This is a genomic window from Inquilinus ginsengisoli (assembly GCF_050434925.1).
GTDB lineage: Bacteria > Pseudomonadota > Alphaproteobacteria > DSM-16000 > Inquilinaceae > Inquilinus > Inquilinus ginsengisoli_B.
This window is the reverse complement of the sequence record NZ_JBNDJK010000001.1, coordinates 4976298-5030542: the sequence shown is the minus strand read 5'-3', so window position 1 is coordinate 5030542 and position 54245 is coordinate 4976298. Positions and strand designations below refer to the sequence as shown.

The 54245-nt window shown below is 69.4% G+C and carries 62 protein-coding genes and 1 other RNA gene (2 of these 63 cut by a window edge); 15 read left to right on the top strand and 48 right to left on the bottom strand.

What is annotated here, in order from left to right; translation table 11 throughout:
* Together serA and QFZ27_RS24055 are read right to left on the bottom strand one after the other, a co-directional pair.
* On the bottom strand, window positions 1-831 hold the 5' portion of the coding sequence (gene serA, locus QFZ27_RS24060; RefSeq protein WP_429228998.1) for a phosphoglycerate dehydrogenase. Its footprint begins 747 nt before the window's first position; 831 of the gene's 1578 nt are visible here — the first part of the coding sequence; the start codon lies at window positions 829-831; its stop codon lies beyond the left edge, outside the window.
* Between the two features lie 123 nt (window positions 832-954).
* Window positions 955-2139, bottom strand: coding sequence for a phosphoserine transaminase (locus QFZ27_RS24055; protein ID WP_429228997.1), 1185 nt, complete (start codon window positions 2137-2139; stop codon window positions 955-957).
* 313 nt (window positions 2140-2452) lie between these two features.
* Here QFZ27_RS24055 and QFZ27_RS24050 point away from each other — a divergent pair, with 313 nt between their 5' ends.
* A complete protein-coding gene (locus QFZ27_RS24050; protein WP_429228996.1) occupies window positions 2453-3058 on the top strand; it encodes a hypothetical protein in 606 nt (201 codons plus the stop codon).
* 12 nt (window positions 3059-3070) lie between these two features.
* Here the strand turns inward: QFZ27_RS24050 and glmM are convergent, their stop codons facing one another.
* The 21 genes from glmM to QFZ27_RS23945 form a co-directional block, all read right to left on the bottom strand.
* The gene (gene glmM, locus QFZ27_RS24045; protein ID WP_429228995.1) at window positions 3071-4429 is read right to left on the bottom strand and encodes a phosphoglucosamine mutase; all 1359 of its coding nucleotides are present in this window, start codon (window positions 4427-4429) and stop codon (window positions 3071-3073) included.
* On the bottom strand, window positions 4430-5617 hold the full coding sequence (folP, locus tag QFZ27_RS24040) for a dihydropteroate synthase (RefSeq protein WP_429228994.1): 1188 nt from the start codon (window positions 5615-5617) through the stop codon (window positions 4430-4432).
* 21 nt (window positions 5618-5638) lie between these two features.
* Window positions 5639-7588 carry an ATP-dependent zinc metalloprotease FtsH gene (gene ftsH / locus QFZ27_RS24035; protein ID WP_488168131.1) on the bottom strand — a complete coding sequence of 650 codons (1950 nt, stop codon included), beginning with the start codon at window positions 7586-7588 and terminating at the stop codon, window positions 5639-5641.
* A gap of 90 nt (window positions 7589-7678) precedes the next feature.
* The gene (gene tilS / locus QFZ27_RS24030; RefSeq protein ID WP_429228993.1) at window positions 7679-8983 is read right to left on the bottom strand and encodes a tRNA lysidine(34) synthetase TilS; all 1305 of its coding nucleotides are present in this window, start codon (window positions 8981-8983) and stop codon (window positions 7679-7681) included.
* A 3-nt stretch (window positions 8984-8986) separates the two neighbouring features.
* Window positions 8987-9793, bottom strand: a complete 807-nt coding sequence (locus tag QFZ27_RS24025) for a tetratricopeptide repeat protein (protein ID WP_429228992.1) — start codon at window positions 9791-9793, stop codon at window positions 8987-8989.
* 181 nt (window positions 9794-9974) lie between these two features.
* On the bottom strand, window positions 9975-10451 hold the full coding sequence (gene pal, locus QFZ27_RS24020; protein ID WP_429228991.1) for a peptidoglycan-associated lipoprotein Pal: 477 nt from the start codon (window positions 10449-10451) through the stop codon (window positions 9975-9977).
* A gap of 122 nt (window positions 10452-10573) precedes the next feature.
* Window positions 10574-11887, bottom strand: a complete 1314-nt coding sequence (gene tolB / locus QFZ27_RS24015) for a Tol-Pal system beta propeller repeat protein TolB (RefSeq protein WP_429228990.1) — start codon at window positions 11885-11887, stop codon at window positions 10574-10576.
* Window positions 11888-11903: 16 nt separating this feature from the next.
* Window positions 11904-13076, bottom strand: coding sequence for a hypothetical protein (locus QFZ27_RS24010; protein ID WP_429228989.1), 1173 nt, complete (start codon window positions 13074-13076; stop codon window positions 11904-11906).
* A gap of 9 nt (window positions 13077-13085) precedes the next feature.
* Window positions 13086-13607 carry a protein TolR gene (gene tolR, locus QFZ27_RS24005; protein WP_429228988.1) on the bottom strand — a complete coding sequence of 174 codons (522 nt, stop codon included), beginning with the start codon at window positions 13605-13607 and terminating at the stop codon, window positions 13086-13088.
* Window positions 13607-14338, bottom strand: coding sequence for a protein TolQ (gene tolQ, locus QFZ27_RS24000; protein WP_429228987.1), 732 nt, complete (start codon window positions 14336-14338; stop codon window positions 13607-13609). The genes tolR and tolQ overlap by 1 nt, the downstream gene beginning before the upstream one ends.
* A gap of 11 nt (window positions 14339-14349) precedes the next feature.
* Window positions 14350-14781, bottom strand: a complete 432-nt coding sequence (gene ybgC, locus QFZ27_RS23995) for a tol-pal system-associated acyl-CoA thioesterase (RefSeq protein ID WP_429228986.1) — start codon at window positions 14779-14781, stop codon at window positions 14350-14352.
* Window positions 14778-15833: a Holliday junction branch migration DNA helicase RuvB gene (gene ruvB / locus QFZ27_RS23990; protein WP_429228985.1), complete on the bottom strand. Its 1056-nt coding sequence runs from the start codon at window positions 15831-15833 to the stop codon at window positions 14778-14780. Before ruvB ends, ybgC begins: the two co-directional genes overlap by 4 nt.
* Window positions 15830-16450 (bottom strand): Holliday junction branch migration protein RuvA, encoded by a 621-nt coding sequence (gene ruvA, locus QFZ27_RS23985; protein ID WP_429228984.1) that lies wholly within the window; start codon window positions 16448-16450, stop codon window positions 15830-15832. The genes ruvB and ruvA overlap by 4 nt, the downstream gene beginning before the upstream one ends.
* The gene (gene ruvC, locus QFZ27_RS23980) at window positions 16447-16956 is read right to left on the bottom strand and encodes a crossover junction endodeoxyribonuclease RuvC (protein WP_342238253.1); all 510 of its coding nucleotides are present in this window, start codon (window positions 16954-16956) and stop codon (window positions 16447-16449) included. Before ruvC ends, ruvA begins: the two co-directional genes overlap by 4 nt.
* Window positions 16957-17183: 227 nt before the next feature.
* The gene (locus QFZ27_RS23975) at window positions 17184-17933 is read right to left on the bottom strand and encodes a YebC/PmpR family DNA-binding transcriptional regulator (RefSeq protein ID WP_429228983.1); all 750 of its coding nucleotides are present in this window, start codon (window positions 17931-17933) and stop codon (window positions 17184-17186) included.
* A 218-nt stretch (window positions 17934-18151) separates the two neighbouring features.
* Window positions 18152-18991, bottom strand: coding sequence for a TIGR00282 family metallophosphoesterase (locus QFZ27_RS23970; protein ID WP_429228982.1), 840 nt, complete (start codon window positions 18989-18991; stop codon window positions 18152-18154).
* A gap of 12 nt (window positions 18992-19003) precedes the next feature.
* Window positions 19004-19576 (bottom strand): 5-formyltetrahydrofolate cyclo-ligase, encoded by a 573-nt coding sequence (locus tag QFZ27_RS23965; protein ID WP_429232487.1) that lies wholly within the window; start codon window positions 19574-19576, stop codon window positions 19004-19006.
* Between the two features lie 33 nt (window positions 19577-19609).
* A non-coding RNA gene (ssrS, locus tag QFZ27_RS23960) (6S RNA) lies at window positions 19610-19768 on the bottom strand.
* A 13-nt stretch (window positions 19769-19781) separates the two neighbouring features.
* Window positions 19782-20108, bottom strand: coding sequence for a cell division protein ZapA (locus QFZ27_RS23955; protein ID WP_429228981.1), 327 nt, complete (start codon window positions 20106-20108; stop codon window positions 19782-19784).
* 4 nt (window positions 20109-20112) lie between these two features.
* Entirely contained in the window at window positions 20113-20343 is a 231-nt protein-coding gene (locus tag QFZ27_RS23950) for a hypothetical protein (RefSeq protein ID WP_342238248.1), read from the bottom strand.
* A gap of 36 nt (window positions 20344-20379) precedes the next feature.
* Window positions 20380-21465 carry an Ldh family oxidoreductase gene (locus tag QFZ27_RS23945; RefSeq protein ID WP_429228980.1) on the bottom strand — a complete coding sequence of 362 codons (1086 nt, stop codon included), beginning with the start codon at window positions 21463-21465 and terminating at the stop codon, window positions 20380-20382.
* 268 nt (window positions 21466-21733) lie between these two features.
* On the opposite strand from QFZ27_RS23945, the gene tkt reads away from it, so the two are divergent.
* Entirely contained in the window at window positions 21734-23725 is a 1992-nt protein-coding gene (tkt, locus tag QFZ27_RS23940) for a transketolase (protein ID WP_429228979.1), read from the top strand.
* A 97-nt stretch (window positions 23726-23822) separates the two neighbouring features.
* Complete coding sequence (gene gap / locus QFZ27_RS23935; protein ID WP_429228978.1) at window positions 23823-24830, top strand: type I glyceraldehyde-3-phosphate dehydrogenase; 1008 nt, start codon at window positions 23823-23825, stop codon at window positions 24828-24830.
* Between the two features lie 66 nt (window positions 24831-24896).
* On the opposite strand, the gene QFZ27_RS23930 is transcribed toward gap, so the two are convergent.
* On the bottom strand, window positions 24897-25277 hold the full coding sequence (locus QFZ27_RS23930) for a COG4315 family predicted lipoprotein (RefSeq protein ID WP_429228977.1): 381 nt from the start codon (window positions 25275-25277) through the stop codon (window positions 24897-24899).
* Window positions 25278-25455: 178 nt separating this feature from the next.
* Window positions 25456-26802: an ammonium transporter gene (locus tag QFZ27_RS23925; RefSeq protein WP_429228976.1), complete on the bottom strand. Its 1347-nt coding sequence runs from the start codon at window positions 26800-26802 to the stop codon at window positions 25456-25458.
* Window positions 26803-27071: 269 nt separating this feature from the next.
* On the opposite strand from QFZ27_RS23925, the gene QFZ27_RS23920 reads away from it, so the two are divergent.
* Both QFZ27_RS23920 and QFZ27_RS23915 read left to right on the top strand, forming a co-directional pair.
* The gene (locus QFZ27_RS23920) at window positions 27072-28205 is read left to right on the top strand and encodes a succinylglutamate desuccinylase/aspartoacylase family protein (protein ID WP_429228975.1); all 1134 of its coding nucleotides are present in this window, start codon (window positions 27072-27074) and stop codon (window positions 28203-28205) included.
* Between the two features lie 193 nt (window positions 28206-28398).
* Window positions 28399-28848 (top strand): dihydroneopterin aldolase, encoded by a 450-nt coding sequence (locus tag QFZ27_RS23915; protein ID WP_429228974.1) that lies wholly within the window; start codon window positions 28399-28401, stop codon window positions 28846-28848.
* Window positions 28849-29012: 164 nt separating this feature from the next.
* Here QFZ27_RS23915 and QFZ27_RS23910 read toward each other — a convergent pair whose 3' ends face one another.
* Both QFZ27_RS23910 and QFZ27_RS23905 read right to left on the bottom strand, forming a co-directional pair.
* Window positions 29013-29387: a 4a-hydroxytetrahydrobiopterin dehydratase gene (locus tag QFZ27_RS23910; RefSeq protein WP_429228973.1), complete on the bottom strand. Its 375-nt coding sequence runs from the start codon at window positions 29385-29387 to the stop codon at window positions 29013-29015.
* Between the two features lie 65 nt (window positions 29388-29452).
* Window positions 29453-30046, bottom strand: a complete 594-nt coding sequence (locus QFZ27_RS23905; RefSeq protein WP_429228972.1) for an isochorismatase family protein — start codon at window positions 30044-30046, stop codon at window positions 29453-29455.
* Between the two features lie 92 nt (window positions 30047-30138).
* On the opposite strand from QFZ27_RS23905, the gene QFZ27_RS23900 reads away from it, so the two are divergent.
* Window positions 30139-30993 carry a LysR family transcriptional regulator gene (locus QFZ27_RS23900; protein WP_429228971.1) on the top strand — a complete coding sequence of 285 codons (855 nt, stop codon included), beginning with the start codon at window positions 30139-30141 and terminating at the stop codon, window positions 30991-30993.
* An 88-nt stretch (window positions 30994-31081) separates the two neighbouring features.
* On the opposite strand, the gene QFZ27_RS23895 is transcribed toward QFZ27_RS23900, so the two are convergent.
* From QFZ27_RS23895 to argH, 7 genes are all read right to left on the bottom strand, one after another.
* A complete protein-coding gene (locus QFZ27_RS23895; RefSeq protein ID WP_429228970.1) occupies window positions 31082-31432 on the bottom strand; it encodes a hypothetical protein in 351 nt (116 codons plus the stop codon).
* 74 nt (window positions 31433-31506) lie between these two features.
* Window positions 31507-31911: a low affinity iron permease family protein gene (locus QFZ27_RS23890; protein ID WP_429228969.1), complete on the bottom strand. Its 405-nt coding sequence runs from the start codon at window positions 31909-31911 to the stop codon at window positions 31507-31509.
* 154 nt (window positions 31912-32065) lie between these two features.
* Window positions 32066-32419, bottom strand: a complete 354-nt coding sequence (locus tag QFZ27_RS23885; RefSeq protein WP_429228968.1) for a hypothetical protein — start codon at window positions 32417-32419, stop codon at window positions 32066-32068.
* 88 nt (window positions 32420-32507) lie between these two features.
* Window positions 32508-33338, bottom strand: coding sequence for an ABC transporter substrate-binding protein (locus QFZ27_RS23880; protein ID WP_429228967.1), 831 nt, complete (start codon window positions 33336-33338; stop codon window positions 32508-32510).
* A 35-nt stretch (window positions 33339-33373) separates the two neighbouring features.
* Window positions 33374-34138 carry an amino acid ABC transporter ATP-binding protein gene (locus QFZ27_RS23875; RefSeq protein WP_429228966.1) on the bottom strand — a complete coding sequence of 255 codons (765 nt, stop codon included), beginning with the start codon at window positions 34136-34138 and terminating at the stop codon, window positions 33374-33376.
* A 3-nt stretch (window positions 34139-34141) separates the two neighbouring features.
* Window positions 34142-35047: an amino acid ABC transporter permease gene (locus QFZ27_RS23870; RefSeq protein WP_429228965.1), complete on the bottom strand. Its 906-nt coding sequence runs from the start codon at window positions 35045-35047 to the stop codon at window positions 34142-34144.
* A gap of 18 nt (window positions 35048-35065) precedes the next feature.
* The gene (argH, locus tag QFZ27_RS23865; RefSeq protein ID WP_429228964.1) at window positions 35066-36490 is read right to left on the bottom strand and encodes an argininosuccinate lyase; all 1425 of its coding nucleotides are present in this window, start codon (window positions 36488-36490) and stop codon (window positions 35066-35068) included.
* 125 nt (window positions 36491-36615) lie between these two features.
* On the opposite strand from argH, the gene QFZ27_RS23860 reads away from it, so the two are divergent.
* The gene (locus QFZ27_RS23860) at window positions 36616-37512 is read left to right on the top strand and encodes a LysR substrate-binding domain-containing protein (protein WP_429228963.1); all 897 of its coding nucleotides are present in this window, start codon (window positions 36616-36618) and stop codon (window positions 37510-37512) included.
* 324 nt (window positions 37513-37836) lie between these two features.
* Here QFZ27_RS23860 and QFZ27_RS23855 read toward each other — a convergent pair whose 3' ends face one another.
* On the bottom strand, window positions 37837-38568 hold the full coding sequence (locus QFZ27_RS23855) for an AraC family transcriptional regulator (RefSeq protein ID WP_429228962.1): 732 nt from the start codon (window positions 38566-38568) through the stop codon (window positions 37837-37839).
* A gap of 165 nt (window positions 38569-38733) precedes the next feature.
* Between QFZ27_RS23855 and QFZ27_RS23850 the strand changes: the two genes are divergently transcribed.
* The 3 genes from QFZ27_RS23850 (at window position 38734) to QFZ27_RS23840 (ending at window position 41583) form a co-directional block, all read left to right on the top strand.
* Window positions 38734-39669 (top strand): NmrA family NAD(P)-binding protein, encoded by a 936-nt coding sequence (locus QFZ27_RS23850; protein ID WP_429228961.1) that lies wholly within the window; start codon window positions 38734-38736, stop codon window positions 39667-39669.
* Between the two features lie 236 nt (window positions 39670-39905).
* A complete protein-coding gene (locus QFZ27_RS23845; RefSeq protein ID WP_429228960.1) occupies window positions 39906-40250 on the top strand; it encodes a cupin domain-containing protein in 345 nt (114 codons plus the stop codon).
* Window positions 40251-40323: 73 nt separating this feature from the next.
* The gene (locus tag QFZ27_RS23840; RefSeq protein ID WP_429228959.1) at window positions 40324-41583 is read left to right on the top strand and encodes a 3-phosphoshikimate 1-carboxyvinyltransferase; all 1260 of its coding nucleotides are present in this window, start codon (window positions 40324-40326) and stop codon (window positions 41581-41583) included.
* Here the strand turns inward: QFZ27_RS23840 and QFZ27_RS23835 are convergent.
* Window positions 41565-42557, bottom strand: coding sequence for a DMT family transporter (locus QFZ27_RS23835; protein ID WP_429228958.1), 993 nt, complete (start codon window positions 42555-42557; stop codon window positions 41565-41567). The genes QFZ27_RS23840 and QFZ27_RS23835 overlap by 19 nt on opposite strands.
* Before the next feature lie 110 nt (window positions 42558-42667).
* On the opposite strand from QFZ27_RS23835, the gene QFZ27_RS23830 reads away from it, so the two are divergent.
* Together QFZ27_RS23830 and QFZ27_RS23825 are read left to right on the top strand one after the other, a co-directional pair.
* The gene (locus tag QFZ27_RS23830; RefSeq protein ID WP_429228957.1) at window positions 42668-43156 is read left to right on the top strand and encodes a hypothetical protein; all 489 of its coding nucleotides are present in this window, start codon (window positions 42668-42670) and stop codon (window positions 43154-43156) included.
* A gap of 693 nt (window positions 43157-43849) precedes the next feature.
* On the top strand, window positions 43850-45436 hold the full coding sequence (locus tag QFZ27_RS23825; protein WP_429228956.1) for a pentapeptide repeat-containing protein: 1587 nt from the start codon (window positions 43850-43852) through the stop codon (window positions 45434-45436).
* Window positions 45437-45442: 6 nt separating this feature from the next.
* On the opposite strand, the gene QFZ27_RS23820 is transcribed toward QFZ27_RS23825, so the two are convergent.
* The 5 genes from QFZ27_RS23820 to QFZ27_RS23800 are packed head-to-tail and all read right to left on the bottom strand — an operon-like array spanning window position 45443 to window position 48054.
* Window positions 45443-46363, bottom strand: a complete 921-nt coding sequence (locus QFZ27_RS23820; protein WP_429228955.1) for an N-acetyltransferase — start codon at window positions 46361-46363, stop codon at window positions 45443-45445.
* A gap of 7 nt (window positions 46364-46370) precedes the next feature.
* Complete coding sequence (locus QFZ27_RS23815; RefSeq protein WP_429228954.1) at window positions 46371-46775, bottom strand: VOC family protein; 405 nt, start codon at window positions 46773-46775, stop codon at window positions 46371-46373.
* Between the two features lie 49 nt (window positions 46776-46824).
* Window positions 46825-47085, bottom strand: coding sequence for a hypothetical protein (locus tag QFZ27_RS23810; protein ID WP_429228953.1), 261 nt, complete (start codon window positions 47083-47085; stop codon window positions 46825-46827).
* A 55-nt stretch (window positions 47086-47140) separates the two neighbouring features.
* A complete protein-coding gene (locus tag QFZ27_RS23805) occupies window positions 47141-47455 on the bottom strand; it encodes an antibiotic biosynthesis monooxygenase family protein (protein ID WP_429228952.1) in 315 nt (104 codons plus the stop codon).
* Window positions 47452-48054, bottom strand: a complete 603-nt coding sequence (locus QFZ27_RS23800) for a GNAT family N-acetyltransferase (protein WP_429228951.1) — start codon at window positions 48052-48054, stop codon at window positions 47452-47454. The genes QFZ27_RS23805 and QFZ27_RS23800 overlap by 4 nt, the downstream gene beginning before the upstream one ends.
* A 75-nt stretch (window positions 48055-48129) precedes the next feature.
* Between QFZ27_RS23800 and QFZ27_RS23795 the strand changes: the two genes are divergently transcribed.
* Window positions 48130-48750, top strand: a complete 621-nt coding sequence (locus QFZ27_RS23795; RefSeq protein ID WP_429228950.1) for a CGNR zinc finger domain-containing protein — start codon at window positions 48130-48132, stop codon at window positions 48748-48750.
* Here the strand turns inward: QFZ27_RS23795 and QFZ27_RS23790 are convergent.
* Window positions 48747-49034, bottom strand: coding sequence for an I78 family peptidase inhibitor (locus tag QFZ27_RS23790; protein WP_429228949.1), 288 nt, complete (start codon window positions 49032-49034; stop codon window positions 48747-48749). The two genes, QFZ27_RS23795 and QFZ27_RS23790, sit on opposite strands and share 4 nt — an antisense overlap.
* Window positions 49035-49163: 129 nt before the next feature.
* On the opposite strand from QFZ27_RS23790, the gene QFZ27_RS23785 reads away from it, so the two are divergent.
* Window positions 49164-50657 (top strand): multicopper oxidase family protein, encoded by a 1494-nt coding sequence (locus QFZ27_RS23785; RefSeq protein WP_429228948.1) that lies wholly within the window; start codon window positions 49164-49166, stop codon window positions 50655-50657.
* Window positions 50658-50664: 7 nt separating this feature from the next.
* Here the strand turns inward: QFZ27_RS23785 and QFZ27_RS23780 are convergent, their stop codons facing one another.
* Genes QFZ27_RS23780 through QFZ27_RS23755 form a run of 6 tightly spaced genes read right to left on the bottom strand, consistent with a single transcriptional unit; the run spans window position 50665 to window position 53825 of the window.
* Entirely contained in the window at window positions 50665-50793 is a 129-nt protein-coding gene (locus tag QFZ27_RS23780) for a hypothetical protein (protein WP_429228947.1), read from the bottom strand.
* Window positions 50794-50846: 53 nt separating this feature from the next.
* Complete coding sequence (locus QFZ27_RS23775; RefSeq protein ID WP_429228946.1) at window positions 50847-51644, bottom strand: MBL fold metallo-hydrolase; 798 nt, start codon at window positions 51642-51644, stop codon at window positions 50847-50849.
* 10 nt (window positions 51645-51654) lie between these two features.
* Window positions 51655-51948 carry a DUF3303 domain-containing protein gene (locus QFZ27_RS23770; RefSeq protein WP_429232486.1) on the bottom strand — a complete coding sequence of 98 codons (294 nt, stop codon included), beginning with the start codon at window positions 51946-51948 and terminating at the stop codon, window positions 51655-51657.
* A gap of 45 nt (window positions 51949-51993) precedes the next feature.
* A complete protein-coding gene (locus tag QFZ27_RS23765) occupies window positions 51994-52482 on the bottom strand; it encodes a cupin domain-containing protein (protein ID WP_429228945.1) in 489 nt (162 codons plus the stop codon).
* A 36-nt stretch (window positions 52483-52518) separates the two neighbouring features.
* A complete protein-coding gene (locus QFZ27_RS23760) occupies window positions 52519-52857 on the bottom strand; it encodes a hypothetical protein (RefSeq protein WP_429228944.1) in 339 nt (112 codons plus the stop codon).
* 59 nt (window positions 52858-52916) lie between these two features.
* On the bottom strand, window positions 52917-53825 hold the full coding sequence (locus QFZ27_RS23755; RefSeq protein WP_429228943.1) for a DMT family transporter: 909 nt from the start codon (window positions 53823-53825) through the stop codon (window positions 52917-52919).
* A 101-nt stretch (window positions 53826-53926) separates the two neighbouring features.
* Here QFZ27_RS23755 and QFZ27_RS23750 point away from each other — a divergent pair, with 101 nt between their 5' ends.
* Window positions 53927-54245: the 5' end (the start) of a LysR substrate-binding domain-containing protein gene (locus tag QFZ27_RS23750; RefSeq protein ID WP_429228942.1), read on the top strand. It continues 551 nt past the right edge of the window; 319 of the gene's 870 nt are visible here — the first part of the coding sequence; the start codon lies at window positions 53927-53929; the stop codon falls past the right edge of the window.

Below are 54245 nucleotides of genomic sequence, written 5' to 3'. Positions count from 1 at the left end.
CGGGGTGCAGACCACGTTGGGCAGGCCGAAGAAGGCGCTTTCCTTCGCCGGCTCGACCGCGAAGACGTCCAGCGCGGCGCCGGCGACATGACCGGATTTCAGCGCCGCCAGCAGGTCGTCCTCGACGATCAGCCCGCCGCGGGCGCAGTTGATGATGCGCACGCCCGGCTTCATCTTGGCGATCGCCGCCGCGTCGATGATGTTGCGGGTCTGGTCGGTCAGCGGCGTGTGCAGCGTGAGGAAGTCGGCACGCTGGAACAGCCCGTCCAGCTCGACCTTCTCCACGCCAAGGTCCAGCGCCCGCTCCGGCGACAGGAACGGGTCATAGGCGATGACCTTCATCTTCAAGCCGATGCCGCGGTCGGCGACGATCGAGCCGATGTTGCCGCAGCCGATCAGCCCCAGCGTCTTGCCGAACAGCTCGACGCCCATGAAGCGGGACTTCTCCCACTTGCCGGCATGGGTCGAGGCGTTGGCGTCCGGCAGCTGCCGGGCCAGCGCGAACATCATGGCGATGGCGTGCTCGGCGGTGGTGATGGAATTGCCGAAAGGCGTGTTCATCACCACCACGCCGCGCTGGGTGGCGGCCGGGACGTCGACATTGTCGACGCCGATGCCGGCGCGGCCGACGACCTTGAGGTTGGTCGCGGCGGCCAGCACCTCCTTGGTCACCTTGGTGGCCGAGCGGATGGCGAGGCCGTCATACTGGCCGATGATCGCCTTCAGCTCCTCGGGCTTCAGATCGGTGCGGACATCGACCTCGACGCCGCGGTCGCGGAAGATGGCGACGGCGGCCGGGGACAGGGCGTCGGAAATCAGAACCTTGGGCATGGACGTGGCTCCATAAGAGCAATCGTCATGGCGAGCCCCGAAGAGGCGCGGCAATCCAGGGGCTGGTGCCGCTGGATCGCCACGTCGCTTCGCTCCTCGCGATGACGAGGATGTGGGGAGAGACTAGGCGGCCAGCTTCAGCTCGGCCCGGGCGCGGTCGAACGCCCAGTCGAGCCACGGCAACAGCGCCTCGAGATCGGCGGTGTCGATCGTGGCGCCGCCCCAGATGCGCAGGCCCGGGGGCGCGTCGCGATAGCCGTTGATGTCGAAGGCGACGCCTTCCTTCTCCAGGAGCGAGGCGATCTTCTTCGGCACCGCGGCCTGAGCCTCGTCATCCAGCGCCGTGACCGCCGGATCGACGATCTTCAGGCAGATCGAGGTGCAGGAGCGGATCGCCGGATCCGTCGCCAGGAAGTCGACCCAGGGGGTACGCGCGACCCAGGCGGCCACGGCGGCCAAATTATTCTCCGACCGCTCGATCAGCTTATCCAGGCCGCCGATCTCCTCGGCCCAGGCGAGGCCGTCGATCGCGTCCTCGACGCACAGCATCGACGGGGTGTTGATGGTCTCGCCCTTGAACGGGCCCTCGGCCAGCTTGCCCTTGGAGGTCAGGCGGAACACCTTCGGCAGCGGCCAGGCCGGGGTATAGCTCTCCAGCCGCTCCACCGCGCGCGGCGACAGGGCCAGCATGCCGTGCGCCCCCTCCCCGCCCAGCACCTTCTGCCAGGACCAGGTGACGACGTCGAGCTTGTCCCAGGGCAGGTCCATGGCGAAGGCGGCCGAGGTGGCGTCGCAGATCACCAGGCCCTGGCGGTTCGCCGGGATGGCGTCGCCGTTCGCGAGGCGCACGCCGGAGGTGGTGCCGTTCCAGGTCAGGACCACGTCACGATCGAAATCGACACGCGCCAGGTCCGGCAGCTCGCCATAAGGCGCTGTGAAGGTGCGGACGTCCGGCAGCTTGAGCTGCTTGACGACATCGGTGACCCAGCCTTCGCCGAAGCTTTCCCAGGCCAGCAGGTCGACGCCGCGGGCGCCGAGCAGGGTCCACAGCGCCATCTCGACAGCGCCGGTGTCCGATCCCGGCACGATGGCCAGGCGCCAGCCGGCGGGCATGCGCAGCACGCGCTTCGACCGCTCGATCACGTCGGCGAGCTTGGCCTTGCCGATGCCGGCGCGATGCGACCGGCCGAGGGCGGCATTCTGCAGCGCCTCGAGCGACCAGCCGGGACGCTTGGCACAGGGACCGGAGGAGAAATTGGGGTTCCGCGGACGGAGTCCGGGCGTGGGGGCGAGCGCGCTCGCAGTCATGTCTATCCTTCCAGATAGCAGCGTCCCGGTGGGGGGACGTGGCCCGCCGCGGAGAATAGAGATCGACGGCCCTGCGTCAATCGCTATCTGCAAAGCGTCCGACGCAGGTCAGGCTGCGCAATGTTGCGCAAGGCGGTCGACAGCATCCGTCCGCCCCGCCGGCACACGATCCGCCGCGCCCTCCAAAAGCCGCTTTCGCAGGGATTCATAACGACAAAAGCACTTAATCGATGGTGGTTCGCAGAAATCCTGACCTCATTCTCTCTATCGAGCGTGCATTTGGACGTAACTTGAGTTTTGGGAAGGACTGAATATGAAAACTCACCTAGTTCTAGCATTGTCGGCTTTTCTCTCTGGCTGCCAAGGCTCAAACGTCACGCCGTCAGCACAGCAATCTCCGCAAGGCCTTGATACAAAATCAGAATATCTTCAATTCTCACTTCCCAAAGAATCAAAAGTGGGGTACGAGGCACACAGTCCGTCACTTCATATCGTTGAATATGTAAAACTCAGTGAATCTGTCGAACAATGGACTGCCATGATTACAATCATTATACAGAGTCGCAGTTCATATTCCGATCTAAATGATTTTTTCCAGATAGCACCCAACAGGCTGCGCGCCGGGTGCGCCGTTGAAGCGACTGTGGAGTCACCGAAACGCTTCTTCGACGGCCCTTACCCGGCCGGTATACAGACGGCGATCTGCGGCAGGACAAAGGGGTTTGGGCAAGCGGAGATCTTGATCCTCAAGGCCATCGAAGGAAAGTATGGCATCTACCAGATGCAGTACGCCTGGAGACTTCCGCCCGTCGCCGACTCCCGAGACATCATGTTCCCGGAACACGCCCGCAGAGGCGCGACGGAAGCCCTCGCCCAGGCCCAACTATGCGATCGAGAGCGGCCGCGCCCTGAGTGTTGATACGAGAGAACCCTACGCCGCCGCGCTCTCGATCGTGGCGCAGATCTCGCCGACCAGTGCCTCGATCAGCACCGCATCCTCGCCCTCGGCCATCACCCTGATCACCGGCTCGGTCCCCGATTTGCGGATCAGCAGGCGGCCGTCCTTGCCCAGCCTGGCCTCGGCCGCGGCAATCGCCTGCTGCACCGGCGCCTGCTCCAGGGGCGACGGCGCACCCGGCACCGGGGTGAAGCGGACGCTGCGCAGCCGCTGCGGCATCGGCTCGAACACCCGGAACACCTCGCTCGACGGCCGGCCGGATTGCTGGATCACCGCCAGCACCTGCAGCGCCGCGATCAGCCCGTCGCCGGTGGTGGCGTGGTCGCTCATGACGATATGGCCGGACTGCTCGCCGCCGAGATTGAGGCCGCGCTCGCGCATGATCTCGACCACATAGCGGTCGCCCACGGCCGTCCGGATCAGGCTGATGCCGAGCCCATCCAGGAACCGCTCCATGCCCAGGTTGGACATCACGGTGGCCGCCACTGCCGGCTGGGCCAGGCGGCCGCCGGCGAACCAGTCGCGCGCGATCATCGCCATCAGCTGGTCGCCGTCGATCTGGCGGCCGGTCTCGTCGGCCATGATCAGCCGGTCGGCGTCACCGTCCAGCGACAGGCCCAGATGGGCGCCATGGACCACCACCGCCTGCTGCATCGCGTCGGTCGCGGTGGCGCCGCAGCCCTTGTTGATGTTGAGCCCGTCCGGCGCCACGCCGATGGTGATCACCTCGGCCCCGAGCTCCCACAGCACCGCGGGGGCGACCTTGTAGGCGGCGCCGTTGGCGCAGTCGACCACCACCTTGAGGCCGTCGAGCCGCAGCCCCTTGGGGAAGGTGTTCTTGGCGTATTCGATGTAGCGGCCGGAGGCGTCGTCCAGCCGCCGGGCGCGGCCGAGCCGGGCCGGCGCCGCCAGCTGGTCGGCGGCCGGCTGGGCGATGCGATCCTCGATCTCGCGCTCGACCTCGTCCGACAGCTTGTAGCCGTCCGGCCCGAACAGCTTGATGCCGTTGTCCTCGAACGGGTTGTGCGAGGCCGAGATCATCACCCCCAGATCGGCGCGCAGCGACCGGGTCAGCATGGCGATGGCCGGGGTCGGGATCGGGCCGACCAGGGTGACGTCCATGCCGGCGCCGATGAAGCCCGCGGTCAGCGCCGGCTCCAGCAGATAGCCGGACAGGCGCGTGTCCTTGCCGATCACCACCAGGTGGCGATGGTCGCCGCGGCGGAACTGCGCCGCCGCCGCCGTCGCCACCTTCAGCGCCGTCTCAGCCGTCATCGGTTCGACATTCGCGCGACCGCGGATGCCGTCGGTCCCGAACAGCTTGCGCGTCATCTAATCCCCTGCCTCCAGCTCGGTCCCCGCCTGCAGCGCCGACCACACGGCCAGCGCCTGCCGCGTCTCCGCGACGTCATGCACCCGTAAGATTTGCACCCCATGCGCCACGCCGTACAGCCCCGCCGCGATCGACCCCGGCATCCGCGCCTTCGGGTCGGCGGCATTGGACAGGGTGCCGATGAAGCGCTTGCGCGACACGCCGAGCAGCACGGTGCTGCCGAGACCATGCAGCAGCGACAGGCCGCGCAGCAGCGGCAGGTTGTGGCTCACCGACTTCTTGCCGAAGCCGATGCCGGGGTCGACGGCGATGCGGCCGGGCGGAATGCCGGCGGCGGCGCAGGCCGCCACCCGCTGCTCCAGCCAGTCGAACACGTCGAGCAGGACGTCGTCATAGACGGGGTTCTCCTGCATCGTGCGCGGCTCGCCCCGGATATGCATCAAGACCACCGGGCAGCCGCCGCGGGCGACCACCCCCAGGCTGGCGGGATCGCCGGTCAGGCCGGTGACATCGTTGACGATGCGGGCGCCGGCGGCCAGCGCCGCCCGCATCACCACGGCGTGGCGGGTGTCGACCGACACGGTCAGGCCGCGGCCGGCCAGGTCGCGGATCACCGGCTCGATCCGTGCGATCTCCTCCGCCGGCGACACCGGGGCGGAGCCCGGCCGGGTCGATTCGCCGCCGATGTCGAGGATCTCCGCCCCGGCTTCGGCCAGGGCCAGTCCCTGGGCGATGGCACGGCCGGAATCGGCGAAGTCGCCGCCGTCGGAGAAGCTGTCGGGAGTGACGTTGACGATGCCCATCAGCCGTGGCCGGTCGAGGTCAAGGCCGGCGAAAGCGGGGCGTGGCCGGCTGAGCCGGTCGAGCCGGTCGTCGACCGCGGCGGCCAGGCCGTGCCGGCCCGCCCAGCGGCGGAGGGCCGCGAGGTCAGCGACGGCGCTTACGCAATCCGAGCCGACCCCATCCTTGGACTCTGTTTTCTCTGCCCCCCTCAGGATCAGCTCGACCCGGTCGAAGGCCAGCGGCCCGCCGGCCAGCGGCAGCGCGTCGGGCGCAGCGTCGGTCAGTCCGAGCGGGCGCAGATACAGACGCACCCCGGGGCCGCCAGCCCAGGGCGCGAGATCGTCGGAGAGGGAAACGGCACGGGCCGCGTCGAAACGCGGCCCGTGGGTCTTGTCAGTCGTCACCCGGTCAGGTTCCCGGTCCGATCACGTACCAGGCTGGGGCTCCGGGTCGATGCCCTTGGCGCCGCCCGAGGGCACCGAGGTGCGCTTGCCGCTGGTCGGGCGCTTCGGCGGCGGCGGGTCGTCGGTCGGCTCCGGCCGCACGATCGCCTCGCCGCGCAGGATCAGGCCGCGCACCTCGTCGCCGGTCAACGTCTCGAACTCGAGCAGCGCATTGGCCAGCAGATGCAGCTGGTCGATATGCTCGGTCAGGATGTTGCGGGCCGTGCTCTCGGCCTCCTCGATCAGGCGACGCATCTCCTCGTCGATGATCTTGGCGGTCTCTTCCGAGATGTTCTGGGTCTGCGTCACCGAATGGCCCAGGAACACCTCCTGGCCGTTCGAGCTGTAGCGCAGCCGGCCCAGCTTCGGCGACATGCCCCATTCGGTCACCATGGCGCGGGCCAGGTTGGTCGCCGCCTGGATGTCGCTGGAAGCGCCGCTGGTCACCCGCTCAGGCCCGAAGATCAGCTCTTCCGCCAGCCGGCCGCCGAAGGTCATGGCCAACCGCGATTCCATCTGGATCTTGGCCCAGCTGATGCGGTCGTTCTCCGGCAGGCTGACCACCATGCCGAGGGCCCGGCCGCGCGGAATGATCGTCGCCTTGTGGATCGGATCATGCTCCGGCACGTACAGCCCGACGAGGGCGTGGCCGGCCTCGTGATAGGCGGTGGTCTTCTTCTCGGCATCGGTCATGACCATCGAGCGGCGCTCGGCGCCCATCATGACCTTGTCCTTGGCCTCCTCGAACTCGGCATGGGCGACCACGCGCTTGCCGCGCCGGGCAGCCAGCAGCGCCGCCTCGTTGACCAGGTTGGCCAGGTCGGCGCCCGAGAAGCCGGGCGTGCCGCGGGCGATGACGCGCGGGTCGACATCCGGCGCCAGCGGCACCTTGCGCATATGGACCTTGAGGATCTTCTCGCGGCCCATGATGTCCGGGTTCGGCACCACCACCTGGCGGTCGAAGCGGCCGGGGCGCAGCAGCGCAGGGTCCAGCACGTCCGGGCGGTTGGTGGCGGCGATCAGGATCACGCCCTCATTCGCCTCGAAGCCATCCATCTCGACCAGCAGCTGGTTCAGCGTCTGCTCGCGCTCGTCGTTGCCGCCGCCCAGGCCGGCGCCGCGATGGCGGCCGACCGCGTCGATCTCGTCGATGAAGATGATGCAGGGGGCGTTCTTCTTGCCCTGCTCGAACATGTCGCGGACGCGGGACGCGCCGACGCCGACGAACATTTCGACGAAGTCCGAGCCCGAGATGGTGAAGAACGGCACGTTGGCCTCACCCGCGACCGCGCGGGCGGTCAGGGTCTTACCGGTACCCGGAGGGCCGACCAGCAGCACGCCCTTGGGGATCTTGCCGCCCAGGCGCTGGAACTTCTGCGGGTCCTTCAGGAACTCGACGATCTCCTCGAGCTCCTGCTTGGCCTCGTCGATGCCGGCGACGTCGTCGAAGGTGACGCGGCCGGTGCGCTCGGTCAGCAGCCGGGCGCGGCTCTTGCCGAAGCCCATGGCCTTGCCGCCGCCGGACTGCATCTGACGCATGAAGAAGATCCAGACGCCGATCAGCAGCAGCATCGGCAGCCACGACATCAGCGTCGTCAGCAGCAGGTTCGGCCCCTCGGGCGCCGCGGCCTGCACCTTCACGCCGGCCTGCGTCATCTTGTTGATGATGTCGGTGCCGTCCGGGACGTAGGTCTGGAACGACCCGCCGCCACCGTTCTGATTGTAGTGGCCGGTGACGGTCTGGCCCTGGACCTTGGCATCGAGAACCTGACCCTTCTCGACTGCGGTCACCAGGTCGCTGTAGGCCAGTTCACCCTGCGGGCTGCGGCCGCCGGAGCTCTGAAACAGATTGAACAGCGCCAGGAGCAGCAGGCCGATGATGATCCAGAGCGCGAAGTTCTTGCCGAAATTGTTCACGGACGGTCGCCTCATGTCCCGCGCATACCGCTTGCGCGGCGTCACGGCGTCGTGGGTCCCCGGAATGCCTCCGGAGGCTCGTTACTAGATAATATAGCGCCGCGCCTAAACAACCGGGAATCCATTCGGCAGCAACAGCCAAAGCGGCTCGAACCGCAGAATCAGGGCGTTTCCGGTCATGTCGGCCAGGCTCGGGGGCCGCAGCACGTGGCCATTCCGCCACAGCGCCGGCAATACCGCGGCCGCATCGAAGGGCAGATCGTCGGGACGGCCCTGCCCCGCCGCGGCGTCGCCCCAGGCCGCGATCCGGTCATCCGGGGTGACATCGGCGGGCGTTTCGATGCGGAAGCGGCCGTCCCAGAGCAAGGATGTGCTGGGCGTCGGCCCAAGGATCTCCGGCAGGGCACGGCGCTCGCGGAACACCAGCAGCCGGTCGCCGGCGGCGCGCAGGCGGCAATGCCCCAGGGTGCGACCCAGCAGCGCACCGTCGCGCATTGCGTCCACCAGCCGCTCCAGCGCATCGAAGCGGGCCTCGGCGCCGCCGCCGATGCAGGCGGTGACGGAGCCGAGCAGGCGGCGGGCGATTTCCGGCTCGGCCTGGCGCAGGGCCGACAGGTCGATGGCGGCATAGCCGGCGGGGTCGAGCCGCACGGCGCGGCGGCCGAGATCGGCAGCGATCCGCTGCAGCGCATCGCGGGCCTGGCCGGCGCGACGGGCCAGGGCGAACAGCCGGTCGTCGGTCAGCCCCTCGGCCGCCAGCACTTCGCGGGCGGCGCGCAGCCGGGCGCGGGCGTAGCGGCTGCGGCGGTTGGACGGGTCGTCGACCGGGACAACGCCGAATCCGGCGCAGCTGGCGACCAGCCGGGCCTTCGGCAGGTCCAGCAGCGGCCGCAACAGCCGGCCCCAGGGCGCCGGGCGCCAGGCGGCCATGCCCGCCAGCCCGTCGATGCCGCTGCCCTTGGCCAGGCGCAGCAGCACGGTCTCGGCCTGGTCCTCGCGCTGGTGGGCGACGGCCAGGTCGCGGATGCCGTCCTCGCGGCAGGCCTGGCCCAGCAGGTCGTAGCGGGCGCGGCGCGCCTGGTCCTGCGAGGCCCGAGCGGGGGCGTCGGTCCAGGTCAGGATGCGGTGGGGGATGTCGTACCGGGCCAGGGCAGCGCCGGTGGCGGCGGCTTCGGCGGTCGAGTCCGGACGCAGCCGGTGGTCGACGATCAGGGCCAGAAGCTGGCCACCCCTCTGCCGGACCCAGCGTGCGGCGAGGAGGCTGAGCGCCATGCTGTCGGGACCGCCCGAGACGGCGACGGCAAGGCGGAGAGGCCGGTCGAACGGGCCGAGGCGGTCGAGCCGCGCGGCGAATTCGTCATCCGAGACGGGCTCGGGCGCGACCGGGTCGGGCGTGACCGGGTCGGGCATGCATCAGCAGCGCAGCAGCTGCTGCTGGTCCTTGGCGCGGCGTATCATCTGCGGCGGGGCGTCGGGATAATCCGCCACCAGCCGGGCGAAGGCGTCGCAGGCCGGGCGGTCCTGCCGGGCCGCCAGCAGCGACTGGGCCAGGCGCATCAGCGCATCCGGCGCCCGCGGCCCGCGCGGATCCATCGACCAGGCGGTGTTGAAGGCGTTGGCCGCCTCGCCCGGGCGGCCCTGGGCCAGCAGGGATTCGCCGAGCCCATAGGCGGCGGCCGCATCGCCGCCCGGGGCCGCGGCGAGGCCGTAGGACTGCGGCTCGGTCGCGGCGAAGCCCGGGACCGAAGTCCCGGGGTCGGCCGCGCCCATGTCCTGAATCATGCCGCCCAGGCTGTCGCCCTGGCCGTCATAAACTGGGGGCAGCGGTTCGGCGTCGGACCGCTTCGGCGGCATCAGCGGCGTCGGGGTGAAGGGCTGCGGCGTCCGCGGCGCGGCCGGGGCGGTCTGGGCCGGCGCCCGCTTGGCCGGGGCCGGAGCCGGCGCCGCCTTGCTGCTGCCGCCGCCGCCGCCCTCGAGCTCGTTCAGCCGGAACTCGATGTCGGCCTGGGCCCGCTTCAGCTGATCGGCGAGCTGCTGGTTCTGGTACTGCAGCTGCTCGATCTGGCCGGTCAGCTGCGAGATCTGCTGCTCCAGCGTGCTGACCCGGACTTCGAGCTGGGCCTCGTAGCTCTGCGCCCGGCCGGGCCCGGCCGGGGCCAGGACCGCGACGGCGAGCGCCGCGGCCGCAAGAATACTCCATCGCCTGTGCGAAGCCGGCATGTCGCCTCCACCTCCATGGTTCGGGGCACGGGACCGATCCGATCTTGGGCCGATCCAAGCGGCGAAAATAAGACGCGCCGGGCACGGCGACAACGGCGATGCCGCTGCCGCCGTCCGGCGCGCAAGTCGTCCGACCAGCGGTGGGCAGCACCGAAGGCGCCGCCCGCCATCCGGGTGGAGATCAGTTGACGACGGTGACCGCCCGGCGGTTCTGCGCCCAGGCCGACTCGTCGTGGCCCGGCACCGCCGGGCGCTCCTTGCCGTAGCTGATGGTGGTGATCCGCGACGGAGCCACGCCATTGGCGATCAGGTAGTTGCGCACCGAGTTGGAGCGGCGATCGCCGAGGGCGAGGTTGTACTCGCGGGTGCCGCGCTCGTCGGCATGGCCTTCGACGGTCACGGCGACGGTCTGGTACTGCTGCAGCCAGCCGCCCTGCTTGTTCAGCGTGGCCTGCGCCTCGGGGCTCAGGTCGAAGCCGTTGAGCGAGAAGAACACCCGATCGCCGATGTTCTGCGCCAGATCCTGCTGCGAGCCGGGGACCGCGGTGCCGCCGGAGCCGAGGCCGCCGGCGCCGGCACCGGTGCCGGCGTTCTGGGTGGAGCTGCAGGCCGTGGCCAGCAGCAGAGCCCCCATGAGGGACACAATCTTGAGACGCATGGTTCTTTGCCCCTGACGTGGATCCGACTTTACGATTCGGAAAGCGGTTGAGGGAAAAGCAGGTTACTGCCTGCTCCGCAAGGTATTTCTTGCGTTATTTCTAGCATTTCCGCGGCTTGCCGTCACGGCAGCAACGGCGACCACGCGGCGTCGGACGCGTCGAAGGGCGTCGGCACCGCGGCGCTGACCCGGCCGGTGATGTCGACGCTGACCAGCTTGCTGCCGCCGCCGCCGCTGGCCGTGTACATCAGCACGCGCCCGTTCGGCGCCCAGGTCGGGGCTTCGGCCAGGAACCCGGAGGCCAGGTCACGCTCGCCGGTGCCGTCCGGCCGCATCACACCGATCGAGAACTGACCGCCCGAGATCTTGGTGAAGGCGATCAGGTCGCCGCGCGGCGACCACACCGGGGTGCCGTAGCGGCCCTGGCCGAAGCTGAGCCGACGCACGCCCGACCCGTCGGAGTTCATGATGTAGATCTGCTGGCTGCCGCCGCGGTCGCTCTCGAACACGATCTGCGTCCCGTCCTTGGAATAGGAGGGCGAGGTCTCGATCGAGGGGTCGGAGGTCAGGCGCTGCGCCGAGCGGGTGCGCAGGTCCATGACGTAGATGTCGGTGTTGCCGCCCTGCGCCATGCTGAAGATCACCCGGTTGCCGTCCGGGCTGAAGCGCGGCGAGAAGGTCATGTTCGGGAAGTCGCCGAGCGATTCCTGCCGGCCGCTGCCGAGGTCGAGCAGATACACCCGCGGCTTGTTGTTCACATAGGCCAGATAGGTGATCTGCTGCGTGTTCGGCGAGAAACGCGGCGTCAGCACCAGCTGGGAGCCATCGGTCAGGAACTGATGGTTGGCGCCGTCCTGGTCCATGATCGCCAGCCGCTTGACCCGGTTCACCTCAGGCCCGGTCTCGGAGACGTAGACGATGCGGGTGTCGAAATAGCCGTCCTCGCCGGTCACGGCGCGGTAGATCTCGTCGGCGATCTTGTGGGCGACGCGGCGCATCAGGGCGCTGTCGCCGGTCAGGGTCAGGCCGGTCAGCTGCTGCTCGGCGGCGACGTCCCAGAGCCGGAAGTCGACATCGAAGCGCCCGTCGCCGCGCGGCCGGACCTGGCCGGTGACCAGGGCCTGGGCCGCCAGCACCTTCCAGTCGGCAAAGCGCGGGCCCTGCTGCAGCGACGCCGCATCCTGGGTGAAGGCGCGCGGATCGATCGGCGCGAACAGGCCGGAGCGCTGGAGATCCGCCGAGATGATCTGGCTGATCTGGCTGCCGACCGGGTCACCGGGGAAGTCGGTGATGGCGATCGGCATCGGCTGCGACACGCCCTGGTTGATGTCGATCCTGATCTCGGCCTGGGCCGGCGCCGCCGCCAGGGAGAAGGATACGACCGCAGCCAGGGCGGCCAGCGTGGTGTGAAGGAAGCCTCGTTTCATAGTCTGCACCTCGGTTCCTGGCTGGTCAGAACATGTCCTTGGGGTCGAACACAAGAAGGAACGAATCGTTCGGCCATCCGCCACCCGGCATCGGCCAGGGCTGGCAGGCCGGATTTGCGACCGCCCTTCGCGCGGCATTGGCCCAGGCCCGGTCGCCACCGTCGTTCGCCACAGTGATGTCCTGGGGCAGGATGGTGCCGTCGGGCTGGATCTGAGCAACCCTGATCTCGACGACAGGCTTGTTCATCGCACCTTCCAGCGGGCCGGTGTTCCAGCACTGCTTGACCTTGTCACGGATGGCTCCCTCGTCGCCGCGCGACAGACGGGTCGCCGGCCCGCCCTGCCCCGATGCCCGCTGCTGGCGGTTCGACTGCCGGCTGGATTGGCGCCCACTGGGTTGGCCGTCCAACAGGCCTGCAATCTCGTCGCCCTGCGGCTGCGACGGCGCGGTGGATCGCGTCGACGTGGTGGGGCCCTGCTGCGTCGGTGCCGGCGGCGGCGCCTTCGGCCGGGAGCCCGGACGCGGTGCCTCGGTCGGCGAGATCGCCATCGGATCGGCCTGGGCGGTCTGGGTCGGCGGCGTCGGCGGGGACGGAGTCGGGGTCGGCTCCGCCTCCGGCCTGCCAGAGGCCGGGTTCGGCCGCTGCGGCGGCGGGGGCGGCGGCGGTTGTGGCGTCGGCGGAGGTGGCGGCGGGCTGCGGGTCGGCTCCGGCGACGGTGCCTGTACCGGGGGTGGTGGAGGCGTGGGCGGCGGCGAAGTCGGCCTCGGCGGCGTCGGCAGTTCCGGCGCCTGCGGCGGCGTCTTCGGTGCCGGCGGGGTCGGCGGCGGAGGCGGCGGCGAGGCCGGCTCGGGCTCCGGCGCCGGGCGCGCCTGCGGCGTCGGCTCGGACTGGCGCGGCTGCGGCAGTTGCGCCACCTTCGGCGGCTCCGGCCGCTGCGCCGGCGGCTTCGGCGACGGCGGCGTCTTCGCCGCGGCCGGCGGCGGCGGCGCCTCGGCGTCGCCGGTGGCATCCGGCGCCGGCGGGCGCTCCGGCGCGACCTCGCCGGTCGCACCCTGGTTCACCTCGTCGGCGCTGACGATCTCCACCGGCACGACCGCGATCGCCGGCGCGTCGCGCCGGAACAGCGGCAGCCCGAGCATCAGCACGATCAGCAGGACGCCGTGCAGGGCCAGGGAGATGATGAGACTGGGACGCATGGGGCTGGGTCAGCGCCTCGGTGCCGGAGCGGTCGGTGCGGCGGCCGGCACGGTGGTCACGGCGGCCTGGCCCTTCGGCGTCTCGGAGATCAGCGCCACCCGGGTGAAGCCGGCCGCGGTGATGGCGCCCATCACCTGCATGATCCGGCCATAGGCCAGCGCCTGGTCGCCGAACACGAAGATCCGGGTCTCGTTCGGGCCGCCACCCGCCGCCGAGGCCTGGGCCTTGGCGATCGCGGTCAGCATCGGCACCAGGTCCTCCGTCGCCACCTGCTTCTTCTGCACGTAGATCTGGCCGGCGGCATCGATGGTGACCTGGAGCGGATCCTCCTTGGTCGGGATGTTCTGGGCCCGGGTCTGCGGCAGGTCGACCGGCACGCCGACGGTCAGCAGCGGCGCCGTGACCATGAACACGATCAGCAGCACCAGCATGACGTCGACGAAGGGCGTGACGTTGATGTCGGAGTTGGGGCGGAAGGTGCGGCGGCCGCCGCGCCCCCGGCCGGTGGCGTGGGAGAGCGAGACACCCATCAGCTGCGGTCCTCGAGATAGCGCGACAGGATCGCGCCGAATTCGCCGGCGAAATTCTCCAGCCGCTCGGCGTATTTGTTCAGATCGTTCGAGAACTTGTTGTAGGCGGTGGTGGCGGGAATGGCGGCGAACAGGCCGATGGCGGTGGCGAACAGCGCCTCGGCGATGCCCGGCGCCACCACGGCGAGGCTGGTGTCGGCCTGGGCGGCGATCGACTGGAACGAGTTCATGATGCCCCAGACCGTGCCGAACAGGCCGATGAAGGGCGCGGTCGAGCCGACCGAGGCCAGCACGGTCATGCCGCGCTCGACCCGGCCGAGCTCACGCGTCATGGTCACCTGCATCACCCGGTCGATGCGCTGCTGCAGCCCGGCGCGCATGCTGCCCGAGGCGCCGATGCCGCGGTCGGCGGCGATGCGCCATTCCTTCATGCCGGCGGCGAAGGTGGCGGCCATCGGGTCGGGCGGGTTCGCGCCGACCTGGTCATACAGGTCGTCGAGCGACCCGCCGGACCAGAATGCGTCCTCGAAGGCATCGGCCTGGCGGTTCAGCCGGCGCACGCGAATCCACTTCTCGAAGATGATCGCCCAGCACCAGACCGATGCCGCCAGCAGCAGCAGCATCACGAATTTGACGACCACATCGGCCTGCAGGAACAGGCCCCACATGCTCATGTTGTGCATGGCACCCTGCCCGACCGTCTGGGCGGTTTCGATCACCGACTGCTCCATACCTTCGCCCTTCACTCCGCCGCGTGTGACGCGGTCTGACCTTTGATCGCGTTGAAGACCTCGCGGAGCCGGGGCGGCATCCGTGCCGCCCGGCCGTCACGAGTGATGCAGGCCAATTTCAGCAGCAATGTGACGATGTCATCCCCATTCCGCCGGATCGCCTGCGACATATCGAGACTGGCACCGCCGATGGCCGTCACCCGGGTCTCGACCGTCAGCTGGTCGTCGAGCCGGGCGGAGCGGCGGAAATCGATGGCGCAGTGCCGCACGGCGAAGGCGATGCCGGTCTGTTCCAGCATCGACCACTGCTCGAACCCCGCCGCCCGCAGAAGCTCGGTCCGCGCCCGCTCGGCGAAGCGCAGATAGGAGGCGTGATAGACGATTCCCGACCCGTCCGTGTCCTCCCAATAGACCCGGACGGGGAAGAGATGAGGCGCGGTCACGGCTCGTCTTCCGCCAGCAGGTCGAGCTGGGAGGCGGCGCGCTTCGGTTCGGCCAGGCCGAGCGCGCGGTAGGCGCGGTCACCCAGCATGCGGCCGCGCGACGTGCGCTGCACCAGGCCCTGCTGCAGCAGATACGGCTCGATCACATCCTCGATCATGTCGCGCTGCTCGCTCAGCGCCGCCGCCAGCGTCTCAACCCCGACCGGGCCGCCGCCGTAATGCTCCGCGATCAGGCGCAGATAGCGCCGGTCCATGGCGTCCAGCCCGGCCTCGTCGACGTCGAGGCGCCTCAGCGCCTGGTCGGCGGCGCGGGCGTCGATCCGGTCCAGCCCGGCGACCGCGCCGAAATCGCGCACCCGGCGCAGCAGCCGGCCGGCGATGCGCGGGGTGCCGCGCGAGCGCTTGGCGATCTCATGCGCGCCCTCGTCGGTCAGCGGGCAGCCCAGCAGCCGGGCGCCGCGGGCGACGATCGATTCCAGCTCCGGCGTGCCGTAGAAGTTCAGCCGCAGCGGGATGCCGAAGCGGTCGCGCAGCGGTGTGGTGATCAGCCCCGACCGGGTGGTGGCGCCGACCAGGGTGAAGGGCGGCAGGTCGATCCGCACCGACCGCGCCGCCGGCCCCTCGCCGATGATCAGGTCGAGCTGGAAATCCTCCATCGCCGGATACAGGATCTCCTCCACCGCCGGGTTCAGGCGGTGGATCTCGTCGATGAACAGCACGTCGCGCGGCTGCAGGTTGGTCAGGATCGCCGCCAAGTCGCCGGCGCGGGCGATCACCGGGCCGGAGGTGGCGCGGAAGCCGACGCCGAGCTCGCGCGACACGATCTGGGCCAGCGTGGTCTTGCCCAGGCCGGGCGGGCCGAACAGCAGGACATGGTCCAGCGCCTCGGCCCGACCGCGGGCGGCGGTGACGAAGACGCGAAGATTGTCGCAGACCTCGCGCTGGCCGACGAAATCCTCCAGCGTCTGCGGCCGCAGCGAGGCTTCGTCGTCGCCCTGGCGCTCGCCGGTGACGATGCGGTCGGGCCCATTATCGCTGAGGGGGGCGCTCATGACGCCAGCTCACGCAGGGCGGCGGGGATGATCGCCGACACGGTCGCCTCAGGGCCCAGCTTGCCGCCGGCCCTGGCCACCGCGGCGAATGCTTCGGCCCGGCCGTAGCCGAGATTGACCAGGGCGGAGACCGCGTCGGCCGCGGCGCCCGCCTCCGCCGGTGCGGTCGCGGCGCCCCCGGTGTGGAACGCGGTGGCGGCCGGCCCGAGGGCGATGCCGCCGACCTTGTCCTTCAGCTCCGACGCGATCCGGCCGGCCAGCTTCGGCCCGACGCCTTCGGCCCGGGCCAGCATCGCCTTGTCGCCGGCGGCGATGGCGGTCGCCACCTGGTCCGGCGACAGCACCGACAGGATGGCGAGGGCGACCTTGGCGCCGACCCCCTGCACCGTGGTCAGAATGCGGAACCAGTCGCGCTCCGCCGTGTCGACGAAGCCGTACAGATGGATGTGGTCCTCGCGCACATGGGTCTCGACATGCAGCGCCACCGCCTCGCGCGGGCCGCCGAGCAGGCCGAGGGTGCGACGCGAGCAGAAGACCAGGTAGCCGACGCCGTTGCAGTCGATCACGGCGTGGTCGCCCCCGGCGCTGTCCAGCAGGCCGCGCAGCCGGGCGATCATCGCGCCACCTGCAGCCGGATGCCGGCGATGCTGGCCTCGGTCTGGCGGTGATGGGCGTGGCAGATCGCGACGGCCAGCGCGTCGGCCGCGTCCGGAGTCTTGAAGGTGGTGCCGGGCAGCAGCATCCGCACCATGTGCTGGACCTGGGTCTTGTCGGCATGGCCGGCGCCGACCACCGACTTCTTGATGTGGTTGGCGCCGTACTCCGCGACCCGCAGGCCGGCCAGGGCCGGCACCAGCAGCACCACGCCGCGGGCGAGGCCGAGCTTCAGGGTCGAGGTCGGGTTCTTGTTGACGAAGGTCTCCTCGACCGCCGCCTCGTCCGGCGTCCAGCTCCGGATCACCTCGACCAGCCCGTCATGCAACTGCACAAGACGGGTGGCGAGGTCGGCCTTGTCGTCGGAATCGACGCGGCCGTCGGCGATGTAGCGCAGCCGGTTGCCATCGACATCGAGGATGCCCCAGCCGGTGTGGCGCAGCCCGGGGTCGAGGCCGAGGATCCTCATGGACGGTCCAGTGCCGGCAACCGGCCTCGACCATATACTTCGATGTGATTGCCGGGCTTGACCCGGGCATCCAGAGGATGTCGACATCCTCTGGATGCCCGGGTCAAGCCCGGGCATGACAGAATGGGGAATCTGGCTGAGGGCAAATCAAGACCCGACCAGCCGCTCGCGGCCGTCCGGTCCTGTCCTATCGCCAACCCCCGAAACGTCATCATCCCTCCGCCGGCTCAGGCCGTGAGCCGCGCCATGATCTCATCCGGGATCTCGAAATTCGCCGAGACCCGCTGCACGTCGTCGTTGTCGTCGAGCGTGTCCAGCAGCTTCAGCAGCGCCGCACCCTGCTCCTCGTTCACCGCGACGGTGTTGAGCGGGCGCCAGACCAGCCCGGCCGAATCCGGCGCGCCGAACGTCTCCTCCAGCGCGTCGCGCACGGCGGCGAAGCCCTCGACCGAGGTGGTCACGGTGTGACTCTCGTCATCGCTCTGCACGTCGTCGGCGCCGGCCTCCAGCGCCGCCTCGAACACCGCGTCGGCGCTGGCCGTCTTGGCCGGGAACACCAGCTCGCCGACCCGGTTGAACATGAAGCTGACCGAATTGGTCTCGCCCAGCGACCCGCCATGCTTGGTGAAGATCGAGCGCACTTCCGCCGCGGTGCGGTTGCGGTTGTCGGTCAGCGCCTCGACGATCACGGCGATGCCGGCCGGGCCGTAGCCCTCGTAGCGGATCTCGACATAGTCGCTGTCGTCGCCGTCGCCGGTCGCGCGCTTGATCGCCCGCTCGATGTTGTCCTTCGGCATGTTCTCCTTGCGCGCGGCCTGGATGGCGGCGCGCAGGCGCGGATTCATCGCCGGGTCGGGCAGGCCGAGCTTGGCGGAAATGGTGATCTCGCGCTGGAGCTTGGTGAAGATCTTGCCCCGCTTGGCGTCCTGCGCGCCCTTGCGATGCATGATGTTCTTGAACTGTGAATGACCGGCCATGGGGCAGTGCCTGACTGACTTGGGAAACTCGCGGCGGGAGACATATGCGGCCGGCCCGGCGACGGCAAGCGCCACCGCACGCTCACCGGCGCCGCGTTAGGCCCAGACTATGGCGGTTTTGTGGCCCGGAGGAAAGAGGCACGAAAGTTTCCGGCCCGGGAGATTCCGTTTCACCGCAATCGGATAGGCGGGATTGCGGAGAAGTAAGTTGAATTCGATCAACCCGCCGATTCGGCCGGCGCGAAGCCGGTCGGCCAGGCCGGCGACAGCCGGCCGCCGAGGCGCAACGGCTCGACCCGGCGGGCGAGTCCCGTGGTCTCGTCGGTCTCCAGCACCAGGCCGCAGATCGTCGGCTGGCCCTCGGCCGGGGTCAGCCGCTCGGTCGGCATCTTGCGGATGAAGCGGGCGATCGCCGGCTCCTTGACCATGCCGATGACGCTGTCGTAGTCGCCGCACATGCCGGCATCGGTCTGGTAGGCGGTGCCGCCGCGCAGGATGTGCAGATCCGCGGTCGGGATGTGGGTGTGGGTGCCGACCACCAGCGTCACCCGGCCGTCGAGATGGTGGCCCATCGCCATCTTCTCGCTCGACGCCTCGCCGTGGAAATCGACGATGATGGCGTCGACCACGCCCGGCATGGCCATGTCGGCGAGCAGCTTGTCGACCGCGGCGAAGGGGTCGTCCAGCGCGTCCATGAACAGCCGCGCCATGATGTTGACCACCAGCACCTGGCGGCCGCCGCGGGCCTGCAGCAGGGTGGCGCCGCGCCCCGGCGTTCCGGGCGGGAAGTTGGCCGGGCGCACCATCCGCTTGTCGCGGTCGATGCTGCCCAGCAGCTCGCGCTGGTCCCAGACATGGTTGCCGGTGGTCAGGCAATCGACGCCGGATTCGTAGAACTCCTCGGCGATCTTGGGCGTGATGCCGAAACCGCCGGCCGAGTTCTCGCCGTTGACCACGACGAAATCGAGATCGAGGCGCTGCCGCAGCCGCGGCACCTGCTCCATCACCGCCACACGGGCGGCACGGCCGACGACATCACCCAGGAACAGAATGCGCATCCGAAATCCGTCTCAAACAGCCATGCGGATCGCTTCACGATCCGTCACGATCCAATCCAGGGCCTCGTCGTGCAGGCCGACCGGCACCGCCGTGACCTCCTGCCCGGCATAGCCGACGCCGACCGCCACGACCTGCCGCTGCGCCCGCAGCCCGGCCAGGGTGCGGTCGTAGAAGCCGGCGCCGTAGCCCATGCGGAAGCCCTTGCGGTCGAAGCCGAGCAGCGGGACGAACAGCAGGTCGGGCACCCGCTCGGGCGCGTCGGGCGCCGGCACCGACACGCCGAACACGCCCTCGACCAGCGGCGCCTCCGGCGTCCAGTCGCGGAACACCAGGGGTTGCCCCCTGCCCTGCACCACCGGCACGCAGGCGGCATGGCCGCGATCGATCGCAGCGCGCAGCAGCGGCAGCGGGTCGAGCTCGTCGTCGATCGGCAGATAGCCGCTGACCACCCCGCCCGGCGGCAGGGGAATCGCCTTCAGGACGATGTCGCGGAGTCGCTCTCCCGCCCCGGCGCCATACTGTTGGTGGTAGGCCGCACGCCGCTGACGCGCCGCGGCCCGGAACGCCTTCTTGGCGTCGCGCAGTTCCGTGTCGTCAGACGGTGCGGGAAGAGGCAGAGCGGAGCCGCATCGGCCGGTGGTCATTATGTCTCCTCTTGGGCCCTGCATCAGCAGGTGGGCGCCATGTGCCGGGACCACGGTCCCGGCAGGGACAGCTCCCTAAGAGAAGTGCTACGGCCCCAGGGACAATCGACCTGTCGCACCGCGCAGCCCCGCTACGCGCACAGATTTAGGGTGTCTCGACCCGGGCTGCAATGGCCTCGATCCGATCCGCCAGTTTCTGCAGCCGCGACGACAGCTCCGGATCGTCCAGCGGCGACGGCGCCGCGGCGGCCGCGCCGGGAACCTTGCCCTCGCGCAGGTCGAGCAGCTCGTCGCCCAGCATCAGCGCGACCATGACCAGCAGATGGGTGTCGGTCGCGGTCCGCACCGAGCCCTGGATCTCCCGGATCCGCTCCTGCACGAAGGTGGCGACCTCGCGGACGCGCCCCTCCTGCCCGTCCTCGCAGGCGATCGGATAGGGGCGGTTGTTCAGATTGATTTCGACCCGGGCCACGGCGTTACTTTTCCAAAAGGGTCTCGATGCGCTGGATCACCTGGTTGACCCGCGCCGCCACCGTCGCCGTGTCCTCGCGCAGCTCGGTCTCGATCTCGGTCACCGCCTGCGTGCGCACGCGGTCCGCGATCTCGTCGATCTGCGTCTGGCTGCGCTCCGCCTGCGCCGCCATAGCAGCATCCAGGCGCTCCAGGGCGCGTTCCAGGCGGTCGAGCTCCGCGGTCAACCCGCTCATGGGCGGGACTCCAGATCCAGCGTCATCCGCGTGAAACTATGCGCCGCTCCGGTTCCCGTCAACGGAAGCCTCCGGCACGGCGACGCCGACGCTGCCGGCGAACTCCGTCAGCCGCTCCCAGGTGCGGCGGTCCAGCGGCACGCCGAGCCGTGCGCGCTCCGCCGCCTCGCGCTTTTCCGGGTCGCCCGGCGCCATCACCTCCTGCCCCGGCTGGGCCGGCTGCGACCGCAGATCCGCGAGAATCGCCGTGAGCGACGAGTCGTAGCCGCCGGCGGCGAAGGCCTGCGGCTTCAGCAGCAGGAAGAAGTGCCCGATATGCACCGGCTGGCCCGGGCCGGTGAACTTGGTCATGCGGAAGCCGTGCGACATGCCGGTCAGGCTGGCGCACAGGATCTCCACCATCATCGCCAGGCCGGCGCCCTTGTAGCCATAGCCCAGCCCGCCGACCGGGATCAGGCCGGTGGCGACATGCGGATCGGTGGTGGCGACGCCGTCGTCGCCGACCGCGACCTCGGGCGGCAGCGGCGTGTTGGTGTCGCGGCGCAGATGCACCCGGTTCAGCGGGATGGCGCTGGTCGCCATGTCCAGCAGCACCGGTTCCTCGTCGCGCGCCGGGGCGGCGAAGCTGATCGGGTTGGTGCCGAAGAACGGCTTCACCCCGCCATGCGGCACCACCAGCGCATCGGCATGGGTGCAGCCGAAGGCGACGAAGCCGCGCTGCGCCGCCGCCAGGGTGTAGACGCCGGTGGCGCCGTGATGGGACGAGCGGGTGACCACGGCGGCGGCCAGCCCGGTTTCCTCCGCCAGCGTCGCCGCCTCGTCGATGGCACGGTAGCTGGCGAGGTGGCCGAGGCCGCCATCGGCGTCGACCACGACGCAGGTCGGGGCGGTGCGGGTCGCGGTCACCGCCGGGGCCGGGTTGACCCGCCCGTTCTGCAGCTGGTCGAGATAGAACGGGATCAGGCGCACGCCATGGGTGTCGACGCCGCGGGCCGAGGCGTCGGTCATCGCCCGCGCCGTCGCCGCCGCGCTGTCATCCGACATCCCGGCGCCGCGCAGCAGCGCCGCCGCGAACTCCTCCAGCACCGCCCGCTGCAGTCGCACCCCGTCGAACCGTTCCATCCCGTCTCTCCGAAACCCTCTCGGCCGGCGCCGCCGCCGTTATGTCCGACTTGTGTAGCGCAGCGCTCCGATGACCTCCAGGGCTTCTGCCCGGCACCTGGAATGTCCGACGTTTTCACCCACTTTTGGGCCCGAAATGGGCATTTGGTGGCATTGACGCGGGGGCACCGGGGCTGCATGGTGCCGCCGCCCCCGACGAGCGCCCCGCCTCGATGAGAGCCTGGGCGGGCCATCGTCGGGTCCCCGTGTCCCCGAACGGATCGATGCCATGAGCGACAGCCCCCGGACCGTCACCCACTCAGACATGGCGAACGCCATCCGCTTCCTGTCCCTGGACGCGGTGGAGGCTGCGAAAAGCGGCCATCCCGGCATGCCGATGGGCATGGCCGACGTCGCCACGGTGCTGTTCAGCCGCTACCTGAAGTTCGACGCCGCCCACCCGACCTGGGCCGATCGCGACCGCTTCATCCTGTCCGGCGGCCACGGCTCGATGCTGCTGTATTCGCTGCTGTACCTGACCGGCAACAGCAAGATCACGCTCGACGAGATCAAGCATTTCCGGCAGCTGGGCTATCACACCGCCGGCCATCCCGAGGTCGACCACGAGGCCGGGATCGAGACCACGACCGGGCCGCTGGGCCAGGGCCTGGGCAATGCCGTCGGCTTCGCGCTGGCCGAGCGGATCCTGAACGCCCGCTTCGGCGACGACCTGGTCGACCACCACACCTGGGTCACCTGCGGCGACGGCGACCTCGAGGAGGGGATCAGCCACGAGGCCTGCTCGCTGGCCGGGCACCTGAAGCTCGGCCGGCTGATCGTGCTCTATGACGACAACCACATCACCATCGACGGCCCGACCTCGCTGTCGTTCAGCGACGACGTCCAGAAGCGCTTCGAAGGCTATCACTGGCACGTCCAGCGCGTCGACGGCCACGACACCGACGCCATCGCCGCTGCGATCGACGCGGCGCTCGCCGATGACCGGCCGAGCCTGATCGCCTGCAAGACCATCATCGGCTGGGGCGCCCCGAACAAGCAGGGCACCAGCGCCACCCACGGCTCGCCGCTGGGCAAGGACGAGGTCGCCGCCACCCGCGCCAACCTGAATTGGCCCTACCCACCCTTCGAGGTGCCGGAGGCGACGATCGCGGCCTGGCGCGAGATCGGCAAGCGCGGCGAGGCCGAGCGCCTGGCCTGGGACCAGCGCCTCCTGAAGACGCCGGCCGAGATCCGCGCCGCCTTCCGCCAGGCCAACACCGGCGCCCTGCCCTCCGGCCTCGACGGCATCCTCGCCAAGTTCAAGGCCGAGATCTCACAGACCAAGCCAAGCCTGGCCACCCGCGTCGCCTCCGGCCAGGTGCTGGAGCTGCTGGTGCCGGCGATCCCGGAGCTGATCGGCGGTTCGGCCGACCTGACGCCGTCGAACAACACCAAGACCAAGGCCTCGACCGATATCGAGCCCGGCAAGTTCGGCGGCCGCTATATCCGCTACGGCGTGCGCGAGCACGGCATGGCGGCGGCGATGAACGGGCTGGCGCTGCATGGCGGCGTCATCCCCTACGGCGCCACCTTCCTGACCTTCACCGACTATTGCCGGCCATCGATCCGCCTGGCGTCGCTGATGCGCCAGCGCGTCGTCTTCGTCATGACCCATGACTCGATCGGCCTCGGCGAGGATGGCCCGACCCACCAGCCGGTCGAGCATGTCGCGGCGTTGCGGGCGATCCCGCATCTGATGGTGTTCCGCCCCTGCGACGCGGTCGAGACCGCCGAGGCCTGGCAGATCGCGCTGGAGACCGAGGACGCCCCGTCGGTGCTGGCGCTGACCCGTCAGAACCTGCCGACGCTGCGCCTGAACGCCAATGCCGAGAACCTGTCGGCCAAGGGCGGGTACATCCTGCGGGAGGCGACCGGCACGCCGCGCGTGCTGCTGGTGGCCACCGGCTCCGAGGTGTCCATCGCCAACGAGGCGCGCGACGCGCTGGAGGCCGAGGGCATCGGCACCCGCCTCGTCTCGATGCCCTGCACGACGCTGTTCGACCGCCAGCCGTCCGACTATCGCCGTCGGGTGCTGGGCCAGGGCGTGGTCCGCATCGCCGTGGAAGCAGGTGTGCGCCAGGGCTGGGACCACTATATCGGCTCGGAGGGCAGCTTCGTCGGCATGACCCGCTTCGGCGCCTCGGGCCCCTACGACCAGCTGTACAAGCATTTCGGGATCACGGCCGAGGCGATTGTCGCCGCCGCCAAGGCCAAGCTGTAACGCCGATGCCGGGAGCCAGCCCTTCCCACACGGAAGGGAACCGGGTTGGTTCCCCAGGCGCTATCGGTACAAGACCATCGGATCGGAGAAGACGACAATGGCCGTTAAGGTTGCCATCAATGGGTTCGGGCGCATCGGGCGCCTGGTGCTGCGGGCGCTGATAGAATCCGGGCGCAAGGATATCGAGGTGGTCGCGATCAACGACCTCGCCGACGTCAAGACCAACGCCCATCTGCTGAAATACGACAGCGTGCACGGCCGCGCGCCGTTCGACATCGCGGTCGAAGGCGACACGCTGATCGTCAACGGCCACGGCATCAAGGCGGTGCAGCAGCGCGACCCGACCCAGCTGCCCTGGGGCGCGCTCGGCGTCGAGATCGCGCTGGAATGCTCGGGCATCTTCACCAAGCGCGACGACGCCGCCAAGCAGCTGACGGCCGGCGCCAAGAAGGTGCTGATCTCGGCGCCGGCGACCGACGAGGATCTGACCGTCGTCTACGGCGTCAACCACGACAAGCTGACCGCCGCGCACACGATCGTCTCCAACGCCTCCTGCACCACCAACTGTCTGGCGCCGGTCGCCTGGGTGCTGCATGACGCGATCGGCATCGATCACGGCTTCATGACCACGATCCACAGCTACACCGGCGACCAGCGCATCGTCGACACGATGCACAAGGACCTGCACCGGGCCCGGGCCGCGGCGCTCAACCTGATCCCGACCTCGACCGGCGCCGCCAAGGCCGTCGGCAAGGTGCTGCCGGAGCTGAAGGGCAAGCTGGACGGCACCTCGATCCGGGTGCCGTCGCCGAACGTGTCGGTGGTCGACTTCAAGTTCGTCGCCAAGCGCCCGACCACGGTCGAGGAGGTCAACGCGGCGATCAAGCAGGCCGCCCGCGGCAAGCTGAAGGACATCCTCGGCTTCTACGAGGAGGACCTGGTCTCGACCGACTTCAACCACGACCCACGCTCGTCGATCTTCGCGATCAACGAGACCAAGGTCATCGACGGCACCTTCGTCCGGATCATGGCCTGGTACGACAACGAGTGGGGCTTCTCGAACCGGATGGGCGACACCGCGATCGCCATGTCCCAGGCCCGCTGACCCGGGACCACTGGTTCAGGAATGCGAGAGGGCGGCTTCGGCCGCCCTCTCCTTTTTTGCCGGCCCTCAGTCGGGCTTGGCGACGTGCCAGGCACCGCCGGCGCCGTCGCCCGTGACGTCGCCCGCCTTCTGGTCCTTGATATAGGTGTAGAGCGGCTTGCCGTCATAGGCCCACATGGCGGTGCCGTCGGTGCGCTGGACGATGGTCCACTCGCCCATGGCCATGGCGCCGGCCGCGGCCTTGAACGGCGGCCAGTTGGTGGCGCATTTGTCATAGCAGTTGGACTGGCCGGCCTCGTCCTTGTCATAGACGTAGAGCGTCATGCCCTTCTCGTCCGTATAGACCTCGCCGGCCGAGGTCTTCATGGTCTTCGCCGGCTCGTCCATGGCGAAGGCCGAAGCAGCGGCGAGCAGCCCCGCTGCGATGCCGATGGCGATGAGTTTCATGGCTTTCCTCCCGAGGCAGGCGCGACCGAGCGCGACCTCCTCCGACACAATTCGCGCCGGCGCCGCCAGTGGTTGCGTCCACCCGCCTGCCGCTGCCCGAAAAATCGGCACCCTCGCCATGGGCAAAAAAAGGGCGTCCCGAAGGACGCCCCAAGTCTGGCCGCCAACTGTGCGAGCGTTATTGCACCGCCTCGCCATGCACGGCGAGGTCGAGGCCGTCGCGCTCCGCCTCTTCCGAAACCCGGAGACCCATCACCGCCTTGATCAGGAGCAGCAGCACCAGGGTGACCACGCCACTCCAGACCAGCGAGGCGACGACGCCATAGACCTGGACCACGAACTGATGCGCGTTGCCGTAGAGCAGGCCGGCATAGTCGCCGGCCCCGGCCGAGATCGACGGGTCGGCGAAGACGCCGGTCAGCAGGGCGCCGACGATGCCGCCGACGCCGTGGACGCCGAACACGTCGAGCGAGTCGTCATACCCGAACGCCTTCTTCACCGAGGTTGAGGCGATGAAGCAGACGATGCCGGCGACGATGCCGATCACCAGCGCACCGGTCGGGTTGACGAAGCCGCAGGCCGGGGTGATCGCGACCAGGCCGGCCACGGCACCGGAGATGACGCCGAGCACGCTCGGCTTACCCTTCGCCGCCCATTCCGCGAACATCCAGGACAGGGCGGCGGCGGCGGTGGCGATATGCGTCGTCGTGAACGCCATGCCGGAGCGGCCGTCGGCGGCGAGCCAGGAGCCGGCGTTGAAGCCGAACCAGCCGACCCAAAGCAGCGAGGCGCCGATCACGCTATAGACCAGGTTGTGGGGCGCGAAGGCATGCGCCGCGCCGGTGCCGTACCCCTTGCGCTTGCCGATCACGATGCAGGCGACCAGACCGGCGATGCCGGCATTGATGTGCACCACGGTGCCGCCGGCGAAATCGAGCACGCCCATGGCGAAGAGCCAGCCGTTCGGCTGCCACACCCAATGGGCCACCGGTGCGTAGACGATCAGCGACCAGAGCAGCACGAAGACCAGGAGCGACGAGAACTTCATCCGATCGGCGAAGGCGCCAACGATCAGCGCCGGCGTAATCGCGGCGAAGGTCATCTGGAACATCATGTAGACCGATTCCGGGATGACCGTGGCGACCGGGGTCGCCGCCCCGCCCGCGCCGAGCGTGAACACGCCCGAAACCGGCAGGCCGTTGAGGAAGAAGCGCGAGAGATCGCCGAGATAAGCGCCGCCATTGGTGAAGGCGAGGCTGTAGCCGAGCACCATCCAGGCGATGCTGATCAGGCAGGTGGTGGCGAAGCACTGCATCAGCATCGACAGCACGTTCGCCTTCCGCACCATGCCGCCGTAGAACAGCGCCAGACCCGGAATGGCCATCATCAGGACCAGCAGCGTGGATGTCTGCATCCAGGCCGTCGCCCCCGAATCCGGCACGGCCGGCGCGTCCTGCGCCAGCGCCGGCAGGGCCAGCAGCAAGGCCGCCCCCGCTAATCCTGTTCCCCAAAACGTCCGCTTCATTGAATCGTCTCCAGCCTTCGTCTTCGCGGCTGACGGTCGGCAACCGCCCTGTCGGCACCGGCACGAACCGCCCTTCGCCGCTGTTCAAGCAAGTGCCGTGCCGGTTTTGCCGGAGTGGCCGAAGCCGTGCGCCGCCGCCGGCAGGCAAAGCACGAATGATCACAATTTAGGCAACCAGGGCAGCACTGGCGTAAATTTGACCAGCATTGCGGCGATGCCTTCGCGCGGCGGCTGCGCTAGGGTGCCGCGCCTTTAGCCAGAGTGCCGCGATGACTGTCAGCCAAATCCCGTTGCCCTCCCCAGCCCTTGGAACCAGCCGCACCGTCACGGTGCACCGCTACGGCCGTCCCGGGGCGCGGCCCAAGACCTATGTCCAGGCCGGGCTGCACGCCGACGAGCTGCCGGGCATGCTGGCGGCCCATCACCTGCTGCGCCGGCTCGATGCGCTGGACGCCGCCGGGGCGATCAAAGGCGAGATCGTGGTGGTGCCGGTCGCCAACCCGATCGGCCTGTCGCAATCGGTGCTGCAATACCATCTCGGCCGCTTTGCCCTGGACGGAAGCGGCAATTTCAACCGCCACTACCCGGACCTTGCCCCGATCGTGGCGCCGCGCATCGCCGGCCAGCTCACCGGCGACGCCGAGCGCAATGTCCGGCTGGTGCGCGCGGCGCTGCTGGCGGCGCTGGCGGAGCAGCAGCCGGCCGGCGAGACCGGCGCACTGCGCAAGCTGCTGCTGGGCCTGTCGATCGACGCCGATTTCGTGCTCGACCTGCATTGCGACAATCAGGCGCCGGTGCATGTCTATCTCGGCACGCCGCTGTGGCCGGACGGCGAAGATCTCGCCCGCGAGTTCGGGGCCGAGGCGGTGCTGCTGGCCGAGGAGTCCGGCGACAATCCGTTCGACGAGGCCAATTCGGCGCCGTGGTGGGTGCTGCGCCGGCTGCTCGGCGATGACCATCCGCTGCCGCCGGCCTGCCTGGCGGCGACGATCGAGCTGCGCGGCCAGGCCGATGTCGACGACGGCACCGCCGGCGCCGACGCCGACGCGCTGGTCCGCTTCCTGCAGCGCCGCGGCGTTGTGGCCGGCGATCCCGGCCCGCTGCCGGAGGCGCGGTGCGACGCCACGCCGCTGGCCGGCAACGAGATGCTGCGCGCGCCGGTGGCCGGCATCGTCACCTACTCGCAGCCGCTCGGCGCCCGGCTGCGTCGCGGCGAGCATGTCGCCGACATCGTCGACCCGACGGCTGCCCCCGACCAGGCGCGCACGCCGCTGCATGCCGGGGTCGACGGGGTGCTGTGGTCGCAATGCCTGCACCGGCTGGTGCGGCCCGGCGACATCGTCGCCAAGATCGCCGGTGCCGAGCCGATCGAAGGCCGCGGGGCCATCCTGCTGACGACCTGATCGGGTCCGGATCCGCCTCGCCGGGGTGGCGGGAGCCATGCACGCGATGCGTGCATTTCGCTCTCGCCTTCCCGGGCCGATCGCGGGAAGATGTCTTTCCTCGGGCCATTGCACGGCCAGACTGCCCGTGCCACGCCATCGGACCCTCGGCCGGCAGAGTCACGGCCCTCGTGTCCGCCAATCGGATCGCCCCATGAGTGCCCCGAACCGTTCCCTGATTCCGCTGGTCACACGCGCCGGATCGAAGCCGACCGCCTTTCCGGTCGCCGAGACCTCGCGCGCGGCGACCTATCTGATCCGGCTGCGCCATTTCGTCGTGCCGATGTCGATCGGCGTCTATGCGCATGAGGAGCAGCGGCACCAGCGCGTCCGCATCAGCGTCGAAATGGAGGTCGAGCTGCCGCCGGGCGGCATCGGCGACGACATCGGCCGCGTTCCCTCCTATGAGGGGCTGGTGCAGGGCCTGCAGGCCCTGGCCGAGAGGGAGCATGTGCGGCTGATCGAGACCGTCGCCGAGCATGTGCTGGACCTCGCCATGGCCCATCCGATGGTGCTGCGGGCGGTGGCCGAGGTCGAGAAGCTCGACGTCTTCCCCGAGGCCGAGTCCATCGGCGTCCGCTTCGAACGCCGCCGCGAGGGCTGACCCGGGGGACGCACTCCAAGAATCGTCATGGCGAGCCCCGAAGGGGCGTGGCCATCCAGGTTGGCGAAGCATGCTCTGGCCGCGGGACTGGATGGCCACGTCGGCTTCGCCTCCTCGCCATGACGGCTCGGGATTGGTAAGGGCTGATCTCGGTGGAAACTCACTCAATCGTACTTGATATACGAGAACCTTGGATCGGCCGGCGTGCCCTCCAGCCCGTCCCCTTCAAGGGCCGGCTGCCATGTCACCACCTCCTCGATCTTGCGGGCCAGGGCGAAGTCGCGGTCGGTGATGCCGCCGTCGGCATCATGCGTGTTCAGCCGGACCTCGACCCAGCCCCAGGAGGCGGCGATCTCCGGATGGTGCCAGGCGGCCTCGGCCAGATGGCCGACGGCGCCGATCGCCAGCATCGTGCCCTTCCAGCCATGCGTCTCGTAGCGTCGGCAGATGCTGCCGTCCTCAAAGCGCCAGCGCGGCAGGTCGCGGGCCAGGCGGGCCTCGACCTCCACGGGCGGATAGGCACGCGGTTTGGCGGCCATGGCAATCCTCGCGGTGGCGATCGGCGGCCCGGCGGGGCCGCCTGCACTCCGGAAAGGATAGCGCGTCAGTCGCGGACGGCATCCCCCTGCGCCACCACAACGGCAAAGCGGTCAGCCAGGGCGGTCAGCGCCGCCCGGTGCACCTCTGCCGCCGGCCGCACGCCGCCGAGCGGGTCCGGCAGGTCGCGGCTGGCGCAGGCCGCGGCCACCACCGTCGAGAACAGGCCATGGTCGACCGCCGACCGGGTGGTGGCGTCGACGCACATATGGGTCATGAAGCCGACCGTCACGAGCTTGGAACGCCCGGTCGCGGCGATGCGCTCGGCCAGGTCGGTGTCGGCGAAGGCGTTGGGCAGGCCCTTCTTCACCACCACCTCCCCGGCCGCCGGCACCACCGCCGCGATCGGGGCGACATAGGGCCCGTCGACGTCAAACAGCCCGCCCTTGCGCTCGTTCAGCACATGGATGACCGGGGTGCCGAGGCGGCGCGCCCGCGCCAGCAGGGCCGCGGCCTCCTCGACCGCAGGACCGACGCCCGGCAGGGCGAGCCCGCCGTCGCTGTATTCGCGCTGCATGTCGATCAGCATCAGCACGGCCTCGGACAGGGCGGCGGGCTGAAGCCGGGCGCCGGCGTGGTCGAGCAGGGTCTTGGGAAGCATGGTCGTCTCCGGTTGCGATGGCCCAAAGCTGGCTCCGGTCAGATCTGCAGAAAAGCCGAGATTCTGCCGATCGACCCTGCGATACTGCAGGCATGGATTGGGACCTCGCCCGCTTCGTCCTGGCGCTCGCCCGGCACGGCACCGCCTCGGCCGCGGCGCAGGCGCTGGGGGTCGACCAGACCACGGTGTCGCGCCGGCTCGCCGCCGCCGAGGACGCTCTCGGCACTTCGCTGTTCGAGCGGATCGACCGGCGCGTTCGCCCGACGCCGGTCGGCACCGCGGTGGCAGCCCAGGCCGAGGCGATGGAGCGGGCGGCGATCGCCATCAAGCACGCCGCGCGCGACCGCGACGCCGCGGTCTCCGGCCCGATCCGAATCGCGGCGCTGCCCAGCTTCGCCGCCGAATGGCTGATTCCGCGCCTGGGCGATCTGCGGCGGCGGCATCCCGGCCTGCAGCCGACGATCCTGGGCGCCGAGACCAACGCCGATCTCGAGCGCCGCGATGCCGACATCGCCCTGCGCCTGGCGCGGCCGCGTGCCGGCAACCTGGCGGCGCGGCTCGGCGCCCGGATCGGCCATGCGGTCTATCGCGCCCGCGGCGCCGCCGGCGACGGCTGGATCGCCCTGGATGAGGCGCATGAGACGGTGGCGCAGATGCTCTGGCTGCGCGACCAGCCGGGCGGGCTGGAGCCGGTGCTGCGGGTCAGCGGCGGCACCGAGATGATGGCGGCGGCCAAGGCCGGGCTCGGCCGCGCCGTGCTGTCCTGCCATGCCGCCGACGGCGAGCCGGATCTGGAACGCCTGTCCGGCCCCGTGCCGGTGGTCACCCGCGAGCTCTGGCTGGTGCTGCCCGGCCCGGCGAAGGACGTGCCGCGTATCCGGGCGGTGACCGACTGGCTCGCCGCAGCGCTGGCGGAAGACCGCGCCCGGCTGGAAGGGGCTTCGTAGGTTGGGTTCGCGGCAGCGAACCCAACAGTTTCACGGGCACCATTTCGTTGGGTTCGCCAATGCCAGCGCGAACCCAACCCACGCGGCTCTACATTCCAAGCACCTGAATACGCAGGATCCGGACCAGCAGGAACAGGGCGGTAAAGGCCAGAGCCTCGTCCCTCAGGTTGAGGCGGCCCGGCTGCGGCGGCTCACGCGCGGCCCAGGCGAACAGCGCGGTCCACATCGCCGACAGGAACATCACCATCTGCAGCAGCGCCAGCATGTCGGTGCGCGAGCGCTGGCCGGGCAGCGCGATCATCCCGAGCAGCGCCAGCAAGGTGCCGAAGCGCATGGCGAAGCTGGCGATGCGGCGGCGGGACTCCGGGTCGGTGCGCTGCCAAATCGTCCCGACCGGAACCGGCTGGGCGGCCGTCCGGGAGGTTTCCGTGTCGTGCATGATCGTCATCATCCTTGACCGGCCCGTCGCGTCATCGCGGGCCTGTCGGAGCGCGACCCTGCGCCTCTCCGGTATCAAGTCTCCATACGGATTCCGCGCTTGCGGTCACGCTCGGCCCGGGCCTCGGCGGCGAGCCGGCAGTATTCCTTGCGGAGCTCCTGCAGGTCCTCCTCGGAATGCTCCTCCAGGTCGAGCATCGTGTTGCGCGCCACCTCGGTGGCTCGGATCAGCTCGTCGAGCTTGATCTGCACCGCCGCGCTGTCGCGGTTCTGGGTGTTCTGGATCAGGAACACCATCAGGAAGGTGACGATGGTGGTGCCGGTGTTCACGGTCAGCTGCCAGACGTCGGAGAACCCGACGAACGGCCCGATCGCGGCCCAGACCACCATCGCGCCCGCCGCCACGCCGAAGGTGGCGGGATGGCCGGCGAGGTGGGAGATCCGATTGGCGAAGCGGGCGAACCAGGGGGCGTCCTTCATGGCATTCTCCAACGCGAAACGGATGCCATGACAACGGGATGACGGGCCAGATCGTGCCGGAGCGAGGCGGCGGCCTGGTGGAGGATTGGCGACGGATTGCCGGGTCAAGCCCTGCAATGACAATAGGGGGTGGTACGCGGAGGGCCGAGGCCCCTCACTGCCTCTGGTTCACGACCGCCGGCGCACCGCATTCGGCGCAGAACGTCGCCTTCGGCCTCCGGAGCGGCTTGCCGCAGGCGCCGCAGGGCGGGCCGAACAACGACAGCCGGTGATGCCAGAGGGCGTCGGCGTCGGTTTCGCGATGGCCGGTCAGCGCGAAGTAGCGATCCAGCGCATCCGTCCCGGAGACGTGCCGCTTGGCCTCCGCCAGGCTCACGCCGTGGCTGGCCCGGTGGTCCTTGATCCGCCGGATGCCGTCGCTCAGGACGAGCTCGACCTGCTCCCACTCCTGCTCGTCCAGCATCGGGACCTCGGCCCGGCAGCGCCAGCAATAGAGGGTCTTGGCCATGGCGGTCGCCCTGAAGCGGGCGGAGCAGCCGCTCCGCCTCGCGCCATGATGCGGGCCGCCCGCCGTCCGGACAAGACGGCCCTGCCCTTCACATCCCCTGGTTCAGCGCCACGGGGAGCTTGTTCGCCTGCAGGCCGTACTTGGCCAGGATCTGGTCGTAGGTGCCGTCGGCCTGCAGCTTCTCGACCGCCGCCTTGACCGCGTCGCGCAGCTGCGGATCGGATTTCAGCACCGGGATGCCGACCAGGGATTCGGTGAAGGCTGCGCCGATCGGCACATAGGTGTCCGGCTCCAGCTTCTGGAAATAGGGCAGCGTCTCGTTGCCCTGGGCCGCAGCCTGCAGGCGCTGGGTCTTCAGCTGGGTGCGGGCGTCGGCCGAGCCCTCGGTGCCGACCACGGTGATCGCCGGCTTGCCCTTGGCGACGCAGTTGGCGTCGCTCCACTCGCCGATCTGCTGCGGCCAGTTGGTCGAGCGGCTGGCGCCCACCGTCTTGCCGCACAGGTCGTCGGTCGACTTGATCTGATCGGCCAGGGCCGTGATCGTGTAGAACTGCGCGCCCGACTTCATGTAGTCGACGAAATCGGCGGTCTCACGCCGCGCCGGCGTGTCGCTCATCCCCGCCATCACCATGTCGATGCGGCCGGTCTGCAGCGACGGCAGCATCTGGGCGAAGGCGATCTCCTGGAACTCGGCCTCGACGCCCAGCTGCTTGGCGATGGCCTTGCCGAGGTCGATGTCGACGCCCTGCAGCTCGTTGGTCGCCGGGTCCTTGAAGATGATCGGCGGGTAGTTGTTGTTGGTGCCGATGATGATCTTGCCGGCCTGCTTGATCCGGTCGGGCACGGTCTGCGCCGAGGCGGAGGTGACGGCGAGCGCGGCGACGGCCGCCGTGGCGGCGAGCAAAACGAAGCGGGTCATGGAAGCCTCTCCTGTTGTTCTGTTGGTTCCGCCGGTCACGACAGGACGGCGGCGATGAAGTCGCGGGTGCGCGGCTCGCGCGGGCTGCCCAGCACCTGCTGCGGCGGCCCCATCTCGACGATCCGGCCGCGGTCCATGAACACGACCCGACCGGCGACCTCGCGGGCGAAGCCCAGCTCGTGCGTCACCACGATCATGGTCATGCCATCCTCCGCCAGGCCGCGCATCACCGCCAGCACCTCTCCCACCAGCTCGGGGTCGAGGGCCGAGGTCGGCTCGTCGAACAGCATCAGCTTCGGCTTCATCGCCAAAGCGCGGGCGATGGCGATGCGCTGCTGCTGGCCGCCGGACAGCTCGGCCGGATAGGCGTCGCGCTTGTCGGCCAGGCCGACGCGCTGCAGCAGGGCCATGGCCTCGGCGACGGCCTCGGCCTTCGACCGCCTCTGCACCGTGACCGGGCCTTCGATGATGTTGCCCAGCACGGTCAGATGGGCGAACAGGTTGAAGCGCTGGAACACCATGCCGGCGGCCAGGCGCTGACGCGCCACCTCGCGGTCGGTCAGGGCGTAGAGCGCGTCGCCCTCCTGCCGGAAGCCGGCGAGCTCGCCATCGACCCAGACCGCGCCGCCATCGACGCTCTCCAGCTGGTTGATGCAGCGCAGCAGCGTGCTCTTGCCCGAGCCGGACGGACCGATGATGCACAGCACCTCGCCGCGCTCGACCTCCAGCGACACGCCCTGCAGCGCGTGCAGCGACCCGAACTGCTTGTGCACATCGGCGGCGACCACCATCGGCGGCATGGCTCAGGCCTCCTTGGGCTGGTCGACGACCACGGTCCGCCTGGCCCGGTTGTCGCCGCGGCCGCGGGCGAAGCGCTTCTCCAGGAAATGCTGGCCGATGCTGAGCACCGTGACCACCACCAGGTACCAGATCGCGGCGACGATCAGCAGCTCGATCACCCGGGCATTGGCGTAGTAGATGGTCTGGGCGTTGCGCAGCATCTCGGCGTATTGGATGACGCTGGCGACCGAGGTCAGCTTGACCATGCTGATCACCTCGTTGCCGACCGGCGGGATGATCACCCGCATCGCCTGCGGCAGCACGATGCGGCGCAGCGCCACCAGCCGGGTCATGCCGATCGCCTTGGCCGCCTCGGTCTGGCCGAGATCGACCGACAGGATGCCGCCGCGCACCACCTCGGCGGTGTAGGCGCCCTGGTTGATGCCGAGGCCCAGCAGCGTCGCCACGAAGGGTGTGATCAGGTCGACCGTCCGCCCCTCGAGCAGGCCGGGGATGCCGATGGTCGGGAACACCAGCGCCAGGTTGAACCACAGCAGCAGCTGCAGCAGCAGCGGGGTGCCGCGGAAGAACCAGATGTAGCCGACCGCCACGGTCTTCAGCACCGGGTTGGGCGACATCACCATGATCGCGAACAGCACGCCGAGGGCGATGCCCAGCGCCATGGCGCAGACCGTCATCAGGATGGTGTTGGCCAGGCCGGACAGGATCGCCGGCGCAGTGAAGAACTGGCCGACCACCGGCCAGGCGATCTGGCCCTCGGCAAAGGCCTTCGCGATCGCCGCCAGGGCCAGCAGGATCAGCGCCGCCGCGACCCAGCGGCCGTAATGCCGGCGCGGCACATGGCGCAGATGGGCGATCGAATAGGGCGAGGCGCCCGTCCCCATCGTCGTCGGTGTGGTGTCGGTCATGCGATGCCCCCTGCCCCTTCAGCCGCGCGGGCCATCATAGGCCTGAGCCCAGCTGTCCTGCTCGACCAGAAGCTCCCGCAGGCGGGCCAGCTGCTCGCGGACCCGGTCCGGCGCAGTGCCGCCATGGCCGCTGCGGGCCGCGACCGCGGCCTCCGGCGTCAGGCAGGACCGGATCTCCGGCGCCAGCCGCGGGTCGACCGTCGCCAGATCGGCATCCGCCAGGTCCTCCAGCCCGATGCCGCGGTCCTCGCAGTGCCTAACGAGGGCGCCGGTGATCTCATGCGCCTCGGAGAACGGCACGCCGCGCCGGGCCAGCCAGTCCGCCACCTCGGTCGCCAGGGTGAAGCCCTCGACCGACTGGCGCCGCAGGGTCTCGACGTTGATCCGCATCGTGCGCAGCATCCCCGCCATCGCCGGCAGCACGGCGTCGAGCGTGTCGACGGCCTCGAAGGCGGCGCGCTTGTCCTCGGCCAAGTCGCGGTTGTAGGCGAAGGGCAGGCCCTTCAGCGCCGTCAGCATCGCGGTCAGCCCGCCGATCAGCCGGGCGGCGCGGCCGCGCGTCAGCTCGGCGATATCGGCGTTCTTCTTCTGCGGCATGATCGAGGAGCCGGTGGCGTAGGCGTCGTCCAGCTCGACCCAGCGGAACTGGCGCGACGACCACAGGAACACCTCTTCCGCCAGCCGAGACAGATGCACCGACAGCATCGCGGCGACGAACAGGAATTCGGCCACATGATCGCGGCTGCCGACGGCGTCGATCGAATTCTCGCAGGGGCCGTCATAGCCCAGCTCGGCGGCTGACAGGTCGGGCCTGAGCGCGATGGCGGAGCCGGCCAGGGCGGCGGCGCCCAGGGGTGACCGGGCGCTGCGCCGGTCCCAGTCCTGCAGCCGCTCGACGTCACGGGCGAAGGTCTGGGCATGGGCCAGCAACTGGTGGGCGAAGGTGACCGGCTGGGCCGGCTGCAGATGGGTGAAGCCCGGCGCCAGCGTCGCCACATGCGCCTCGGCCTGCCCGACCAGCGCCTGCTGCAGAAGCATGACATGGCCGGCCAGGCGGCGGGCGACGTCGCGCAGATAGAGTTTCAGGTCGTTGGCCGCCTGGTCGTTGCGCGACCTTCCGGCGCGCAGCTTGCCGCCGAGGGTGCCGAGCCGCTCGGTCAGCACCCGCTCGAGGAAGGTGTGGACGTCCTCGTCGCCCTGGTTCGGCCGCACCGTGCCGGCGGCGGTGTCGCGCGCCAGGTCGGCCAGAGCCGCGGCGATGGTGTCGCCCTCGGCCGCAGTCAGGATGCCGGCGCGCACCAGCTCGCGGGCATGGGCAGCCGAGGCGGCGAGGTCGTAGGGGGCGAGGCGGAAATGGCTGGGGTCGGAGCGCGACAGGGCCATCAGCTCCGGCGCGGGCGCAGCGCGGAAGCGGGCGCCCCAGAGACGGGTCGGTTCGGTCATGCTCGGCTCCCTATTCGGCAGGGATGCTGTCAAGCCGGCCGGCACGCGACAATGGAAATGATTTCCCCGCGATAGTCCGGAATGGAATATCGTGCGCGCCAGTCCGAATGGTCATAGCCGGAGAGATGCCGCAGATCCCCCTGCCCTCCACCACCGCGCTACGCGTCCTGGCCGCTTTGGTCGAGCACGGCTCGGCCTCCGAGGCGGCGAAGAGCGTGCACCTGACCCAGAGTGCGGTCAGCAAGCAGCTGCGCAGCCTGGAGGAGATCGCCGGCCTGCCGCTGTTCGCCCGCACCGGCCGCGGCCTGGTGCCGACCGCGGCCGGGCGGATCTATGTCGAGCAGGCGCGGATCGCACTGGGGGCGCTGGAGACCGCGGCCGGGCGGATCGCGGCGCTGCGCGGGTCGCCCAACGCCATCCGGCTGCATGTCCTGCCGATATTGGGCGACCGCTGGCTGGTGCCGCGTCTGTCGCAGTTGGCCCAGGCGCGCCCGGAGCTGGAGGTGCAGTTCACCAGCCATGGCGACACGGTCGAGGAGGCCGACGGCGTGTTCCGCTTCGGCGAGGGTGACTGGCCGGGCCAGCAGGCGGAGTATCTGTTCGGCCGCAATGTCGCCCTGGTCGGGGCGCCGGCGCTGCTGACCCGGATGGGCGGCATCGCCGCGGCCGAGGATGTGCGCCGCTATACCGTGCTGGACCACCGCCACACGCCGCTGCGCTGGAGCGAGTTCGCCGAGGCCCAAGGGCTGGCCGACTTCGCCCCGGCCCATATGGTGCATTTCGGCTTCTACGCGCTGGTGATCCGCGCCGCGATCGCCGGCCAGGGCCTGGCCCTGGTGCCGCGCTGCCTGATCGGCGAGGAATTGCTGACCGGTCGATTGGTCAATCCGGCGGGCCTCGGCTTCCACAGCCGCCACGGCTACTGGTTCACCGTGCCGGCCGACCGGGTGCCGCGCCCTGGCCTGGCCGCCTTCCGCGACTGGCTGCTGGCCGAGGCCCGGACGCTCGGGCCGGGGATGTAGCCTGAGAAACGACGGAGGGGGAGAATATGAGAACGATTCACGGCTTGATATCGGCCGCATTGCTAACGATTGCGGGGAACCACGATTGCCTCAATATTGGGGTTTTCGGTTGTCGCCAATATGGGGTCGAACGCACCTCCGCCGGCTTTGACCTATAAGAAACTGTCATGCTACCGACGCTTCTTCGCCTAGCTGGTCGAACTGCCGGTGACGGCGCGGCTGACACTGATCTCCTTGGCGGAGGTACGCTCTTGGCGGATGGCCTGCCGAACGCTTACCCAACTTAGTATGATGATAATCTCTGAGAGTTCGGCAGGCAGTGTCTCACGCGTACTCCGTGCTCAACAGGCGATCGGCAAAGTAACGCGATGGTGTGGTCCCGAGGGCCTTCTTGAACATGACGATGAAGGCCGTCGTGGATTCATACCCTAAGTCGCCTGCTACCCGCTGGACTGTCGCACCGCCAGCAAGTTCCCGCAGCGCGATGACTAGATGTAGCTGACGCCGCCAGCGGCCGAAGCTCAATCCTGTCTCTTGGACCATAAGCCTCTTCAACGATCGCTCACTGATGGCGACATGCTCAGCCCATTGGCCGAGGGTTCGGCGGTCGCTCGGGTCTGCCAAAAGCGCCGCACCGATCAGGGCGATCTTTGGATGATCAGAGACAGGTAGCTCCAGCCTCTCCCGCGGCATCAGCGCAAGCTCATCGAGCATGACCCGCACGAGCCGATCGACATGAGCGTCGCGCGCATCACTTTCTGATAGGTCTGCTACCCGGTGTATCATCTCCCGAAGCATCGGCGATACCGAAAGCGTGCAGCATTCAGCCGGAAGCATGGCCGCGCCGGGCTCGACAAACAGGTATGTCAGACGAGCATTCGACGTGACCTGATTGCTGTGAGGAACACCACCGGGTATCCAGACTCCGCAGTCGGGCGGAACGATCCAGACCCCACTTTCCGCTCTGCAGGTCACCGCGCCATGGAGCGCCAGGATCAGTTGACCCTGCGGGTGCTGGTGCTGCGCCCCCTCGGCTTCATAGTCGGCGAAGTCCATCCTGATCGCCATCGCCGGCCCATGCGAGAGGCTGAGATCGACAGCGGTACTGCAGGGTGGCTTATTCGAAGGTTGGCCCGATTTCGAGATCATATGGCATTATCTCCACTTTTGCTCGCCAAGCAATCCTTTAGGAATTGGCTCGGCAACTTTAGGAGATTAGCCATGCGTATTGCCGTGGTTGGCGCGACCGGCAGGATCGGTGCCAAACTTACAGAGAACCTCTTGGCCAAAGGCCATGCAGTCAAAGCTCTTTCAAGAGGAGGACCCGCCCTCGATGCACTTGTCGCGAAAGGAGCAGAACCGTTCCTTGGCAGCTTCGACACAGGTGCTGGTGAGCTTGCCACGTTCTTCGAAGACGCTGACGCTGCGTTCCTAATGGTGAAAACGATTTGGGAGGGGGAGGACCTTCATGGGCATTACCCTACGGTAGCGCTTCGGTTTTTCGACGCACTTCGGGATTCCCCGGTGAAATTGGCCGTGAGCCTGACCGGAATGGGATCCGAGGTCAGCGGAAACACCGGCCATTTCCAGGGCTTCCATATCCTGGATCAGATCCTCAACCGACTACGCGACATCAATTTGGTGCGCCTGCAGGGTGGCTGGTTCATGGAGGACCTGTCTAGGTGGGCCGACTCGATCGCGAAGTACGATAAGATCGGCTGGTCGCTTGCCCCCAACGTCAAAGCTCCGTGGGTGGCCATTCAGGATATCGTGGATGTCGCGGCGAAAGAGTTCGACACGCCGACTGACCGGCACCGATCCGTAAAGCAACTGGGCATCGATTACACGATGGCCGAGATCGCCACGATCATCGGCCGGACACTCGGTAGAGAGGTGCACTATCGCTTCATCGATAGGAGCGATCGGCGGGTCGAGACGATATTCCGAGAGAGGTTCGGAACTCTCGATCGGTGGATCTACGATAACCACACCTATGCTGCTGTTAACGATGGTCGTGTAAAATTTGACGATGATCGTCCTGCGCTGCGCACGACAATGGAAGAATTCGTCAAAGACACCCTCAAGCCGCTTATCGAGAAGGCGCGGACGGATGGTGTCAAACCAGAGACCTTCCTGACGTGGAGCTCACAAGGATAATTGCTGAGTTGGCGAAATCTGCGTGATCATGCCGATGTCCGACCACATGGCAACTAACGGCCAGCCGCCACGTGGGCAATGAAAGTTTCGCGAGCCCGCGGTTTCGGTTGATCCAGGCGAAGGTGCGCTCGTCGCGGACGGACCGCAAAGCCGCTCTGGTCGGCGAATTTGCGGACGATCTCGACGGTGATCGAGGTGGCGTCGGCGACGCAATGAATACACGAAGGGAGACCGCCATGAAGCCCGTCATCGATCGCCAAGCCTGGGCCGAGGATCCCGAGCGCTGGCACGGCGAGATCCAGCTCGGCAGGCACGGCGCCGGCGTCTCGGTGATCTTCTTCGACCGGGCCGAGCCCGGCGGCGGGCCGAAGCTGCACCGCCATCCCTATCCCGAGACCTTCATCATCCGCGCCGGCCGCGCCCTGTTCACTTTGGGCAACCGGGAGATCCTGGCCGAGGCCGGGCAGATCGTGGTGGTGCCGCCGAACACGCCGCACAAATTCACCAATCCCGGCCCCGGGCCGCTGCAGACCATCGACATCCACGAGAACGGCACCTTCATCACCGAATGGCTCGAATGAGCCGATCGCGCTGGTTGAAGGCCGCGGGGACCGCTAGGACAGGATGATCACCCGAGAAAGTTGGACGACCGGCATGGATGCGCGCGCAAACGGTTTGACCATCAAGGCGCCGGGCCGGCCGCTGACCGGCCGCGTCACCCCGCCGGGATCGAAGTCGATCACCAACCGCGTGCTGCTGCTGGCGGCGCTGGCCCGCGGCACCAGCCGCCTGACCGGGGCGTTGAAGAGCGACGACACCAAGCTGATGGCGGCGGCCCTGCGCGCCATGGGCGTGACGGTCGCGGAGCCGGACGAGACCAGCTTCGTGGTCACCGGCACCGGCCGGCTGCTGGCGCCGTCCGGGCCGCTGTTCCTGGGCAATGCCGGCACCGCCACGCGCTTCCTGACCGCCGCCGTGACCATGGTCGACGGCACCGTGGTGGTCGATGGCGACGCGCATATGCGCAAGCGGCCGATCGGCCCGCTGGTGCAGGCCCTGCGCTCGCTCGGCATCGACATCACCGACACCAACGGGTATCCGCCGGTCACGGTGCGCGGCCACGGTCCCTTCGCTCCCGGCCGGGTCGAGATCGATGGCGGCCTGTCCAGCCAGTACATCTCCGCCCTGCTGATGGCCGCCGCCTGCGGCACCGGACCGGTCGAGGTGGCGCTGACCGGCAGCGAGATCGGCGCCCGCGGCTATGTCGACCTGACGGTGGCGGCGATGCGCGCCTTCGGCGCCGAGGTCGAGCAGGTCGACGAGGCGACCTGGCGGGTGCAGCCGACCGGCTACCGCGCCGCCGACCATGTGGTCGAGCCCGACGCCTCGGCCGCGACCTATCTGTGGGGCGCCGAGGTGCTGACCGGCGGCGCCATCGACCTGGGCGTGCCGGCTTTCACTCAGCCGGACGCCAAGGCGCAGGCGCTGATCGCGCGGTTCCCGCACCTGCCGGCGGTGATCGACGGGTCGCAGATGCAGGACGCGGTGCCGACCCTGGCGGTGCTGGCGGCGTTCAACGCGACACCGGTACGCTTCACCGGCATCGCCAACCTCCGGGTCAAGGAATGCGACCGGGTCGCCGCGCTGGCGACCGAGCTGTCGCGCATTCGCCCCGGCCTGGGCCGCGAGGACGGCGACGACCTGATCGTCGCCTCCGACCCCGCCTTGGCCGGCCAGGTGCTGCCGACCCGGATCGAGACCTATGCCGACCATCGCATCGCCATGAGCTTCGCCTTGGCTGGGCTGAAGATCGGCGGCATCACCATTCTCGACCCCGGCTGCGTGGCCAAGACCTATCCCGGCTACTGGGATGCCTTGGCCTCGCTCGGCGTGACTTACGACGAGGTGGCCTGACCGAACGATCGGTCAATCGCCCTCCGCAACCTCGCGAACAGCCTTCCGTCGAGCGCGACCAGGCCGAGCGCGATCAGCGCCATGCCCATCCAGGCACGGCCGGACAGGACCTCGCCCAGCACCAGGTGGCCGAGCAGCATGGCGCTGGGCGGAATCAGCAGCGTCACCAGCACGGTGTTGGTGGCGCCGACCCGGGCCAGCAGCTTGAAGTAGAGGACATAGGCCAGCGACGTGCTGAGCAGGGCCAGCCCGGCCAGCGACAGCAGCGTCGTCCCGCTCGGCATCGGCAGCGACCAGGGCCGGTCGACCAGGCAGACGATCGGCAGCATCATCAGGCTGGTGGCGCTGACCTGTCCGGTGGCGGTCACCATCGGCGGCAGGCCACGGAAGCGGCGGCCGAAGATGCCGGCGAAGGCGTAGGATAAGGCGGCGCCCAGGATCGCGATCTGCGCCGTCACCTCGCCGCCCAGCCCGCCCAGCACCTGCGGGCCGATCAGCACCACGACGCCGGCGAGGCCGAGCAGCACCCCGGCCAGCCGCTTCGGCGTCAGCTTCTCGTCGGCGGTCAGGACATGCGCGACCAGCACGGTGAACAAGGGCGTGGTGGCGTTGAGGATGGCGGCGAGGCCGCTGCCGATCCGGGTCTGGCCCCAGACGATCAGGCAGAATGGGATCAGGTTGTTCAGGATCCCCATGCCGAAGAAGGCGGCCCAGATGCCGCGGTCGCGCGGCAGAGCCTGGCCGAACAGCCACAGCACCGGCAGGAGAGCGAGGGCCGCGAGCCCGACCCGGGCGAGGACGATTGTCAGCGGCGGCAGCTCGGCCACCGCCACCTTGGAGAAGAAGAACGATCCGCCCCAGACCAGCGACAGGGCAATCAGCAGCAGCCAGTCTGCGAATCCCATCGCGGGCGGGGCTGCGGGTTTGGCGATGCTCATGCCGCCGTTCTCGCCGAGATGCGGAAGGGCCGCCACCCGGTTCTTGCGGTCGAATCTCGCGCAGGACTGGCCAGACAAAGCGTCAGGACAGCGGCGGCGCCGGATGGTCTAGCAAGGGACACGGCCCCGCCGCCCGGAGACTCGCCGTGATCGACGCTTTCTGGCTCCTGTTCGTCGCCAAGCCGGCGCTGGCCGCCGGGATCGTGGTCGCCGCCTCGCTGCTGGTCGAGCGCAGCGGGCCGGTGCTCGGGGCGATGATCGCGACGCTGCCGATCTCGGTCGGCCCGGCCTATGTCTTCCTGGCGATGGAGCACGATTCCGCCTTCATCGCCGGCAGCGCCGTGGCCAGCCTGGCGGTCAACACCGCGACCGGGGTGTTCCTGACGCTGTATTCGCTGCTGGCCCGCTCACGCAGCCTCGCCATCAGTCTGCCCCTGGGGCTGCTGGGCTGGGCCGCCACGGCGGCCGCGGTCTCCCGGGTCGATTGGACGCTGCCCGGCGCCGTAGCGCTGAACCTGATCGTCTTCGCCGCCTGCCTGCCGATCGCGCTGCGGCGCCTGGCGGCGACACCGCCGGTGCGGGCCGCCGGCCGGCGCTGGACATCCCGGCGCGGGCGGCCGCCGTCACCGGCCTGATCGCCGCGGTACTGCTGATCGGCCGCGCCCTGGGGCCGGCGGCGGCCGGCTTCGCTGCCCTGGCCCCGGTGGTCACCGGCAGCCTGGCCCTGCTGCTGCATCCCCGGATCGGCGGCCCGGCCACCGCGGCGGTGTTCGCCAACGCCCTGATCGGCATGGTCGGATACATCCCGGCGCTGGCGCTGCTGCACCTGGCCGCCCCGCCGCTCGGCTCCGCCGCGGCGCTGGGGCTGGGCCTGGCCGCCTGCGTGCTGTGGAACGCCGGCACGCTGGCGCTGCGCGGCCGCAAAACAGCAACGGCCCGCTCCTAAGGGCCAGGACTCCGACAGGACAAAACCTCGACGGCTGGCCAGGCGCCAAGTTTTCAACCCGAATATGTTGTAATTTACTTCCTTTCGATGGAAATTTTCTTTCCAGACACAAGGACGGACAACCATGCTATACAATAAGCCTGCCGCCTTACGCGCCCACTGACACGAGCTGCATTGGGAATCCGAGGCCCTTCACCAACGATCCGGAGCCCGAAATATGGATTTTCTGTAGTCTTCTGAACCTCGTTGACGAGTATTGTTCCGCACGAATAACGATCATGTCCCGGAATCTCCAGCAAACCATTTCTGCTCTCGCTGCTTCTGCCGCCCCCGATCGGACGGCCGCCCGCCACCGGTTTCCGGTCGGACCCAGGAGGTTCTCATGATGAATTGGCTCGCCGGCGCCGAGACCTACCTGGGCAGCCGCCCGAATTTGACCATCGCACTGACCGGGGCCACGGTCCTTCTGGCGTTGATTGTCTGGGCGCTGGGCCCGGTGCTGCTGACGGCGCGGCACAAATACGAATCGCGCAAGGAGCGGAGCAAGGATTCGGATCGGTACCGCCGCAACATCGGGCAGCTGCTGATCATCCCGATCCTGGTCGTCGCTGCGCTCTACACCCTCGATCAGGTGGCCCGGGCCGCGCGCGAGAGCGCCGCGAAGAACCGCCAGGAGCAATACAGCCACGGCTTCGAAGCCCTGGCGAGCTTCAACATCTCCACCAGGCTGATCGGCGTTCATGCGCTGGCGCAGCTGATGGGCGGCCCTCGCCCGGACGAGCTGTGCCCCGACGGCAACCAGCGTCCCCTGTCCGCCGGCGGAACCGCGCCCGACGCGGCCTCCCCTGCCCGCTCCGCCCAGGACCAGCTGTACCGGGTGGCGCTGGACGCCATCGCCGCCCATGCCGTCGTTTCCTCCCATCTCGCGCCGACGGCGTCAGATGCGGATGCGGGCCGCAGGGCGCGGGAGGAGGCCTTGCAGGAGGCGACGATCGGCGCGGACACCCAGGCCGCTCTGTCCGTCATCGCCCGGCGCAAATGCGAATCCTACACGCAGGAGGTGCCCCTCAACCTGTCGGACGGGTATTTCCGCGGCGCCTCGATGGCCTATGCCCAGCTTGTCCGGTCCGACCTGCGGGGGTCGGATCTCTCGGCCTCCGAGCTGTATCTGGCGAACTTCTACCAGGCGAGCCTGGACAAGGCCGATTTCGGCGGCTCGAACCTGACGCGGGCGAGCTTCGCCAACGCCTCGCTCACAGGCGCCGATTTCGCGCCCGACCAGAACCTCGCCTCCCCCAACCTGCCCCGGCGGCCGTATCTGCGGACGCAGCTGGGCCGAGCCCAGATCGTCACCGCCGACGCCCAGGGGGCGGATTTCTGGTGCGCGATGCTGAACGAAGCCCGGCTCGATGATTCGCAGCTCGGCGGGGCGGATTTCCGGCATGCCACCCTCAGCCGGGCGACGTTGCTGGGCGCCAAGGGGGTGAACGCCAGGTTCAACGCCGCCTGCGGCCCGAGGGCCAACTTCTCGGTCCCCGGCTCTGGCCGCAGCGAGACGCGCCGATCCGATTTCTCCGAGGCCGATTTCTCGGACGGCTTCTTCCGGTCGGCCCGGTTCGACCGGATCGATCTGCGTGGGGCGATCTTCGTCCGTGCCGACCTGACCGGCGCGACCTTCGAGAACAGCGACCTGACCAATGCGGATTTCCGCGGCGCCAACCTGACCGATGCGAAGTTCGACGGCGCCAACCTGACCGGCGTGAAGTTCGGCGGCGCCCTGATCTGCGATGTCAGCGGATTGCCCGACACCGTCGCGCCCCAGAATTGCGGGGGGCAGTTCCTGCCGATCGAGGCGGGCCGGTATGGCGACGCATGCTTCCCGGAGGCGGAGGCCGGCATCGCCCTGAACCAGCTGTGCCCCTATGAGAGGAGCGCCGCCGGGGTGGCCGAACCGCAACCCCTGAACTGAAGGGCGTCAACCCGCCAGCGGCCGCTCGAACTCGGTGCGGATGGCGAATTCGCGCCAGCCGGCCCGGCGGAAGGCGTCGGCCATCGGCGTGTTGCGGGTGTCGGCATCGGCCTTGACCGGCCAGCGGCCGATGCGGGCCAGCGTCGCCGTACCGCGCGCCAGCAGCGCATGGACATGGCCCCGCCCCCGCCGCTCCGGCACCACGCCGACATAGCCGATCGTCGCCATGCTGGGCGCCAGCGCCGGCATCACCAGCCCGACCAGGGAGCCGTCCGGCGCATAGGCCAGCTCCCACCAGCCCGGCTCGTGCTCCAGCCCCTGCATGTCGGCGAAGATGTCCTCGTCGCCGATGCGGCGGTCGAGCGTGCCTTCCGTGACCCGCTCCGACGCGGCGCGGAACGCCGCCTCGCCGACCTCGGCCATCGAGCGGAAGACCAGTCCGTCGGCCGGCGGCGGCACGGGCGTGCCGGGGTCGAGCTCGAACCGGACCGTCTCGCGGCGGATCTCGAAGCCGCTGGCGGCCAGCAGCGCGCGGCGCCGCTCCGGCTCGGCCTGCCATTGCGACGCCTGCAGCGGCGTGTCGAGCACATGGCCGAGCGCCTGGGCGCCGAGCGACCGCGCCCGGTCGACCACGCGCCGCAGCATGGAAGCGCCGAAAGCCTCGGCCTCCGGCGCCGACCAGGGCAGGTCGAACAGGACGATGTCTCTGGGGATCGTCGCCCCGGGCAGGGTCCAGAAGGCGATGCGGGCGATGGGAGCCCCATTCCATTCCGCCAGGAAGCACCAGTCCCGGCGCATCGCGCCCTTGGCCAGCAGGTCGTCGACGTAGCGACGCACCGCCTCGGCATGGGCCGGGTCGGTGGCGGTGGCGGCAAAGGTGGCGAGCTCGGAGTCGGCCATCGGGCGCAGGCGGACATCGGTGGTCACGTCGAGGTCAGCCTTCCGCTGTGATGACGACGGACTCGGCCGAGCGCGTTGCAGGGCCGTGGTGCACAGCCTCGATGTTGTTGCCGTCCGGGTCGAGCGCGAAGGCGCCGTAGTAGCCGGGATGGTAGTGCCGCTCGCCCGGCCCGCCATTGTCCCGCCCGCCGGCCTTGAGCGCCGCGGCGTGGAAGCGGTGGACGGTGTCGCGGTCCGCCGTCTGGAACGCCAGGTGGACATGGCTGAGGGCGTCGCCCTGGCTGACGAACAGCTCGTCCGAGGCGAAGAAATCCGGGCCTTCATGGGTGATGGAACGGCCGACCGAGGCCAGCACCGCGACGTAGAAGCGCTTGCTCGCCGCCAGATCGCTTACCACCAGATGGACGTGGTCGATCAGGCGGCCCTGATGGAACTGCATGGCGTTCTCCCCTTCGTGTTGGTCCCGATCCGGTGTCTGCAGATGGCCTTCACTCCGTCACATCGAGCGTGCTGCCTTCGGGGACGTCGGTCTTGTCGACGTCGTACAGGAGAAAACACTCATCCTCCCAAGTCCTCTCTCCGTCGCGACGGAGCGCATATTCCTTAGATGCTCTCGCCTCCAGCACCGAGCCGTCGGGTCTGTGGACCCTTGCCGTGAGGGTCTTCCTGATTGGAAGGCCGGTGTAGCCCTCGATCGAGACCGCCGTCCCCCGGCCCGAGATGGTGAAGATGTTCACGATCGTCAGCAAAGCAGGCCTCCGGCCGAATGTGGCGATCTCGTCTTGGTGCGCGTCGGCTCTCAGCCTATCGCGGCTCCACGACGTCGATCACTTCGAAATGCTCGACCTCCGGGTCGAAGCGGGTCAGGAAGTCCCGGTCACGCGCATAGTAGCGGGCGCGGCCGTATTCCTCGCCGGCGAAGGCCTTGATCGCGTCCACCGACTCCCAGAGCGTGAGGGTCAGGAACTCCACCTCCTCGCCCTTGTCCTGGCACAGCAGCCAGACGCCGCGGTTGCCCGGGGTCCTGGTGTAGTCGCCGAGGCCGGTCTCCCGGAGATAGGCAACATAGGATTCCTTCTTCGCCTTCGGCACCGGGCCGCGCCACATCCGTGCGATCATATCGGATCCTTTCCCCTGGTGAGATCGAGGCGGACGATCGGGCGGGTCGGGCTGCGCCGCGCCACCTCGCGGAAGCCGAGGTCGAGGAAGGGCCGCAGCACGCCGGTGTAGATCTCGCCCGATCCCAGCGGCCGGGCGGCATCGATCGGATAGGCCTCGAGCGCCGGGGCGCCGCGCGACCGGGCCAGCCGCGCCGCCGCAGTCACCAGCGGCCGCAGCAGGCCGGTGCGACGATGCGCCTTGGTGGTCACGAAGCAGGTGATCGACCAGACTGGCGCATCGTCGACCGGCGCCAGGTTGCGCGACCGGGAGAGGCGCGGCTGCTCCGCCCGCGGGGCGACGCCGCACCAGGCGACCGGAGCGCCGTCGCGATAGCCGAGCAACCCCAGCGTCTCGCCCGCCTCGACCAAGTCGCGGAACAGGGCGCGATTGCTGCCGTCCCGGGTACCGGCGTTGTAGTCTCGGCGCTCCCGCCGCCAGAAGGCGCACCAGCAGCGGCCGGCGTCGGCGCAACCGGCGAACACGGTCTCGACATCGCCGAGCCGCTCCGGCGCCACCGGCCGGCACTCCAGCGTTCCGTCGCGGTCCCCTGGCGGCATATTCTAACCCCTGAACCGGTTGACCCGACGATGCCGGGCTTGCCCCGGCCAAGTCAACGGTAGGATGGTAAGGCGATGCAGACCCAGGCCCCCTCCTATGCGGTGCGGCCGCCGAAGCGGATCGGCGGCTCGCTCAGCCTCGACTTCATCAACACCGAGGCGTGGCGCGGCGACGTCCCGCAGCGCGGCGAGCGGCTGACCGGCTATGGCGAGCTGGCGCTCTGGGCCGGCCATCTCGGCATCGTCGACCGGGCCGGAGCCAGGCAACTGGTGCAGGAGGCGGCGCAACGGCCCGAGGCCGCCGCCGCGGTGCTGGCCACGGCGCTGCGCCTGCGCGCGGCGCTGGGCCGGATCCTGACCGAGCCGGAAGCGGCCTCGGCCGACGATCTCGCGGTGCTGAACGCCGTGCTGGCCCGGGCCCCGACCCGGACCGGCCTGGCGGCCACGAAGGCCGGCTTCGCCTGGGCCATGACCGAGACCGACCTGCTGGAGCAGCCGTTGTGGCCGGTGGTGTGGGATGCGGCCGAGTTGCTGGTCTCCGGCCGGGCCGGGCGGGTCGGCAGCTGCTCCGACCCCGACTGCGCCTGGGTGTTCCTCGACACCTCGCGCAACCGCAGCCGGCGCTGGTGCTCGATGGCCGATTGCGGCAATCGGCACAAGGCGCGCCGGCATTACGAGCGGAATCGCGCCTCCTAGCCGATCGAGGCCCGCAGGATCTGGCCGCTGCCGTCGACCTCGACGGTCAAACGGTCGGCGCGGAAATCCATGGTCACGGCCTCGCCCGGTCGAACCACCCGCAGGGCCAGCCCTTTCAGCTTGTCGAGCTCGGCCTGGGAGACGGCGGGCTGCGGCTCGGCAGTGCCCGGCCCGGCGGCGCCCGGCGCAGCGGCCTGGCTGCGGGCGCAGGCGGCGGCGAGGCCGCCGGCGGCACCGGCCACGGCGAGGCCGAGGAGATGGCGGCGAGAGGATTCGGTGCTCATGGCATGCTCCATGGGTGTCGGTGCTCGCTCCCTGATCGCCGACAAAAAAGGCGACGTCGTGACGCGGTTTACCTTCCGGCAGGGGGAAGCTTCAGGCTGCGATCGACTCCGCCAATCGAGGATTCGATCGTGATCACTCGCCGCCGCTTCCTGTCCGGTGCCGCCGCGACAACCGCCCTTGGGGCCGTGCTGGCCGGCGCCCTGCCCCGGCTCGCCCGCGCCGCCGCCCCGGCCGAGCTGACCATCGCCACCCGCAGCCTTGAAATCGGCGGCCGGGCCGCGACGGTATTCGGCATCACCCGGCCGGGCCTGCGCGCCGTCGCCGGCGAGGATTTCCGGGTGCGGCTGACCAATGCGCTGCAGGAGCCGTCGCTGCTGCATTGGCATGGGCTGACCCCGCCCTGGCGCCAGGACGGGGTGCCGGGCGTGACCCAGGATCCGCTGCCGGCCGGTGCCACCATCGACTACGACTTCCCGCTGGCGCGTCCGGGCACAAACTGGATGCACTCCCATCTCGGGCTGCAGGAGCAGGGCCTGCTGGCGGCGCCGCTGATCGTCGCCGACCCGGCCGAAGCCGGGCTGGACGAGCAGGAGGTGGTGCTGATGCTGCACGATTTCACTTTCCGCGACCCGGCCGAGATCATGGCCGGGCTGCGCGGCGGCCAGGGCCACGGCGCGGCGCCGGCCGACCAGGGCATGGTCGGGATGGACCATAGCGGCCATGCCAAGGGCTCGATGCCGATGAGCAGCGCGAAGCCGATGCCGGGGATGCAGCACCACATGCCGGGCATGGCGATGCCGGGCGGCATGGCGATGGACCTGAACGACGTCGCATACGACGCCTATCTGGCCAATGACCGCACCCTGGCGGACCCCGAGGTGGTGCGGGTGGAGCGCGGCGGCCGGGTGCGGCTGCGCATCATCAACGGCGCCGCGGCCACCAACTTCCACATCGATCTCGGTCCGGCCGAGGGCACGCTGGTCGCGGTCGACGGCATGCCGGTGGCGCCGGTGACCGGCCGGCGCTTCCCGATCGCGATCGCGCAGCGGCTGGACATCCGCCTGACCGTCCCGGCCGGCCGGGCGCTGCCGGTGCTGGCGCTGCGCGAGGGCGACCGGCAGCGCACCGGCCTGGTGCTGGCCGCCCCTGATGCCGCGGTCGCCCGCATCGCCGATCTCGGCGAGGACAAGTCGTCGCCGCTGGACCTGGCCCTGGAGGCGCGGTTGAAAGCCACGGAGCCGCTGGCCGAGCGCGCGGTCGACCGGACCATCCCGGTGGTGCTGGCCGGCGACATGGCGAGCTATGTCTGGACCCTGAACGGCAAGGTGCACGGCCAGGACACGCCGGTGATGGTGCGGCACGGCGAGCGGGTGGCGATCGCGATGACCAATCCGTCGATGATGGCCCATCCGATGCATCTGCACGGCCATCATTTCCAGGTGGTGGCAATCGACGGCAAGGCCATGTCCGGCGCCCGGCGCGACACGGTGCTGGTGCCGCCGGGCAAGACCGTGACCGTCGCCTTCGACGCCGACAATCCCGGCCGCTGGGCCTTCCACTGCCACCACCTCTATCACATGGAGAGCGGCATGATGACGACGGTGGAGTATGAGGGGGTCTAAGCAGCCGTCAGGACCAGGCCCCGAACCGCACCAGCACGATGACGAGGGCCAGGACGACCAGCCCGGCGAGGAAGAGCAGCCGCCGGGCCAGACTGCGCCGGATGATGTCGCGCTGACGTGCCCACTTGTCCGCCATGCATCCCTCGCTTGTTCCTCGGGCAAACGAGGGATGGCGGCGGGCCGTTCCGGTCAGCCCTCGATCAGCCCCTCGGCCCGCCAGCGGGCGAGATAGGCGTCGATGATGGCGTCCAGCCGGGCCTTGCCGAAGCTGTCGTCATGGCCGGCATGGACCACTGTCAGCGGCAGTGACCGCAGCAGGGCGAAGGAGCGGACATAGTCGCCGATGTCCATGCCCGGGCCGCGATACAGCAACGGGCCGTCATAGATCACGTCGCCGGCGAACAAGGTGCCGGTGGCGTCCTCGAACAGGGCGATGCTGCCGGGCGAATGGCCGGGCACATGCAGCACCCGGAACTGCCGGTCGCCGAGATCCACCACCTCCCCCGCCTCGATCCGCCGGGTCGGCTCGGCGCCCCGCAGGGCGTAGCCGCGTAGATCGTAGCCGGCATGCGGCACGGCGGTGACCAGGGCCGGCCCGAGCGGCGGGTAGCCCGCGTCCAGGAAGCGCTGCCGCGCCTCAGCCGGGATCTGGTCGGAGATCAGCGTGCCGGGCCGCGGCCGGGCGAGCGACTCGGCTTCCAGCGGATGCACCCAGCGCTGCTCGAACTCGTGGATCGCGCCGATATGGTCGGCATGGGTGTGGGTGGCGAAGGCGATCGTCTCGCGGCCCGCGAACAGCTCGGGGAAGGCCGGCCGCAGCGGCGCCACGCCGAGGCCGCCATCGACCAGCAGGTCGCGGTCGCGGCCACGCAGATGCCAGATGTTGGCGCGCATCAGCACGTCGGTGTGCGGCTCGTCGATCAGCGTCAGGCCACCGCCCAGGTCGCGCTTGCGGAACCATTCGGCGGCCACGGGCAATCCGGTCATGGGGCTTCTTTCAGGAGATCGGGCCGGTGGCCGGCGGGTCGAGCAGCGGCGCCACCACGGCACGGGTCTCGGCGCTGCGCAGCACCGGCACGATCTCGAAGCTGACCCCGGTGCCGCGCCAGTGCAGGATCCATTGCTGCAGCAAGGCGAGGTCGTCGCATTCCATCAGCTGGAAGCAGCGGTCGCAGTTCGACTCGACCCAGCTGTCGACATATTTGAGCCCCTCGGGCAGGCCGCGCCCGGCATCGCGCAGATGGCGATAGGCCGCTACCGGATCGCGGTTGGCGAAACGCTCGATGATCATGAACAGCACAGCCCGACCTCCCGCCGTTGCCCGGCGCTCGCGGATTCAGTCCGTGCCTTCCCAATAATCCATCACCGCCGACTTGCGATAGCCCTCGCCGGTCAACCGCACGCTGACGCGGCCGGTTTCCGGGAAGACCGCAACGTCATGCGGGTTGTTCTCGCCGATCAGGAGGTAGCGGCAGGGCTTGTCGGTATGGTTGATCAGGCAATGCCCGACCTTCTGCCCCGCCGGGAAGCAGACATAGTCGCCCGGCTTCATCGGATAGGCGCGGTCGCCGAGGCGGACCGTCAGCTCGCCCTCGAGGATGAAGACATGCTCCTCCTCCAGCAGGTGGTAGTGCAGCAGGTTGGACTGCTTGCCGGGCGGCAGCTCCTCATAGGCCACGCCGACATGGCTGCCGCCGCCGAACTTGCTGAGCACCCGGAACCGGCTGCCGAGCTTGCCGCGCTCGAATTCCTCCCACGGCACCCGCTCGACGGGGAACGGCTCGGAGACGCCTTCGGCATTGATCGAGGATGGCGAGTCGGTCATGGCGGCCTCCCTGACGTGCCCGGCAGAGAGGCCGGTCTAGTGCCGGGTGCCTGCCGTTCGCGAGCCGGCCGCCAGAAATGCGTAGCGGGCGAGGGCGAGCCGCCGGACCCGTTCGGCCTCGAGCTTCTTGCGCCGGCGCCGGTGCTGCTGCTGCAGTTCGTGCGCTTGACCGATGGCGCCAAGGATCTCCTCGTTCAGCTGCATGAAGCGGTCGAAGGTTTCCATCAGCCTGTCGGGCTCCTTCGACAGCGCCTCGGCTTCCGCCAGGGCGCGTTCGGCGCGATCCTGGAGCGAGCGGATCCGCTGGCCGAGCCTGACCAGCTCAGGGTCCGAGGCGATAGCGGGGTCGGCAGTGATCGGCTTGGCTTTGTCCATGGAACATAGCATGAACATAGGCCGAGATGGTGTCAAGCTGGAAAGATCTGGAGCGCGCCCTACCCGGCCGCTGCCACCCGCCGCGCCGGCCACAGCCGCCAGCCGAGGGTCACCGCCAGACTGGAGAGCGCGATCAGCCCCATCCCGGCGGCTTGGCCCAGCCCGAGCTGATGGCCATAGACCAGCCAGTCGCTGAGGATCGCCGAGGCCGGGTAGACGAAGGCCAGCACGGCGATCACCGCGGTCGGCAGCTTCGGATAGGCAGCATACATCAGGACATAGACCAGGCCGGTGTGGACGATGCCGAGCCCGGCCAGCCAGCCCCAGGGGCCGGGCGTCGCCGGCAGCTCCGCGACGCCGACGAAGGGCGCCAGCAGGACGATGCCGGTGGTGGCATGGATCATCGCGGTCAGGTGCGGCCGCACCCCGCGCAGCGCCTTGGTCGACAAGACGGTGCCGGTGTAGAGCAGCGAGGCCAGCACGGCCAGGCCGGCGCCCAGCAGCTGCCCCGGCTCCGTCCCTGCGGAGCCGATGCCGGTGGCCAGGGCCAGCCCGGCGAAGGCGATGGCGATCCAGCCCAGCTTCTGGCCGCTGATCCGCTCGCCGAACAGCACCGCCCCCGACAGCACCACCCAGAAGGGCTGGACGTGGTAGACGATGGTGGCGAAGGCGATCGAGGTATGGCGGATCGCGGCGAAGAACGCGACCCAGTTCAGCACGATGCAGATGCCGCCGAACAGGATCAGCACCCATTGCCGCGGCGCCAGGCGCAGGCCGCCCAACCAGCCGCGGGCGGCGCAGAACGCCAGCAGCACCAGCGCGCCGAAGACGCAGCGGAAGAACACCGCGTTGATCGGGCCCTGCCCGGATTCTTCCATGAACACGCCGACGGTGCCGACCACTGCCATGCCCATAGCGAGCTGCAGGATCCCCGTCCGCCGTTCCGCCGCCGCCTCGACACCGTCCATGGTCGCCTCCTGAATTCGGTGGAGGAAAGCTGTGCCTGCGCCGAACTTCAATCAAACGAATAGATTTGAAGATATCCATCAATTTGATTTATTCTGAGGGCATGGACAGACGGCTCGATCTCGACGTGCTGCGCACCCTGGTGGCGATCGCCGAGGGCGGCAGCTTCAGCCTGGCCGCGTCGCGGGTCGGGCGCACGCAATCGGCGGTCAGCATGCAGGTGCGGCGGCTGGAGGAGGCGGTCGGCAAACGGCTGTTCGACCGCAGCAGCCGGCAGGTGCGACTGACCCCGGCCGGCGAGAGCCTGCTGGGCCATGCCCGGCGCATGCTGCGGCTGGAGGAGGAGGCCTGGGCGGCGCTGGTCGAGCCCGACCTGCGTGGCCGGGTCCAGCTCGGCATCCCCGACGACTACGCCTACTCGC

Coding starts and splice junctions, on each gene's coding strand:
- QFZ27_RS23775 (WP_429228946.1), bottom strand. CDS start 51,644: ATGACCGGATTGCCCGTGGCCGCCGAATGGTTCCGCAAGCGCGACCTG.
- QFZ27_RS23970 (WP_429228982.1), bottom strand. CDS start 18,991: ATGCGCATTCTGTTCCTGGGTGATGTCGTCGGCCGTGCCGCCCGTGTG.
- tolQ (WP_429228987.1), bottom strand. CDS start 14,338: ATGGAGCAGTCGGTGATCGAAACCGCCCAGACGGTCGGGCAGGGTGCC.
- QFZ27_RS23925 (WP_429228976.1), bottom strand. CDS start 26,802: ATGAAGCGGACGTTTTGGGGAACAGGATTAGCGGGGGCGGCCTTGCTG.
- QFZ27_RS23760 (WP_429228944.1), bottom strand. CDS start 52,857: ATGGACAAAGCCAAGCCGATCACTGCCGACCCCGCTATCGCCTCGGAC.
- QFZ27_RS23915 (WP_429228974.1), top strand. CDS start 28,399: ATGAGTGCCCCGAACCGTTCCCTGATTCCGCTGGTCACACGCGCCGGA.
- QFZ27_RS23875 (WP_429228966.1), bottom strand. CDS start 34,138: ATGCCGCCGATGGTGGTCGCCGCCGATGTGCACAAGCAGTTCGGGTCG.
- QFZ27_RS23800 (WP_429228951.1), bottom strand. CDS start 48,054: ATGCCGCCAGGGGACCGCGACGGAACGCTGGAGTGCCGGCCGGTGGCG.
- argH (WP_429228964.1), bottom strand. CDS start 36,490: ATGACCGAACCGACCCGTCTCTGGGGCGCCCGCTTCCGCGCTGCGCCC.
- QFZ27_RS23790 (WP_429228949.1), bottom strand. CDS start 49,034: ATGAGCACCGAATCCTCTCGCCGCCATCTCCTCGGCCTCGCCGTGGCC.
- QFZ27_RS24050 (WP_429228996.1), top strand. CDS start 2,453: ATGAAAACTCACCTAGTTCTAGCATTGTCGGCTTTTCTCTCTGGCTGC.
- QFZ27_RS23910 (WP_429228973.1), bottom strand. CDS start 29,387: ATGGCCGCCAAACCGCGTGCCTATCCGCCCGTGGAGGTCGAGGCCCGC.
- glmM (WP_429228995.1), bottom strand. CDS start 4,429: ATGACGCGCAAGCTGTTCGGGACCGACGGCATCCGCGGTCGCGCGAAT.
- QFZ27_RS23895 (WP_429228970.1), bottom strand. CDS start 31,432: ATGCACGACACGGAAACCTCCCGGACGGCCGCCCAGCCGGTTCCGGTC.
- QFZ27_RS23825 (WP_429228956.1), top strand. CDS start 43,850: ATGATGAATTGGCTCGCCGGCGCCGAGACCTACCTGGGCAGCCGCCCG.
- tolR (WP_429228988.1), bottom strand. CDS start 13,607: ATGGGTGTCTCGCTCTCCCACGCCACCGGCCGGGGGCGCGGCGGCCGC.
- QFZ27_RS23870 (WP_429228965.1), bottom strand. CDS start 35,047: ATGACCGACACCACACCGACGACGATGGGGACGGGCGCCTCGCCCTAT.
- QFZ27_RS23815 (WP_429228954.1), bottom strand. CDS start 46,775: ATGCAGTTCCATCAGGGCCGCCTGATCGACCACGTCCATCTGGTGGTA.
- QFZ27_RS23950 (WP_342238248.1), bottom strand. CDS start 20,343: ATGAGCGGGTTGACCGCGGAGCTCGACCGCCTGGAACGCGCCCTGGAG.
- tilS (WP_429228993.1), bottom strand. CDS start 8,983: ATGCCCGACCCGGTCACGCCCGACCCGGTCGCGCCCGAGCCCGTCTCG.
- ruvC (WP_342238253.1), bottom strand. CDS start 16,956: ATGAGGATCCTCGGCCTCGACCCCGGGCTGCGCCACACCGGCTGGGGC.
- QFZ27_RS23755 (WP_429228943.1), bottom strand. CDS start 53,825: ATGGACGGTGTCGAGGCGGCGGCGGAACGGCGGACGGGGATCCTGCAG.
- QFZ27_RS23975 (WP_429228983.1), bottom strand. CDS start 17,933: ATGGCCGGTCATTCACAGTTCAAGAACATCATGCATCGCAAGGGCGCG.
- QFZ27_RS23850 (WP_429228961.1), top strand. CDS start 38,734: ATGCGTATTGCCGTGGTTGGCGCGACCGGCAGGATCGGTGCCAAACTT.
- QFZ27_RS23805 (WP_429228952.1), bottom strand. CDS start 47,455: ATGATCGCACGGATGTGGCGCGGCCCGGTGCCGAAGGCGAAGAAGGAA.
- QFZ27_RS23890 (WP_429228969.1), bottom strand. CDS start 31,911: ATGAAGGACGCCCCCTGGTTCGCCCGCTTCGCCAATCGGATCTCCCAC.
- QFZ27_RS23900 (WP_429228971.1), top strand. CDS start 30,139: ATGGATTGGGACCTCGCCCGCTTCGTCCTGGCGCTCGCCCGGCACGGC.
- QFZ27_RS23920 (WP_429228975.1), top strand. CDS start 27,072: ATGACTGTCAGCCAAATCCCGTTGCCCTCCCCAGCCCTTGGAACCAGC.
- QFZ27_RS23945 (WP_429228980.1), bottom strand. CDS start 21,465: ATGGAACGGTTCGACGGGGTGCGACTGCAGCGGGCGGTGCTGGAGGAG.
- QFZ27_RS23855 (WP_429228962.1), bottom strand. CDS start 38,568: ATGGACTTCGCCGACTATGAAGCCGAGGGGGCGCAGCACCAGCACCCG.
- QFZ27_RS23765 (WP_429228945.1), bottom strand. CDS start 52,482: ATGACCGACTCGCCATCCTCGATCAATGCCGAAGGCGTCTCCGAGCCG.
- QFZ27_RS23880 (WP_429228967.1), bottom strand. CDS start 33,338: ATGACCCGCTTCGTTTTGCTCGCCGCCACGGCGGCCGTCGCCGCGCTC.
- QFZ27_RS23840 (WP_429228959.1), top strand. CDS start 40,324: ATGGATGCGCGCGCAAACGGTTTGACCATCAAGGCGCCGGGCCGGCCG.
- pal (WP_429228991.1), bottom strand. CDS start 10,451: ATGCGTCTCAAGATTGTGTCCCTCATGGGGGCTCTGCTGCTGGCCACG.
- QFZ27_RS24025 (WP_429228992.1), bottom strand. CDS start 9,793: ATGCCGGCTTCGCACAGGCGATGGAGTATTCTTGCGGCCGCGGCGCTC.
- QFZ27_RS23770 (WP_429232486.1), bottom strand. CDS start 51,948: ATGATCATCGAGCGTTTCGCCAACCGCGATCCGGTAGCGGCCTATCGC.
- QFZ27_RS23905 (WP_429228972.1), bottom strand. CDS start 30,046: ATGCTTCCCAAGACCCTGCTCGACCACGCCGGCGCCCGGCTTCAGCCC.
- QFZ27_RS24055 (WP_429228997.1), bottom strand. CDS start 2,139: ATGACTGCGAGCGCGCTCGCCCCCACGCCCGGACTCCGTCCGCGGAAC.
- QFZ27_RS23860 (WP_429228963.1), top strand. CDS start 36,616: ATGCCGCAGATCCCCCTGCCCTCCACCACCGCGCTACGCGTCCTGGCC.
- QFZ27_RS23930 (WP_429228977.1), bottom strand. CDS start 25,277: ATGAAACTCATCGCCATCGGCATCGCAGCGGGGCTGCTCGCCGCTGCT.
- QFZ27_RS23845 (WP_429228960.1), top strand. CDS start 39,906: ATGAAGCCCGTCATCGATCGCCAAGCCTGGGCCGAGGATCCCGAGCGC.
- ruvB (WP_429228985.1), bottom strand. CDS start 15,833: ATGAGCGCCCCCCTCAGCGATAATGGGCCCGACCGCATCGTCACCGGC.
- QFZ27_RS23795 (WP_429228950.1), top strand. CDS start 48,130: ATGCAGACCCAGGCCCCCTCCTATGCGGTGCGGCCGCCGAAGCGGATC.
- ftsH (WP_488168131.1), bottom strand. CDS start 7,588: ATGAGGCGACCGTCCGTGAACAATTTCGGCAAGAACTTCGCGCTCTGG.
- ruvA (WP_429228984.1), bottom strand. CDS start 16,450: ATGATCGCCCGGCTGCGCGGCCTGCTGGACAGCGCCGGGGGCGACCAC.
- QFZ27_RS23780 (WP_429228947.1), bottom strand. CDS start 50,793: ATGGCGGACAAGTGGGCACGTCAGCGCGACATCATCCGGCGCAGTCTG.
- QFZ27_RS24010 (WP_429228989.1), bottom strand. CDS start 13,076: ATGCGTCCCAGTCTCATCATCTCCCTGGCCCTGCACGGCGTCCTGCTG.
- tkt (WP_429228979.1), top strand. CDS start 21,734: ATGAGCGACAGCCCCCGGACCGTCACCCACTCAGACATGGCGAACGCC.
- QFZ27_RS23885 (WP_429228968.1), bottom strand. CDS start 32,419: ATGGCCAAGACCCTCTATTGCTGGCGCTGCCGGGCCGAGGTCCCGATG.
- gap (WP_429228978.1), top strand. CDS start 23,823: ATGGCCGTTAAGGTTGCCATCAATGGGTTCGGGCGCATCGGGCGCCTG.